The following is a 40632-nucleotide window of genomic DNA, read 5'->3' on the forward strand; positions in this document are numbered from 1 at the left end:
GAGGCAAAGCGCCAAGCCGCCTCGAGGTCCGCGCTCAGGACGGCAGCATGCTCGGTTACCTGCCACCAGAAGATGCCGACGAGATCACCGGGCTTCTGGACGCCGGAGCTTCCGCTGCGGTGTTTGTGCGAGGTGTTGTGCCGGCCTTCCGCCGCCCGCGTGTGCAGCTTGTAGTCGAGGTCGAGGCCGCCTGAACCGGCAGCGACAACCGTCCGCACTACGGACCTAACTCGGGAGCATATGTTGTGGCTGGAATGCCTGTGCCTATGGTCCTCATACCGGCCCTGCTGTCCGACGGTGCGATGTACCGCGAAGTGATTGAGCAACTGGGTGGCATGGTCGAAGCTCAAGTGATGGTGCTGTCCGAGCCGACGATCCAGGACAACGTTGCGGCCGTCCTGGCCGTGAAGGCCAGCAAAGAGCGCTTGCGACGACCCGGCTGGCGTGTGTCCACATTCTGAAAAGTTTCGAAGTCTTCGGCTGCGCCGACACCCGAAACATAATAGTTTTTATTTGGCACGAGCTTACGCCTCTCTTCCATCGAGGAAGCGATACACGGCAGGTCTTAGCAGACACAGTTTATTACTGACGGCGTCTTGAGGATAACAGTCAAAGGAACGCAATAGCTCTGTATTTTCTTTAATGTTGAGCAGCACAAACCATGAATACTTCGAAAACTCGAATGATATCAACCAGTTCTCTCTATTGCAGTTGATGTTCTGCTTTGAACTAAAGCTTAGAGTTGGGTTTCCTGCTAACGACAAGTTAATCGTAAGGGCATGGTTGAGTTTCAAACAACACCATAGCGCCTAATTCGAGACGCTCCCATTTATGTTACCAACCAAGTCCAAAAACTTTACTGTTTAGTTTTTTATGATCTCGAAATTAAACTGTGAGGTTATTGTGACGGTTAAGCAGCACTCACCCTCGCCCTGACCAGGATCTAGCCCGGATGAAATAATCAGCTTTCTGGCCAGGAAGCAGCGATGCTGAGGGAGCGTCACGCGCGAGCCGCGATCCTCAAATGCCGTCGCGGACGGAAGCGGCCGTAGATCATCGCGTGTGATGACGGGCGCTGAGCTTGGCATTGCCAAGTTGGCGGCCTCTGTCCAGAACGAGGTGGCTGAGCCAAGCTGGCGGGATGCAGCCCGACCTCGCCAGCTATCCGCGCTAACGCGTCCCGGCCGAGATCATCAGCCACGCTGTATGGCGCTATCATGTCGTCAGCGCATTCGGCAGTGGGGCCTGAGGTTCGGTGCCGACTTCGCCCGGAAGCTGCGCCGGCGCCGGCCGAAGCCGGACGACACCTGGCACCTCGATGAGGTCTTCCTGCGGCTCAGCGGTGTGCTGCACTACCTCTGGCGCGCGGTAGACCAGCACGGGGTCGTGCTCGACATCCTGGTGCAGGGGCGGAGGAACGCGACTGCGGCCAAACGCTTCTTCAAGCGCCTGCTCGCCGCCCTAAAGTACAAACCGAAGCGCGTCGTCACCGGCGGGCTGCGCAACTACGGCGCGGCGATGCGCGAGGTGCTGCCCGATGTGCGACACCGGACCAGCCGCCCCCTCATTAATCGTGCCGAGAACTCACATCGCTCGACCCGGCCCAGGGAGCGACAGATGCAGCGCTTCAAGTCGCCCCGGCAAGCACAGCGGTTCCTGTCGGCGCACAGCATGATCTATAGTCAGTTCCGACCGCGGCGATACTTCATGATCCGCTGCCCAGTACCGGCATGCTCGCGCTGAGGCCTTCGGAGTCTGGCAGCAGGAAACCTGCGCCCGGATGGCGGCGTGACGACGCAGCAGTCGCGCAATGCGGTCCAGCGCGGCTATCGCGCAAACAAGTTGGCAGTGCCGTCCACGCCCATCACCTAGTAGCCGGGTGGGTCTTCGCGCATGAACCACTCATACTCCGCCCCCGTCAGGCCGTTGTCGGCCAAGTAGGACTCGACGGTGGCAGAGGGCCGGTTGCCGTACAGCAGGGCGAGGGCCAAGAAGCGCAGCTCGTTCTGCAGCTCCACCTCCGGCCGCGGACTGGCGTGCATGTTGGTGATGTACTCGGCCGTCTCGGACTGCACGATGACGCAGTCCGGCCGGCGGCGCGCGATGCGTGGGGTGCCGAGGATGCTCGCGGTGCAGAGGTGCTTGACCGCCGTCACGAAGCCCCGGTCGGTGCGGAGCTGCTCATTCCACGTGCCGTTCTTGGCGCTGAAGCGGGCGCCGACGTAGATCTCATGGACCAGCGTGTAGTGGCGCACCCAAGGGTAGCGCGTGGCGACCGCCTCGGCATAGTCGGCGAGATGCCTCAGCAGCTCCGGGTTCTGGAATTGCCCAGCCAGTCCGGCCCGCCGAAATGCAGCAGGTCAAGGATCGGCGTGATGTCGAGCCGCCGCATCTCGGCCATGGCCAAATCGGCGAAGCTCCAGTCGTGGCGTCCGGGACCGAATGCGTGCGGTAGTAGAGCAGCCCGTACCGCAGCCATCGCAGGCCAAGATCGCGGACCAGGTGGAAATCCTCCTGTCAGCGCGCATAGTGGCCGCACTCCTCAAGAGGGTCGCGCCGCAGCCGCCAGTCCTCGATGGCGGGACAGGAACACTCGATCTCTGTGGCGAGCATGAAATCGCCGGCACCGCCGGTTGGCAAGCCGCGGCCGTCCTCGCTCCGGGCGCTGCCGTATCGGTCGCCGTCCAGTGCCTAGTCGGCCTGCATCCGGTCCAGCACGTCGAGGAAGCCCTCGGCGCCGGGTGCAGCCGCGCGTCCGACGCCCGGCTGCGCCCCGGCCAGGGTGGCACCCATGAGAGCGGCTGCCTTGCGGCGGGACAGGCGAGGCATCTTGACCATCGGCAAGTTCTTCAGCAGGTGGCTGGGCGGGTGCGGTCCGTCGTCGCCCCCACACGCGGCTGAACCCATAGTGTCCGAGGCCGCTGCTGGTCCCGCCAACGCCGCAACCCGCCCTGCCCTCGGGGTTTGAGTCCGGCAGTAGCAGGAGGCGTGGATGGATGAGCGGACGATCGGTTAGGCCAGGCAGGGTGAACGCCGTGAGCGGCCTTTGGCGGCCCTTCGGCATCGGCGTCCTGACCGGGCTGCGCAGCATGTCAGCCGTGGCCGCGCTGAGCTGGGCAACTTCGCTCGGGCGCATAGGGGCGGGATGGATCCCGCTCGGCCCCGGGGCGCGCAGGCTTACTACGCTGGCGGCCTTGGCCGAAATGGCGGGTGACAAGATACCCTTCGCGCCTGATCGCCGCATCGCGCCCTCCTTCCTTCTGCGTCTCGCCCTCGGCGCGGCCGGCGGCTCGGTGCTGGCCGGGCGCGGCGTGTCGAGGACGGAGGGCGCCATGGCCGGCATCGCCGGCGCCGTGGCCGGAACCCTGCTCGGCCGCGCGGCGCGGGGTGCCGACACCCAATCCGGTGGTGACTGGGCGCGCGGCCTCACCGAGGATGCTGTGGCGGCTGGCCTCGCCGTGGCGCTGGTCCGGTCGTTGGCGCGGCCGGGCAGGGGCTGAGCCAAGGCAAGGTTGCTGGCCGCCGCTGGAGCAGGGCCGGCGGGAAAGGTTGCTGCCGGGATGACGTGGGTGGAGGAGCTGGTGATGGAGGAGGCGCCAGAAATCAGCGTGGCGCCGCAGGGCGATGGCGACGGCGCATCCGGGGCGACGGCCACTTTTCCCTATGACCGCATGACCATCGAGCGCTTCCGCGAGGCCTTCCCGCGCGCGCGCTGGCGCGACGACCTGAACGCTTGGTTCGTGCCCGGCGCGCGGGCGGAGCGCCGCGTGACGGCCTGGATGGGCCGCGAGTGGTCGGGCGTCTTGGCCCATGCCGACCAGCGTGGCCGCGACGCTTTCGCCTTCGACCCGATCTCCAGCCCCTACCTGGAAGTCGCCGATGGCTTCGTGATCAGGACGCCATACTCGCGGAGGGTCATCACCGAGTTGCGGGCCGTGCGCTGGGCCCGATGGGACGCTGCGCTGAAGGCCTGGCGCATCCCGTTCCGCTCCGCCGAGGATCTGCGCCGGCGCTGGCCTGCCATCGAGGACGCGGCTCGCCTCGCCGAGCCCGAGGAGCGACGGAAGCGGCAGGAAGGCCGCCGGGCCTCGCCCGATCATGCCGAGCGTCAGGCCGCGGCCGCCGAGCGGCGCCGCAGGCGGTACCCCGTACCGGAGAATGCCCCGCCGCCGCTTGCCCAAGTCCTAATGACCCACACCGGGTGCCTGATATTCGAGGACATCACCGGCGAGATCGCCGAACCGGCCGCCGCCGCGCGCTTCTATCCGGATGTTGCAGCTAAACCCGGCGTTTTGATCTGGGCAATCTGGCGCCCGCCGAGCCATGCCGAGCTAATTCAGGCTTGGCCCGCGCGGACGCCACCCAGTCCGGCCGACTTGGCGCGCGGCTGGTGGCAGCCGCCGATTGAGGTGCTGCGGGAGGAACGCCATAGGGTTGCGTCCCTCGATCGGGCCCAGACAACGCGTCGCGCCAAGACGTCGTGAACGGCGCTGTTCGCTGCGTCAACCGCGATCAAGGGCGGCAACCCGAACCAGCTCTTCTCCCGGAGCCGCCTGGCGGCCGAAGAGGCCTACACCGCGGCGGCTATAGGAAGGAGGTGGTTCCGGCTTCCGGGCACGAGGCGCTACATCAGCAAGTTCGCAAGCTCCATCAGCTGCTGGGCAAGAAAATGCTGGAAGGTGGGGAACCTGAGCCCTTCGCTCGTCATGGCCCCTGCGAATCTCGGCTATCGGCCCTGGATCCGCATCGTCGGTCCAGAACCACTTGGGCGACATGCCCTGTCAGACCTTATCCTGAATGTCCGCTTTTCCACGGCGCACCAACTGGCCGGCAGACAGCTTACCGAAAAGCTTATTCTCGGCGGCTGCGAGCTGAGCTTCAAACCCTTCGGAGCCGTAGACAGCACCGCGCGCTGCGCTTTGAAGAGTGGCACGGGGAGAGGTGACCTCAGATGAGGGTTGGTCGCCTTTGCGAAAAGCGAGATCAAAGATGGATCGGGGGATGTGAGTACACCAAGCGATCCGCGAAATGGTCTCGGCCAAAGTAAGAGATGAACGGTCGGCATGTTGCATGATCGCCGTATCTCCAGAGGAATGCATCAAACGGTCTCAGCTTCGGCATTCCGCACTGCTCGAACCCTGGCTGGCGTCTTGCCGCAGAAATCCGCACATTCCTGCATGAGCGCCGCCCGCTTCTGAAGCAGGTCACCGCGCCGATACGCGGCCTCGACCTTGTCGTCGATCGTATGGGCCAGCGCGGCCTCCAACACCGCGTGCGGCGTGCAGGTCGCCTCCTCACACCAGTCGCGGAAGCTGCTGCGGAAGCCGTCCGCCGTGATCGCCAATCCGCTTTGCCCATCGCGCTAGCGCAGTAGCTCGCCCTCTACCTCGGAGTTCATCCGACGCAGCAGTATGAGCATCGCCATGTTGGCAGCGGCTTGCCCTGTACTTGGCCGGGGAAGACGTAGGCGTCATCCTTGGCCAGCTGCAGCGGTGTCATCTGCTCCAGCACGGCCAAGGCCCTGGAAGAGAGCGGCACACGGTGCTCCCGTCCCGCCTCCATCCGATTAGCCGGGACCACCCAGACGGCAGCCTTGAGGTCGATTTCGGACCAGCGCGCGCCGAACTCCTCGCCACTGCGGCAGGCGGTCAGGATCGCAAACTCTAGCGCCCGGGCCGCGGTCGCGCTGGTCGCTCTGAGCGCCGTCATGAAAGGCGGCCATCTGCTGCCAGGGCAGCGAAGCGTGGTTCTCGACCGTCGCCACCTTGGAGCGCCGCGGCAGCAGGTAGTCGAGGTGGCCACGCCACCGGGCTGGGTTCTCGCCCTGGCGCCAGATGCGAGCTGCGGCGTAGAACAGCCCCGCCTCGATGCGGCCGCGCACCCTGGCGGCAGCCTCCAACTTTTCGGTCCAGATCGGCTGCAGCGCGCACAGGACATGGTCCGTCCTGATCGCTGCCACCGGCACGTCGCCTATCACGGGGTAGGCGTAGGCCTCCAGCGTCGACCGCCAGTGCGCCCGGTGCTTCTCGTTCCGCCAGCCCGCCTCATAGGCGCTGACGTGCATCTCGGCTACGCCCCGGAAGGTGCGCATGGTTGCCTCGGCCGCTACCTTGGCCTGCCGCTCGGCTTCGGCCGCGGCCTTCCGCTCCTCAAGCGATCCAGCCCCTGCTGCAAGACCGCGCGGACCTCCTCAGCTTTCACCCGAGCCTGGGCCAGGGTCACGCCGGCCTTGACGTCAACATCGAAGGCGCCGAGGCCCATCTCGCGGGCCTTGCCGGCCAGCATGTACCGGAAGTCCACTTGGCCGAGCCAGGGCTCATCGTGAGGAGGTAGAGGTTGCCGCTATCGGCATGGGCGCTAGGCTTGCCCTTCGCGACCAGTGCCTTAACCGCTGCAGCCGTCAGCCTGGCCATCGCCCACTAGTCCATAAATAGCTTATGGACTGTGGAGCACAAGGTGGAACGACTGGCGACGGCGGCCTATGCGATTTGTGATAGAATCAGCTGAAGTAGCGAGGCTTGCGATACTTGGCGGACCACCCAGGGACTGTGGTTCGACGGTCACCCTGTCCGCCATCAAGGATCGGGCCTTGTCCCCTCTCTTCCGGCACGCTGCGTGACACAATCGGGGAGGCTGACGAAATTTCCGATCAGAAGATTTTATCCGATGAGAAGCTGCCCTGACTCCATACTGAGATCGAGAGCACGGGCACGCAATCCGCGAGGGTCGCGGCGTCGAGCGCAGCAAGGAATGCGGCCCGCGCGCCCGCGAGCACGCCGCGCAGACGGCAATCCGCCGACAGGCAGCAGGCGCCGCCATCCGGCCGGAAACATTCGACCAGCGCCTGCCCCTCCTCCAGCCGCCGGACCACCTCGCCGATGCGGATGTCTGCTGTCGGGCGGGCCAGTTGCACGCCTCCGCGGGCGCCGCGGAGGGTTCGCACCAGCCCCGCCCCTGCCAGGTCTTGAATGATCTTGTGCAGGTGGTTCCGTGGCGCGCCGACCTCGACCGACAATTCCTCGGCCGTACGGATCCGGCTGGGCTCGGCTGCGAGCCGCATCAGCAGGCGCAAGGCGATATCGGTGGAGGCGAGCAGGCGCAATCGGTAACTCCCCTAATTTGGTATTGACGATACCACATTGAAATCCGACAGTAACTGGAGACGGAGATACCAGTTTGACCGCCATCCCAGAAACCCCCGATCGCCGGGCTGCCCTCACCCATGAAATCGCGGCCCGCACCGGCCTCGGCGAGGATGTCATCGAGTCTTTCCTGCGCGCCTTCTACGGCGCCGCCCGGCAGGACCCGTTGCTCGGCCCGGCCTTCGTCGGCGTCGAGGATTGGGAGCGGCACATCGCCACCCTGACCCGGTTCTGGGGCTCGGTTGCGCTGATGACCGGCGGCTACCATGGGCAGCCGATGCGGGCGCATACGACTCTCGCCCTGACCCCAACACATTTCGCCCGCTGGCTCGACCTGTTCGAACGGACGGCGCGCGAGCACCTCTCCCCTGAAGGCGCAGAGCATATGCTGGAACGCGCCCGCCGCATCGCCCGCAGCCTGGAGATGGGGCTCATCCCCCTCGCGTTGCCGGCTGCGAAGCGCCCGATGGCGTCAGGGGTGCATCCATGACAGAGACCTTCGCCCTGGCAGCCGGAACCAGCGGCGCGCGGCCGGGACCTCGTTTGAGTGCCTGCACAGCCCGCCGGCCGAAGGAGGGTTGAAGGAACGGGCATGGGCGGCTGGGGCGAATTCGCCGGGGCCTTCGGCCTCTTCCTGGTCTCCCACGCGCTGCCGGCACGCCCCAGGCTGCGCCGGCGCCTCGCCGGGATGCTCGGCGAGCGTGGCTACCTCGCGCTTTACAGCCTGCTTTCCGTGGCGGCGCTGACCTGGCTGGTCGCGGCGGCAGGGCGGGCTCCTTACGTGCCGCTTTGGGACGCGGCACCGTGGCAGTGGTGGGTGCCGAACCTCGCCATGCCGCTGGCCTGCCTGCTGTTGGCCTTCGGAACGGCCGCACCCAACCCGCTCTCCTTCGGTGGCCGCGCGGCCGGATTCGATCCCGAGCGGCCGGGTGTCGCGGGACTTGCGCGGCACCCGCTGCTGTGGGCCATCGCGCTCTGGGCCGCAACGCATGCCGTGCCGAACGGCGACCTCGCTCACTTCCTGCTCTTCGGCGGCTTCGCGGGATTCGCGTTGCTCGGAATGCACGCCATCGACCGGCGCCGGCGGCGGCAACTCGGCGCGGAGGCATGGGCGCGGCTGGCCCGCCGTACCTCCTTCTGGCCGGGTGCGGCGTTGGCCTCAGGACGATGGCGGCCCGCGGCCCGTCCTTCGACCGGGCGCCTCGCTGCGGCGGCGCTGCTATGGCTCGCACTCCTTGTGGTGCACAGGCCGCTCGTCGGCGTCACGCCGTTGCCTCCCTGAGTCTCCGGCGCCGGGCCAAATCGGCGCCATGCATGCTGCCAGCGTGGCCAAACCACCTCAATCGTCGGTGATGCCTTCGATCGGGGTCGGGGCCACGACCGCGCAGGAAGCCGGGGGCCGGACGGTCGGCAGCGCCGCCGCCTGCGCCGCCAGGGCGGGTTCAAGGCGGCATGCGGCGTGCTCCGGAATAGGCCAGCGTGGCTGGAAGGGATGGCAGCCTATCGGTCAAACAGTATACCGGATGTTGGCCGACAGAGCGGGCGCGGCGGGAGCGGACCGCTTCCTTCCCGCCGAGAGGCTATCGGTCGTGGGAGCGCCAATCGGACGGCGCTCAAGGACCGACAGTGGGAAGAGGAACATTGGGTAGATCCTTGTCGCGGCCCATGAAGTGCCGTCATGCCACAACGGCTGAGGACCAAGCGCCTGCCGCATGGGCTTCCCTTGCCCGCCGACGCTGATCCGCTGATCCTGACGCTTGGCCTCGATCCGGCCACGCAGGCGCGGTTCGACCGCGAGCGGCAGGCCAATTTTCCACCTGAGCGGAACCACCTGGCAGCCCATCTGACGCTCTTCCACCACCTGCCCGGCGAGGCGATCGGCGACATTGCCGCCCGGCTGGCGGAGGCGTGCCAAGCGCAACCCGCCTTCGACCTTGCGGTGGAGGATGTCTGGATGATGGGCCGTGGCGTCGCCTACCGGCTGCGAGCGCCCGAGCTGATAGCGCTGCATGCCGGCCTCGCCGCCACCTGGCGGGGCTGGTTGACGCCGCAGGACCGCCAACCGCTCCGCCCGCATGTCACTATTCAGAACAAGGTGACGGCGGAGGCGGCGCGGGCGCTGCATGTCAGCCTACGGGCCGGCTTCGTCCCCTTCACCGCCCATGGGACCGGCCTGCTGCTCTGGCATTACCGCGGCGGGCCGTGGGAGCCGGCCGGTGCGTTTCCTTTCCTCGGCTAGGCCTGCGCCCGCAGCCGCTGGGCGTAGACATTGATCACCAGCGCCAGCAGCAGGATCAGCCCGCGGATCAGGATTTTCAGGAAGCTGTCGATCCGCACATGGTCCAGCCCGTTGTTCAGCACGCCGAGCACCAGCAGCCCGACCACGGTGTTGCCGATGCCCCCTTGCCCGCCGAACAGGCTGGTGCCGCCGACGACGACGGCCGAGATGGCATCGAGCAGGTAGTTGTCGAACTCATCCTGCTGCGCGCTGCCGAAATGCGCGACGCCGAGCATCCCAGCGATCCCCGAACAGACGGCCGAGATGATCAAAACAGCCGCCAGCACCAGCTTGACGTTGACGCCGGAATACTCCGCCGCCTCGCGGTTGCCGCCGACCATGTAGACGTAGCGGCCGAAGCGCGTGTAGCTCAGCACCACATGGCCGAGCGCCAGCACCAGCACCGCCACCACCACGATCCAGGGCACCGGCCCGATTGAGCCGGAGCCCAGCATCTCGATCGGTGCCGGCACGTTGTAGGCGATCTGCCCGCGCACCAGCATGGCGCAGATGCCGGCGCCGATCTGCAGCATCGCCAGCGTCATGATGAAGCTGGGGATGCCGATCACCGTCACCCCGAAGGCCGTCACCGCGCCGAGGGCGAGGCTGCCGAGCAGGGCGAGCAGAATGGCGGCGAAGCCCGGCAGCGGGATGTTGGCGATGTTCACGCTCTCATCCTGCAGCGTGAAGAAGGCCACCATGATGCCGACCGCATTGGCGACGCTCGCCACGCTGAGGTCGATCTCCGCGCAAAGGATGACGAAGGTGAGGCCGACGGCGATGATCGCCGTCACCGAGACCTGCCGCGCGATGTTCGCTACGTTGTCGAGCGTGGCGAAGGAGGGGCTGGCGATGCTGAACAGCGCCACCAGCACCAGCAGCGTTGCGAAGGGTGCTATGTTGCGGAGCTGTCCCTTGAGCCAGCCCATGCCGCCACTGCGGGGAAGGACGGCGCTGTCGCTCGTGCTCATGGATGCTCTTTCCTATGCTGCCGCCAGCAGGCGGTCCTTGCTGACCGTGCCGCCGGCGAATTCCTCGCAGACTTGGCCACGCTTCATGACGAGGATGCGGTCGGCGAGCGAGAGCACCGTCTCCGGCTCGGTCGAGACCACCAGCACGGCGATCCCCTGCTCGCGCAAGGCCCGGACGATCCGCACGACCTCCTCCTTGGCGCCGACATCCATCCCCCGCGTCGGCTCGCTGAGGACGAGCACGCGCGGCAAATGGGTCAGCCACTTGGCCAGCGCCACCTTCTGCTGATTGCCGCCGGAGAGCGTGCCGAGCCGGCGATGGACGGAAGGTGGGCGGATACCGAGGGCCTCCACATGGCGCTGCGCGATCTCCCGCTCCACCGCCGGCTTCACCCAAAGGCGCGAGATGCGGTCGAGAATGCTGATGGACACGTTCCGATAGACCGGCTCCTGAGCGAACAGCATGCTCCGCCGGCTCTCTGGGACGAAGGCGATGCCGGCCTTGCGGGCCGCCGAGGTGCTGCGGAGCGCGAGCGGCCTTCCGTCGAGCGAGAGCCGCCCGCCTGACAAAGCCGTCCGCCCGAACAGCGCCCGCGCCAGGTCGAGCTGCCCGGCCCCCATCGAGCCATAGATGCCGAGCACCTCGCCAGCGCGGGCCTCCAGCGAGACCTCGCGGAAGCCAGGTCCGGAGGCCGCCTCGCAGGCCAGCACCACGGGCGCTCCAGGCTTGCTGTCGAGCCGGATTTCGCCGGTATAGCCCTGCTCCAGCTCCTCATGTCCCGCGCCGATCATGCGGGTGATGATCCAGCTCTTGTCGATGGCCGGGACCGGCGCCGTCTCGATCAACCTGCCGTTGCGGAAGCAGGTGATGCGGTCGCAGATCGCCAGCACGTCCTCGAGGAAGTGGGAAATGAAGACGATGCTCCGCCCGCTGTCGCGCACGCGCCGCAGCAGGCCGAACAGGACCTCCACCTCCGGCGGCGAAAGCGCCGAGGTCGGCTCGTCGAGGATGACGATGCGGGCGCCGGAGGAGAGCACGCGGGCGATCTCCACCAGCTGCTGCATGCCGAGGGGCAGGCTGCCGATCGGCACCCGCGGGTCGACATTGATGCCGAGCTCGGCGAGCAGCGCCCGCGCCCGCCGCATCATCCCTGGCCAGTCCACCAGGCCGAGCCGATTCACCGGCTGCACGCCGAGCATGACGTTCTCGGCGACGGAAAGCTCCGGCACCACGCTCAGCTCCTGGTGCACCATGCCGATGCCGGCATCGCGCGCCGAGCGGGCGGAGCGGTGCCGCACCGCCTCCCCGGCGATGCGCATCTCCCCCTCGAAGCTGGTGTGCACGCCGGCGATGATCTTCATCAGCGTGCTCTTGCCGGCGCCGTTCTCGCCGACGAGGCCATGGATCTCACCCGCCTCCAGCGTGAAGTCCACACCGGAGAGGGCGGTGACGCCGCCGAAGGACTTACTGATGCCCCGCAATTCGAGCAGGGGCGCGCCACGCTGCATGGTCAGATCAGGAACTGGCTCTCCATCCAGGCCATGCCGGGGGCGTTGGCCTTGGTGACGACCGGACCGTCGGTGATGACGTGCTTCGGGATCTGCCCTGCGCCGTTGCCCGTCTTCTGGCCCGCGACCACCGCAGCGACGCCGGCGACCACCGCGCCGCCATGGATGCGGCAGGAGGGGTTGCGCACCGTCGCATGCATCCGCCCGTCGGAGACGGCGGCGAGGGCCGGCGGCATGGCATCGCAGCCGGCGATGAGGATGTTGGTCCGGCCGCGCGCCTTCATCACGTTGTAGGCGGCAAGCGCCATGTCGTCGTTGTGGAAATAGGCGGCGTCAATCTTCGGGTACTTGGTCAGCAGCGTGTCCCAGAGCCGCGAGACCTTGGTGACGTCCCAGTCGCCGGGCGTCGTGTCCACCACCTCGATGCCGGGGTTCTTCTTCACCACGGAGTCGAAGCCGCGGGCGCGGCCCTGCGCTCCGGTATGGCCGAGCGCGCCCTGGGTCATCGTCATGATGCCCTTGCCGCCGATCGCATCCACCAGCGCCTGGGTGACGGAGGCGCCCATGAACTCGTTGTCGGGGGCGAGGAAGCTGTGGACGTTTATGCTGTCGAGCGGCGCGATCAAAGTGTCCATGTCGATGACCGGGATGCCGGCATCGATCATCCGCTTCACCGGCTGCGCCAGCGTGCCGATGCCGAAGGCCTGGATGGCGACGAAATCCCATTTCTGACTCGCCATGTTCTCGACGGCGCTGCGCTGCTTGGTGGCGTTCAGCTCGCCGTCGAACCAGGTGACCTCGACATTGAAGAGCCTGCCCCACCACTCGGCGGCCTGCTTGCCCTGGGCGCACCAAGTGGCCTGCAGGCCGGCATTGGAGAAGGCGGCCTTCAGCGGCCGTTCGGAGCGCCTGGTCTCGCGCGACATGTCCTGAGCGAGGGCTGGGCTGATGCCGAAGCCCCCGAGGATGCCGGCGAGCAACGCTCCGCCGCCCTGCAACATGCCGCGCCGGTCGCCGGGCAGGTCGAATGCCATGACGTCTCTCCCCCAAGGCCGAGGCCCTTCGTGGGGCTGCTCGTGCCGGGGCGATGATCGGGGTGGGCCCGTTGCGGCGTCAAGCAGACCGCCTTTGGCACACGCGCGGTTGATGAGACGCCTCGCGCCCCTATCGGTGCCGGCTCAGCTGTCGATCAGCGCGCGAATGCGGCTCCCGAGATCGTTCAGCGAGAAGGGCTTGGTCATCAGCTCCACGCCCGGCTCCAGCGGGACCTGTCCGACCAGGGTGCTGTGCGCGTAACCGGTGACGAAAAGCACCTTCAGGCCGGGCCGCGCCGCCCGCGCCGCATCCACCAACTGGCGCCCATTGAGTCCCGGCAGGCCGACATCGGTGACGAGCAGGTCGATTTGCGCATCGGAGTGGATGAGCTCGAGCCCGGCCGGACCGTCGGCCGCCTCCAACGCGGCATAGCCGAGATCCTTCAGCGTCTCGAGGATGAGGAGGCGCACCGCCGGCTCGTCCTCCACCACCAGCACTGTCTCGCCGCGGCTGGAGCGCGGGGGCCGGCCGTCGCGCTGCTTCGCTTCGGCCTGCGCCGGCGCACCACGATGCCGCGGCAGATAGAGCCGGAAGGTGGTGCCCTGCCCCGCCGCGCTCTCGATCCCCACATGCCCGCCGGACTGCTTGACGAAGCCATAGAGCATGGAAAGGCCCAATCCCGTTCCCTGGCCGATCGGCTTGGTGGTGAAGAAGGGCTCGAAGACTCGCTCCAGAACCTCCGGCGGCATGCCCGTCCCGGTATCGCCAACGCTGATTGCCACATAATGACCAGATCGCCATTCATCCCCTAGCGCCCGCGCCGCCGCCTCGTCCAGCGTCAGATTCGCCGTCCCGATGGTGAGGCGCCCGCCTTCCGGCATCGCATCCCGCGCATTGATCGCCAGGTTGAGGATCGCGCTCTCCAGCTGGTTCGGGTCGCAGAGCGTCGGCCAGAGCTCCTCGGCCAGCTGCATATCCAGGGCGATGGCCGGGCCCAGTGTCCGCCGCAGCAGCTCCTCCATCTCCGCGACCAGGCGGTTGGCCTCGACGGGCCGCGGGTCGAGCGGCTGGCGACGGGCGAAGGCGAGTAGCCGCTGGGTCAGCGCCGCGGCCCGCTGCGCCGAGGTCACCGCCATGCCGGTATAGCGGCCGAGCCCTTCGAGCCGCCCTGCCTCCACCCGGCGCTCGAGAATGGCGAGCGCGCCGATGATGCCGGTCAGCAGGTTGTTAAAGTCATGCGCGATGCCGCCGGTGAGCTGGCCGACCGCCTCCATCTTCTGCGCCTGGCGCAGCTGCTCCTCCAGCGCCTGGGTCCGGGTGATGTCGCGCGCATTGCCGAGGACGAGCCGCCCGCCGCCCTCCGCCTCGCCCATCGGCACGAGGATGACATCGGCGACCCGCCGCTCGCCCTCCACCTCGTAGACGGTTTCGTAGGTCATGCGTTGCTGCGCCTCGGCGCAAAGCCGGTAGCGCCGGCCGATGGTCTCGGCGATGGCAGGGGGCAGCACCGTCTCGACCGGCCGGCCTATGACCTCGGCGGCCTTCATCCCGGTGAAGCGTTCCGCCGCCGGGTTGATGGCCTCGAAACAGGCAACGCCTTCGGGCGAGACGTTGATAAGGAAGACGAGGTCGGGCGAGCTCTCGAAATAGGTGCGGAAGCGCACCTCGCTGGCGGCCAGCTGCGCCGTGCGCTCGGCCACGCGCCGCTCCAGCGTCTCGTTCAGCCGGCGCAGCTCCGCCTCGGCATCCTTGGCGGCGGAGATGTCGACGCTGCATCCGGTATAACCGAGGAAGCGGCCATTGTCGTCGAGCCGGACGACGCCTTCGCAGCGTAGCCAGCGCACTGCGCCATGGCGGTCGACGACGCGCAACTCCCGCCGGTAGGGCTGCCGTGCCTCGAAGGCTTCTCGGAAGGCTGCCTCATGCCCCGGCAGATCCTCCGGCCACACCACCTCCCGCCAGCCATTGCCCAGCATCTCGGCGGCGGGTCGGCCGAACATGTAGTCGTGGTGCATATTGGCGAAGATCTGCCGCCCGGTCTCGTCCGTCATCCAGATGAGAGCCGGCGCGCTGTCGGCCATGTGGCGGAAGCGGGCCTCGCTCTCGCGCAGCGAGACCTCGACCTCCGCCCGCTCGATAGCCGAGGCGGCGAATTGCGCGAGCTGGACGACGATTGCCTCATCCGCCTCGTCGAACTCGCCCTCGGTCTTGTCGGAGAGCTGGATGAGGCCGAGGTTCCGCCCGTCATTGCCGATCAGCGGCACGGCGAGCCAGCCGCGCATCGGCGGATGCGCTGCGGCGCTGGCGCCGAAGCCGCGCCAGCGCGGATGCGCCTCCAGCGCCGCCTGGCTCAGGCGGATCGGCCGATTCTCCTCGCAGACCCAGCCATAGATGCCGGAGCCGGCCGGGCTCGCCGCGTAATCCCGCCAAGCGGCGTATTTTTCGGAGAGCGAGATGGCGCTGATCGACTGCGGCCAGTCCTTCCCCCGGCTCAGGCTGCACACCGACTGATGCGCGCCGACGATGTCCCGCGCCGCGTCGGTGATCGCCTGCAGCGTTGCCTGGAGGCCGGGCGCGCGCATCACCCGGCCGGCGGCTTCGGCCAGCGCCTTCATCTGTGCCTGGATACGCCGGGCCTCGGCCTCACCGGATGCGGTCCGCGAGCTGTCCTCAACGGCCATGCCGATCGCTATCCCTTCATCCGCCCTTGGAATGCCTGCCGGAACCGGCGATGCCCGGCAGTCTTCCGTGGCCTTGTGCGGGCCATTTACAGGCCATTGTTTCTTTCTGCCGCATCGATCGTGTTACGGATGGCCATGAGCGCCATGGCGCCTCCATACCCCAGGCTTGGCCGTGCAGGCGAGATGGGCAACAGAATGGGGCTTTGCGCCGGTGCCGCTCGACGCCATTCTGCCTCCATGGTGCGGAGAACCCTAGGATGATACCGCTCATCGCAAACTCGCGGAGGCTGGCACCTGCCTTCTTCCTCGCCTGGGCTCTGCTCGCCCTCGCCGCCTGTGCCACCCGGCCGCCCGCGTCCGACGCGGAGGCGCTCGCCGAGTACCATGCTGCCAACGACCCGCTGGAACCCGCCAACCGCCACGTCTACGAAGCCAATGAATGGCTGGACCGCAAGCTGGCCCGCCCCGTGGCGGTCGAGTACCGCACCCGCATCCCACGCCCGGTGCGGACCGGCATCCGCAACCTGCTGAACAACCTGCGCAGCCCGATCATCCTCGCCAACGACATGCTGCAGGGTCAGTCCCGCCGCGCCGGCGACACGCTGGGCCGCTTCGTGCTCAACAGCACGGTGGGGGTGGCCGGCATCTTCGACGTGGCGGAGGACTGGTTCGGCGTGCCGCGCCATACCGAGGATTTCGGCCAGACGCTGGCCAGTTGGGGCGTCGGCGAGGGGCCCTATCTCGTCCTGCCGGTGCTCGGCCCGAGCAATCCGCGCGACCTGGCCGGCTCCGGCGTCGATGGCGCGGCGGGCGTCGCCACCTTTCTCGGCTCGGGCGCCGCGGTCGATGCCTTCCGCATCACCCGCGGGGGCCTCAGCCTGGTCGATACGCGGGAGGCGCTGATTGACCCGATCGACGATATGCGGCGCAGCTCGCTCGACCCCTATGTCACCTACCGCAGCGCCTACCGGCAGCGCCGGCAGGCGGATATCGAGAATCGCCTCGGCCCGCCGGTGACGAGCAGCACCGGCGCCATCCTCCCGGCACCGCTGGAACGGAAGTAGCCGCTCCGGTCAGACCGGGTCGTTGCCGCGCGTCTCCGTCATCTGTCGTGCCTCCGCGGCGGGGATGGAGAGGTGTACCTTCTGCCCCTCGACCCGGGCGATCGCGCCGAAGGGCAGGTAGCGGTGCTCGCCACCCGAGGCAGGGTCCTGCTTCGTCAGCTTCAGCCGCGTGGTGTCGATGGAATCGATGGTGCCGACATGCTGCCCATCGGCCCCGACCACCTCCATATGCTCGGCGATCTTGCTCATATCGATCATGGCGTCCTCCTGTGAGGCTGCGGAAAGCAGCCCGGGGAAGAAACGGCCGAGAGGCCCGATGGATGCATGGTGACGCCCCGCACCGATCGCAGACATAAAGATATCCTTATGTCTCGTCGGAAATCCCTGGCCAGCGCCGGCCGCCCATGCTACGCGCCCCGCCGAACAGACCTGATCTCGAGGAAAGCGCAAATGGCCGACAGCATCGTGAAGGATCTCAGCCTGGCTGATTGGGGCCGGAAGGAGATCGCCATGGCCGAGGACGAGATGCCCGGCCTGATGGCCGTCCGGCGCGAATACGGCTCGTCCCAGCCGTTGAAGGACGCTCGCATCGCCGGCTGCCTGCACATGACGATCCAGACCGCCGTGCTGATCGAGACGCTGAAGGCCCTAGGCGCCGATGTCCGCTGGTCCTCCTGCAACATCTTTTCGACCCAGGACCATGCCGCGGCCGCCATCGCCGCCGCCGGCACTCCCGTTTTCGCGGTGAAGGGCGAGACCCTGCCGGAATACTGGTCCTACGTGCAGAAGACGCTCGAATGGGCCGATGGCGGCGAGCCGAACATGCTGCTCGACGACGGCGGCGACATGACCCTCCTCGTCCATTACGGCCTGCGCGCCGAGCAGGGCGATGTCGCCTTCCTCGACAAGGCGACCAATGAGGAGGAGGAGGTCTTCTTCGCCCTCATCAAGGACTGCCTGAAGACCAAGCCAGGCTGGTTCGCCAAGCTGGCGGCCAGCATCAAGGGCGTCTCCGAGGAGACAACCACGGGCGTGCACCGGCTCTACATCATGGCGAAGGAAGGCAAGCTGCTCTTCCCCGCCATCAACGTGAACGACAGCGTCACCAAGTCGAAATTCGACAACCTCTACGGCTGCCGTGAATCGCTGGTGGATGGCATCCGCCGCGGCACCGACGTGATGATGTCCGGCAAGGTGGCGATGGTCGCGGGCTTCGGCGATGTCGGCAAGGGCTCGGCCGCCTCGCTGCGTAATGCCGGCTGCCGCGTCATGGTCTCCGAGGCGGACCCGATCTGCGCGCTCCAGGCCGCGATGGAGGGCTACGAGGTGGTGACGATGGAGGATGCCGCGCCGCGCGCCGACATCTTCGTCACCGCCACCGGCAATGTGGACGTCATCACCATCGACCACATGCGGGCGATGAAGCACCGCGCCATCGTCTGCAACATCGGCCACTTCGACAGCGAGATCCAGGTCGCCGCGCTGAAGAACTTGAAGTGGCAGAACGTGAAGCCTCAGGTGGACGAGGTCGAGTTCCCGGACGGCAAGCGCATCATCCTGCTCTCCGAGGGCCGTCTCGTGAATCTCGGCAACGCCACCGGCCATCCGAGCTTCGTGATGTCAGCCAGCTTTACCAACCAGACGCTCGCGCAGATCGAGCTCTGGGCGAACCCGGGCAAGTACGAGAAGAAGGTCTACGTCCTGCCGAAGCACCTCGACGAGAAGGTGGCCGCGCTGCATCTCGAGAAGGTCGGCGCCAAGCTGACCAAGCTCTCGGCGCAGCAGGCTGCCTATATCGGCGTGCCGGAGCAGGGCCCGTTCAAGGCCGAGCAGTACCGCTACTGAGGCTTCCACACGGCGCCCTCCGTTGATCGTCTCGTGGCCAAAGCCACGAGACGTCACCTGGGCGGCGCTTGCGGGATCATGCGGCGGGGCCATCTCCGGCGCCGCATGATCCTCTCCACTCTCGCACTCCTCAGCCTCGCCCTGCTGCTCGGCGGCATGGTGTTCTTCGCCGCCGTGGTGGCTCCGCTGGTCTTCACCCGGCTGCCGCCCGAATGGGCAGGGCGTTTCATCCGCCAGCTCTTTCCGCGCTACTACCTCTGGCTGATCGGCACCGCGGGTGTCGCCGCCCTGGCCCTCACTCCCGTACGGCCGACCGATGCCCTGGCTATGGCGGTCGTGGCGGCGCTGACGCTTTGGCTCCGTCAGGGGCTTATGCCCCGCATCAACCGCCTGTCGGACGCTGCCCAGGCCGGGGATGCGATGGCCAAGCCCCGCTTCGATCGCGTCCATCGGCTCTCGGTTCTGCTGAACCTGGCCCAGATGCTGGCCGCGTCTGTGGTGCTGCTGCGCAGCTTCCACCTCGGGTTATAGCAAATATGTATAAATTGTCTCCTTTTTGGTGCGCGACCTTGTGATGCGCCTCACTATAACGCGAGTGGCTGCGAGTGGTCTTCGCGGGGAAGTTTAACGCCGCACCGCAATATGGACCCACGCGATGGCCGTCTTTCGCCTTCAGCCCTGCCCGCCCAACCTGGACGACCCAGCCTGGACCATGAGTTGGCATCGCAAGCCTTGTTATGTAGTCGCGGAAACCGCCGAGCAGGCGCGGCTGTTCGCTGGCTGTGCCTTTACTGTCCCGCTGCGCTCCGCCGCGGAACTTGCTACGGGCTTGCCGTTGCCCTGGTCCAACCCGAGCCTTGTCGAAGCCTGGTGCCTGACGCATATCGCCGACTTCGGCCTGCCCGGCTCCGTGAGTGTCGGGGCCCTGCCACAACCTGAACGTGTGGAATCCGCTGCCGCCTGACATCAGTTCCGGCGAAGCGCCACCAGCGCCGCCATCGCCGTCGTAAAAGCCGGCACCGCCAGCGCATCCTGCCCCATATGCGCTTCCAGCCAGGCGCCGGTGGCGGCACCAATAACCAGAGATGCCCAGACCGCCAGCTGCACCAGCCAAGCCCCATGCCGCCCGACCCCGGCCAGCGACGCCACCAGCGCATCGGCGAAGCGGGTGAGCGAACCGGTGACGAAGGTAATCCCGCCTACGCCCGGCAAAGCGAGGTTCAAGGCCCCCATGGCCGGCACCACCGCGAAGGCCATCGGCGGCAGCCCCATCACCGCCGCACCGGTCGAGGGTAGCCGCCAGCCGCATCCCAACAGCGCCGCCACCACCGCCAGCACCACGGCCGCCCGCCACGGTCCGGCGAGGCGCGCGAGCGCCGCCCCCACCACCGCGCCGGCCACGAAGAGCGCCACCGTCAGGGCCAGCGCCATCGCGCGGTCCGGCCGGCCCTCCGCCACCGCCAGGCCAAGCAGCGTGCTCGTCCCGCTCATGAAGCTGACGAAGAGTTCCTGGAGGCGGAGCCAGCCGATCGCATCCACGCAACCGCCAAGCGCAACCAGCGGCACGGCCAGCCAGGACCGCCGGAGCCCACCCTCGTCCGCCATGTGTCCCTCATCCCATGCAGGAACAAACTCCGCCCAGATGGGATCACCTGATCGGAGTAATTTGCTCAACCAAACAGCAGGCCAGAGCGGGGTTCGTGAGCCAGTGTGAACGGACCCCGTTCTAGGGTATTGCCTCGGAGCGCCGTTCGGGCTTTTCCATGCGCCGCATCGCACGGGCCGGACGCAAGGTTCGGTCCTTTCCGGGAGGAATTGCCACCGATGAACCGCCGCCTGATCCTGGGCGCCGCCGCCCTCGCCACGCCCGCCGCCCTGGCAGCCCCTGCCCTGGCCCAGTCTGCGCCTGAGGTGAATTGGCGCATCTCCTCAGCCTTCCCGCGCAATCTCGACGTCCTCTTCGGCACCGGCGAGACCATCACCAGGCGCGTCGGCCAGCTGACCGACAACCGCTTCCGCATCCGCTTCTTCCCTGCCGGCGAGGTCGTGCCCGGCCCGCAGGTTCTGGACGCGGTGCAGTCCGGCTCGCTCGAAGGCGGCCATGCGCCGCTCTACTACTTCGCGGGCAAGGACCCGTCGCTGAGCTTTTTCACCGGCGTGCCCTTCGGCCTGAACGCGCGGCAGAACCTGGCCTGGCTACAGTATGGCGGCGGCCAGGCGCTGTGCGACGAGCTGTTGGCCGAGTTCAACTGCGTCGGCTTCCCGGCCGGTGACACCGGCGCGCAGATGGGCGGCTGGTTCCGCAACGAGGTGAAGAGCCTCGCTGAGCTGAAGGGGCTGAAATTCCGCACTCCGGGCTTGAACGGCCAGCTCTTCGCCCGGCTCGGCGCCGTGCCGCAGGCGATCGCCCCGGCCGACATCTATCCCTCGCTCGAGCGCGGCGCGCTGGACGCGGTGGAGTTCGTCGGCCCGCATGACGACGAGAAGCTCGGCTTCGTCCGCGTCGCCCGCTACTACTACTATCCGGGCTTCTGGGAGGCCGGCGCGCATCTGCACCTGATCATCAACAAGGATGCGATAGCGAAGCTGCCGGACAGCTACAAGGCCGCGCTGGAGGTCGCCTGCGGCGAGGCGAATGCCAACATGCTCGCCCAGTACGACCACCTGAATCCGCAGGCGCTGCGCCGCCTGGTCGCCGCCGGCGCCCAGCTTCGCCCCTGGCCGCGCGAGATCCTGCAGGCCGCCTGGACCGAGGCGAACGCGATGTATGACGAGCTCTCCAGCCGGAGCGAGCGCTTCAAGAAGATCTGGACCGCCTACCGCGCCTACCGGCAGGAGGAGTACCAGTGGTTCCGCATCGCCGAGAGCAGCTTCGACAACTTCGCCTTCCCGGCGGCGGCGCAGCGCTGAACGGATGAGGGGGACGTTGTCCCCCTCAAGCTCCCCCAACCAAGGGCCGAAAGGCCCTTGGAACCCTCGAGTTGGCGCCGGCGGGTTTCAGGCGCCGGTCATGATCTTGCGATAGGCCTGCTGGTCGGCCTGCATGCGGCGGAACACCGCATACTTGGCCTCGTGATACCGCCGCGTCGCCGGATCGGGCGTGATCACCTCGCCCGCCCGGCCCATCGCCGCCATCGCCGCCGGCAGGCCGGGATGCAGCCCGGCCGCCACCGCCCCCAGCATCGCGGCACCCAGTAGCACCGCCTCCGGCTCCTCCGGCAGCACGATGCGGCAGCCGCTGGCATCCGCATGCTCGCGCAGGAAGACCGGGTTCTTGGTGCCCCCACCGCTGGCCAGCAGCGTGTCGATCGCATAACCCTCGGCATCCAGCGCCTCGACGATATGCCGCGTCCCGTAGGCGATGGCCTGGATGGTGGCGAGGTAGAGCCGCGCCAGGTCATCGACAGTCGCCGACAGCGCAAGCCCCGAGACCATCCCCCGCATCCTCGCATCCGCCAGCGGCGAGCGGTTGCCATGGAAGTCCGGCAGCAGGTGCAGCCCCTCGGTCAGCAGCGCCGGAAAGGCGAGCGGCGCGGCCAACGCCTCGATCCGTGCATTCAGCCGCGCATAGACCGTCCCGCCCGCCTGCCGCGCCTCCTCCGCCAGCTCCGGATAGGTGGCATGGCTGGTGATGACATGGTCGATCAGCGCGCCCGTCGCCGACTGCCCGCCCTCGTTCAGCCAGAGCCCCGGCTGCATCGCCGAGTAGTACGGCCCCCACACCCCCGGCACGAAGCGCGGCTCGGCCGACACGGCCATGTGGCAGCTCGACGTGCCGCCGATCAGCGCCAGCCGATGGCGCAGCGCCTCCGCATCCGGTGCCCTGCCGTCGAGCGCCGCGCCGATGGTGCCGAGCCCGCCGGCATGCGCATCGATCGCCGAAGCCCCGACCGCGATGCCCGCCGGCAACCCAAGCTCCGCCGCCGCCTCCGCCCTTAGCCCGCCGGGGATCGCCTGCCCGACCGGCAGGATCTCCGTCCCGATCCGCCGGAACCCCTCCTCCGCCAGCTCCCCGAGCCCGACGGCGCGGAAGAACCCCTCGTCCCACCGCCCCTCCTGCCCGAGATAGGTCCACTTGCAGACAGTGGAGCAGAGCGACCGCGCCGTGCTGCCGGTGGCCCGCCAGGTGAGGAAATCCGGCAGATCGAGGAACAGCGCCGCCCTCGCCCAGGCCGCCGGCAGGTGCCGCTTCAGCCAGAGCAGCTTCGGCACCTGCATCTCGAGCGAGATGCGCCCGCCGACAAAGCGCAGCACGTCATGCCCGCCGGCATTGATGGCCTCCGCCTCCGCCGCCGCGCGATGGTCCATCCAGACGATGACATCCTGCTCCGCCGCCCCGTCCGGGCTGACGGAAACCGGCTCGCCCGCCGCATCCAACGCGACCAGCGAGCAGGTGGCGTCGAAGCCGATGCCCCGCACCCGCGCCGGATCGAGCCCCACCATCGCCCCACGCACGGCGGCGCAGACGGCGGCCCAGATATCCGCCGAGGATTGCTGCGCGAACTCCGCCCGTGGCTTCCACAGGCGGATTGCCTGGCTCGCCTGCCCGAGCATCCCGCCCGCCGCGGTGAAGGCCCCCGCCCGCGCGCTGCCCGTCCCCACATCCACGCCGATGACGATGTCCTGCATGCCGGCCTCGCCTGCTGCTTCGGGTTAGAGCAAACCCCGGACGGGTGGACACACCCGGAAGGGGTAATTTGCTCGCTCAAACAATGAATTAGAGCCGTCTCCGCGAGCGGGGACGGCTCTAGTCTGCCTCGTCCACCCTGATCCCGGCGCGGCGCAGCGGCGCGGCAGCCCCGGGGTCGGCGAGCGGGCTGGTCACAATGCGGTCAAAGGCGGTGGCGGCGGCGAAATGCGCTGGCTTTAACCGCCCCAGCTTGCTCGCATCCACCACCAGGATGGACTGCGCCGCGGCGGCCATGGCGGCCTGCTTCACCGGCACCTCGTTGAAATTGGTGCAGGTGACGCCCGCCTCCGCATCCACCCCGCCGGCCGAAAGGAAGGCCTTGTTGATGCGGATGCGTCGGAGGCTGGCCAGCGCCTCGTTCGAGGCGAAGGTCGCCGAGGCCGGGTGGAACAGCCCGCCGAGTAGGATGAGCTGCGTCCGCTGCCTTCGGCTGAGCAACGTGGCGATGTTGAGCGCATAGCAGAGGACAGTGAGGAAGATGCCCGGCCGCAGCGCCTCCACCAGATGCGGCATGGTGGTGCCGCAATCGACGAAGAGCGTATCGCCCTCGTCCACGAGCGCCGCCGCATGCCGCGCCGCCTGCCGCTTGGCGGCGAGGTGGCTCGCCTCCTCCCGCTCCAGCGCATATCCCTGGCCGGCCCCGAGCGGCACCACATGCCCGCCGAGCAGGCTGATGCCGAGCCCCGGCCGCGCCAGATCCCGCCTCAGGGTCATGGAGGAAACGCCGAGCGCCGCCGCCGCCGCCTCCAATCGCACCGGGCCCTCCGCCGCGACCATCGCCTGCAACCGCCCGAGCCGGGCGCCATGCCGCGCGCTAGCCGTCATGGCCGCTCCCAGGTTGGTGTGCTTGACGCCCGGATCATCAATGTTAGAACAATAACACGCGTTAAAATTTTAACAAGCACCGAGGACGCCCCGCCGCATGACCCAGGCCGCGATCGCGCTGGCGCCGCTGATCGACCACACCCTGCTGAAGCCGGAGGCGAGCGAGGCGGAGCTGCGCCGCTACTGCGCCGAGGCCCGCGAGCACGGCTTCGCCTCGGTCTGCGTGAACCCCGTCCACGTCCCGCTGGTTGCCGGCCTCCTGCGCGGCAGCGGGGTGCGCACCTGCTCCGTCGTCGCCTTCCCCCTCGGCGCGACGACGCCCGCCGACAAGGCGGCCGAAACGGCCAATGCCGTCCGCAACGGCGCCGACGAGATCGACATGGTCATCGCCATCGGCGCGCTCCGCGAGGGCCGGGCGGATGCGGTCCGCGAGGACATCGCCGCCGTCCGCGCCGCCTGCCCCGGTCGCGTGCTGAAGGTCATCATCGAGACCTGCCTGCTCGACGACGCGCAGAAGCGCCTCGCCTGCCGCTTGGCCGCCGAAGCGGGCGCCGATTTCGTCAAGACCTCGACCGGCTTCTCCACCGGCGGCGCGACCACCGCCGATGTGGCGCTGATGCACGAGGCGGTGGGCCAAGCGCTGGGGGTGAAGGCCTCCGGCGGAATCCGGACCCGCGCCGCGGCGGAGGCGATGATCGCCGCCGGCGCCACGCGGATCGGCGCCAGTTCCGGCGTCGCGCTGGTCACCGGCGCGCCGGCCGGCAGCGGCTACTGAGACGGACAGACAGGGAGAGACACCAATGACCGGAGTCGAAAGGCGTGGCCTCGGCGCCCTCGCGGCGAGCGGGCTGATGGCGGCAACCCTCGGCCGCCCGGCCTGGGCCCAGAGCTCGGCGGTGGATGCGAGCAAGGTCTCGAAGGACATCAGCGCCCGCGCGACGAAGAAGTACAGCATCGCCACCGTGGTGAAGGTGGACGGCATCGCCTGGTTCGACCGCATGCGCGTCGGCGTGAAGCAGTTCGGCGCCGACCAGGGCCACGACACCTGGATGGTCGGCCCGAGCGCCGCCGACGCCGCGGCCCAGGTCCAGCTCGTCGAGGGCCTGATCGCGCAGGGCGTGGACGCCATCTGCATCGTCCCCTTCTCGGTCGAGGCGGTGGAGCCGGTGCTGCGGAAGGCGCGGCGCCAGGGCATCACCGTCATCTCGCACGAGGCCTCGGGCCTCGAGAACATCGACTACGACATCGAGGCCTTCGACAACCACGCCTATGGCGCCAAGCTGATGGAGGTCCTGGCGCGCGACATGGGCGGCGAGGGCAAGTATGTCGCCACCGTCGGCAGCCTCACCTCGCAGTCGCAGAACGAGTGGATCGACGGCGCCGTCGCCTACCAGAAGCAGCACTTCCCGAAGATGCAGGAGGTGACGCGGCGCATCGAGACCTATGACGACGCGACCACCGACTACAACAAGCTGAAGGAAGTCCTCACCGCCTACCCCGACCTGAAGGGCATCCTCGGCGCACCGATGCCGACCTCGGCGGGCGCCGGCCGGCTGATCGCCGAGCGCAAGCTGGCGGGCAAGCTGTTCTTCTCCGGCACGGGCCTCGTCTCCGTCGCCGGGCAGTATCTCCGCAACGGCGACATCAACTACATCCAGTTCTGGGACCCGGCAGCGGCCGGCTACGCCATGAACATCCTCGCCGTCATGGCGCTGGCGAAGAAGCCGGTGAAGGCCGGCCTCGACCTCGGCCTCGCCGGCTACAACAGCCTGCAGGCGCCGGACCCGAAGCGGCCGAACATCCTCGTCGGCCAGGGCTGGGTCGGCGTGACCAAGGACAACATGGCCCAGTACAACTTCTAGCCTGATGACCGCCCCGCTCATCGAATTGCGCCATGTCGGCAAGAGCTTCGCCGCCGTGCGCGCCCTCGAGGACGTGTCGCTCTCGATCGGGCGGGGCGAAATCCATTGCCTGGCCGGGGAGAACGGCTCCGGCAAGTCGACGCTCATCAAGGTCATCTCGGGCGTCTGGCAGCCCGACCAGGGCGAGTTGCTGATCGACGGGCAGCGCATCGAAAGCATGACTCCGCGCGCCGCCATCACCCATGGCGTGCAGGTGATCTACCAGGACTTCTCCCTGTTCGGGAACCTCTCGGTCGCCGAGAACCTCGCCCTCAGCAGCGAACTACAGGAAGGCCGCAAGCTCGTCTCCTGGCGCCGCGTACGCGAGATCGCCCGCCGCGCCATCGACCGCCTCGGCGTCGACCTGCCGCTCGATGCGCTGGTTGAGACACTGCCGACCTCCGGCAAGCAGCTCGTCGCCATCGCCCGCGCCCTGATGTCGGACCCGCGCCTGCTCATTATGGACGAGCCGACCACGGCGCTGACGGGGCGCGAGGTCGCGGCGCTGTTCCGCGTGGTGCGCGACATCCAGTCGAGGGGCATCGCCGTGCTCTTCGTCAGCCACAAGATGCGCGAGATGCTGGAGATCAGCGAGCGCCTCACCGTCATCCGCAGCGGCCGCGTCGTCGCCGCCGGCCCGATCTCGGAATTCGACGAAGCCGCCATCACCCGCGCGATGACCGGCCAGGAGATCGCCGCCGAGGGCTACCGCTGGAAGCCCTCCCCCAACGCCGCCCCGCTGCTGGAGGTCGAGAACCTCACCATCCCCGGCCAGCTCGAGGACGTCTCCCTCCGCATCCTCCCCGGCGAGATCGTCGGCGTCTCCGGCCTGCTCGGCTCCGGCCGGACGGAACTCGCCCTCGCCCTCTTCGGCATGCAGCCGGGCTACACGGGTCGCATCCGCATCGCCGGCCAGGAGGTGCGGCTGGACAGCGTGCAGCACGCCATCGAGCACGGCATCGCCTATGTCCCGGAGGACCGGCTGACCGAGGGTCTCTTCCTCGCCCAGACCATCGACCGCAACATGCTGGCGACCTCGCTCGGCCGGCTGAGCCGCGCCGGCGTCGTGCAGTCCGGCCGCGCCGCCCGCGACGCCGCCGGCATGATCCGCGAGATGGCCATCGCCACCCCGACCGGCGACCGCCCCGTCACCCAATTGTCGGGCGGCAACCAGCAGCGCGTGGTGATCGGCCGCTGGCTGCTCAACGACCCGCGCCTGCTGATCCTGAACGGCCCCACCGTCGGCGTCGATGTCGGCTCCAAATCCGGCATCCACCGCAAGATTCGCGAGCTCGCCCGCGCCCGCGGCTTGGGAGTGCTGATGATCTCCGACGACCTCCCCGAGCTGGTCGAGAACTGCAACCGCATCCTGGTGCTGCACCGCGGCCGCTTGGTCTCCGACACGCCCGTCGAGGCGACGAGCGAGACCGCCCTCGGCGAGCAGCTGGCGGCCCTGGCATGAGCGGCATCGCCAACGCCTTCCGCCGCCATCCGGAGCTGATGGTCGCCGCGGTGCTGGTGCTGACGGTCGTCACCATCGGCCTCGTCAACCCGGTCTTCTGGCAGCCCTCCAACCTCTTCAGCCTGCTGCGGGCGAGCGTCGTCACCGGCATCCTCGGCCTCGCCGTGCTGCTGGTGATGCTGTCGGGGGGCATCGACGTCTCCTTCCCCGCCTTCGCCATCGCCGCCATGTACCTGACGGTGAAGGCGATGATCGCCTGGGGGTTCGACAGCATCCTCCCGGCCTTCGCCATGGCGACCGGCATCGGCCTCCTGCTCGGCCTGGTGAACGCGGTCTTCGTCCACTACCTGCGGATGATCCCGCTGATCGTGACGCTCGGCACCGGCACGGCGGTGCGCGGCTTCATCCTCGGCGTGGTCGGCACCAGCCAGATCAACATCGACCAGATGCCGCCGAAGCTGATTGACTTCGCCCGCACCCAGCTCTTCAGCGTGACCCAGGCGGATGGCAGCCAGGCCGGCCTCTCCGCCATGGTCCTGGTCTATGCCGTCGTCGCCCTGCTGATCCACCTGCTGCTCCGCCACACCATGCTCGGCCGCGGCATCTACGCCCTGGGCGGCGGCGAGGAGGCGGCGCGACGCGTCGGCTTCAACATCCGCCAGACCACCTTCCTGATCTACGGCCTCGCCGGCGCCATCGCCGGCTTCGCCGGGTTGCTGCACGGGGCGATGATCTGGACGGCCAACCCCCGCGACATGGTGGGCCTCGAGCTCGACGTGATCGCGGCGGTGGTGCTCGGCGGCGCCAGCATCTTCGGCGGGCGCGGCACGGTCATCGGCACCATCCTCGGCGGGCTGACGCTGGTGGTCATCACCAACAGCCTCATCATCCTCGGGATCGACACCACTTGGCAGCGCGTGGTGGTCGGGCTGATCGTCATCGCAGCGACGGCGGCGACCGCTTGGCGCGACCGCAAGCGCATCGCCTGAGGGGAGAGCTGCATGACCGCCATCGCCCAGCGCCTCCGCCGCATTGACACCAACCTGCTGCAGCTCGCCCTGCTGACGCTGCTGATCTTTGGGGGCATGGCGGCGCTCAACCCGGAGCGCTTCCTCCGCCCCTATGTCTTCGAGTCGATCACCTTCGTCGCCCCGGAACTCGGCCTGCTGGCCATCGCTATGATGGTGGCGATGCTGACGGGGGGGATCGACCTCTCCGTCATCGGCATCGCCAACCTTTCCTGCATCCTGGCCGGGCTCTTCTTCCACGCCGTCGGCGCCCCGCGCGGCCCGGAACTCGCCAACCTGTCCTGGCCGCTGGTGACGGCGGGCATCGGCCTCGCCCTCGGCACCGGCCTGCTGGCCGGGGCGATCAACGGCCTCCTCATCACCCGGCTCCGCGTCACGCCGATCCTCGCCACCATCGGCACCGGCCAGGTCTTCACCGGCATCTGCCTCGTGCTCACCGGCGGCCCGGCGGTGGTCGGCTTCCCGAAGCGCTGGGGTTTGATCGGCAACGGCACTGCCTTCGGCATCGCCGTGCCGCTGATCGTCTTCCTCGCCGTCGCGGCGCTCGTGTGGTTCATGCTGGCGCGCACCGCCTTCGGCATCAACCTCGCGCTGATCGGCACCAATGCCCGCGCCGCCGCCTTCGCCGGGCTGCGCACGGGGCGAACGGTCTTCCTCTCCTACGTCCTGACCGGCGGGCTGGCGAGCATCGCCGGCATCTTGCTCTCCGGCCGAACCAATGCGGCGAAGTCCGACTACGGCGTCTCCTACCTGCTCCAGGCCGTGCTGATCGCCGTGCTCGCCGGCACCAACCCGGCCGGCGGCCGCGCCAGCGTGCCCGGCATCGTGCTGGCGCTGGCGGCGCTGATGCTGCTCTCCTCCGGCCTGCAGATCATGCGGTTCAGCAATTTCCTGGTGGACCTGATCTGGGGCGGCTTCCTGCTGCTCTCCATCGCGCTCGCTGCCTGGCGCAACCGGACCCGCTGAGCATGACCGCGACGATCCCCCTGCACGAGGCCCTGGCTGGCGAGGCGGAGCGCCGCATCCTCACCGCCGGCGAGTTCTCGGCCAGCCTCTTCCGCTTCCACACTGGCATCGCGGCGCTCCGCCTGCGCAACGCCCGCGGCGAGGTGGTGGTGCTGCCCTGGATGGGCGGGATCATCTGGTCCGCCCGCTTCGACGGCGTGCAGCTTGCGATGCAGAGCGGCTTCGACGCCCCGCGCCCGGCCCGAACCATCGCCGAGACCTATGGCTGCTTCGCCTTCCACAGCGGCCTCCTGCGCAACGGCGTCCCCGGCCCCGAGGACGACCACGCCCCTCACGGCGAATTCCCCTGCGCGCCGATGGACCGCGCCTGGCTCGAACTCGGCGAGGAGGAGGGCGAGCTCTTCCTGCGCGTCGTCAGCCTCCGCGACCACGTCATGGGCTTCGGCCCCCACTATCTCGCCCAGCCCTCGGTCACGCTCCGCCCCAGCGCCACGCTCTTCGAAATCGGCATGGCTGCGCGCAACCTGTCGGGCAAGCCGATGGAGCTGATGTACATGGCGCACATTAACTTCACCTTCGTTCCCGGCGGCCGCTGCGTGCAGCCTGCCCCCTTCACGCCCGAGCGGACGGCCGTGCGCCGCGCCGTCCCCGCCCATGTCACGCCCAACCCGGCCTACCTCGCCCTGATCGCCTCCCTCGCCGCCGACCCCTCCCGCATGGCAACGCTCGGCGAGCCCGCGCTCTACGACCCGGAGCAGGTCTTCTACCTGCACGGCCTCGGCACCGACGCCCGCGGCGAGACGCATCTGATGCTAGCCCGGCCGGAGGGCGACGGCTTCGGCATGTCCTACGCCCCCGCCGCCTTCCCGCAGACCGTTCGTTGGATTCTCAACGACCCCGACCAGAAGGTCGCCGCCTTCGCCCTGCCCTCTACCTGCCAGCCCGAGGGCTACGCGGCCGAGAAGCGCAAGGGCCATGTGCGCCTGCTGGCGCCGGGCGAGGAGGCGCGCTTCGCCGTCCGCACCGGCTACCTGGACCACGCCGCGACAGCGCGGATGGACAGCCTCATCGCCTCCCTCCCGCAGGACCCATCGCCATGAGCGCACGCATCGGGGTTGTCGGCAGCAACATGGTCGACCTCGTGACCTACACGGCGCGGATGCCGGAGGCCGGGGAGACGCTGGAAGCCCAGTCCTTCGCCATGGGCCATGGCGGCAAGGGCGCCAACCAGGCGGTGGCGGCCGCGAAGCTCGGCGCCGATGTGCTGCTCGTCAGCCGGGTCGGCGACGACCTCTTCGGCGGCAACACCATCCGCAATTTCGAGGCGCTCGGCATCGACACCCGCCATGTCCGCGCCGTGCCGGGCACGCCGAGCGGCGTCGCGCCCATCTTCGTCGATCCCACGGGCGAGAACCGCATCCTCATCGTCAAGGGCGCCAACGACCACCTGCTCCCCGCCGATGTCGATGCCGCGGCGGACGACCTGCGCCGCTGCGGCCTGATCCTCCTCCAGCTCGAAATCCCGCTGGAGACGATCTACCACACCATCGACTGGGCCGCGCGCGAGGGCATCGAGGTGCTGCTCAACCCGGCGCCCGCGACGCCCGGCCTCGCGCTCGACCGCATCCTCCCCGCCACCTTCCTCGTCCCCAACCAGACCGAGCTCGCCATCCTCACCGGCCAGCCGACCGCGACGCGCGCCGAGGCCGAGTCCGCCGCCCGCGGCCTCGTCGAACGCGGCCTGAAGGCGGTGATCGTCACCCTCGGCGGCGACGGCGCGTTGCTGGTCCGCCGCGAGGGCACTGCGCACGTCCCCGCCGTGCCGGTGACGCCGCTCGACACCACCGGCGCCGGCGACGCCTTCATCGGCGCCTTCGCCCAGGCCTATGCCGCCAGCCGCGACGTCGAGGCGGCGATGCGCCAGGGCGTCCGTTACGCTGCCGATTCAATCACCCGTCCCGGCACGCAGAAGGCCTTCGCCGATGCCGCCGGCTTCGCCGCTTTCTGCCGGGGGCTGGACCCGAACTGACGCCCGCTCAGGGCCGGTGCGTCCCGTGCCCGTGCCGGCCATGGCTGCCCATGGATCCATAGCCGCGCAGCTCCCCGTAGCGGCGGAGCTGGTCGGGCGTGAGCACCTCCATCATGGCGAGGTGATAGCGGAGATGCGCGGCCCGCAGCTGCCCTTGCGACCTTCCGACCGCGCCCGTCGCTGCCTCCAGGCTCGCGGGCTGCACCGTCCGGCTGGCGAACAGCTGCTCGAGCGCCGTTTCCTCGCGGATCAATTGCTCACCCAGCGGCACGGCCTCCGCCCTCATGGCCGCGAACAGGGCCTCGGTATGCGCCCGCTGCTCGGGGGTGAGGGCGAGTGCATCCGCATGATCGAGGACATGCATGGGGCCAGGGTAGCCATTCAGCTCGGCCGGCAGCGCCATCCCCATGCCGCGCCCGGCCCTCAGGTCCGACAGCTGCTGCTCCGAGAGCGCCTTGACCGGGCGGGCTTGCAACCCGGCATAGGGCTGATGGGCGGTCTGGGCGAAGGCCGGGCCAACAAGAAGGAGGGCGAGGCCCGCGGCGAGGCGGATCATGACGGGTCTCCGAGGTGAGGCCGTGATCCTCGGCGCGAACGCCCCCCCGGTTCAAGCGCAGTCGCGTGCTCGGCGGAGAGATCAATTACCCGGCAAGGTCGCCGGCCGGGCGGCGTCGAGCCAGGCGAGCAGCGCCTCCCGATAGACCGGCAGGCTCTTGTACCGCCCCATCTCCTCCGGCAGCGCCCGGACCGCCCCGGCCAGCCGCTTGGCGACGCCCGGCAGCGCCGCCACCCGGGTCAGGGGATAGCTATGGACGCGGATGGTGAAGAGCACCGCCCCGCTCTCCGGCAGCCGCCGGAAGGTCTGCCGCTCCGTCCGCAGGTGCAGCCGCTCCCCCGCATTTTCCGCGGTGAAGCTCGGGTCCCGCTCCCCCCGGTGCTTGCCCTCGAGCTGGAACAGCGCCGGGCTGTCCACCACCGACCAATTGACTCGCATGGCGACACGCCCTGCCTTGATCTGCCCCATGAACCGATCGACCGGCACCCCCAGCCGCTCGCCGTAGAAGGGCACGGCCGCATGCACCGCCATCAGCGGCCGGCCGACCTTCTCGGTGATCCGCCAGCGGGTCGGCGCGCAGAGCAGCCCCGCCTCCAGCACCGGCCCGCCCTCCGCTGGCCGGATGATGCAGAGATCCTCCTGCACCAGCCGCGCCGCCAGCTCCAGCGGGTCGAGGCCGTGGGCCGCGAGGTCCCACTCCTCCCCCGTCAGCCGGTTCCGCAGCTGGTGGCCTTCACGCTGGAACCAGGTAGGGAAGCGCGCCGGCAGATGCGCCGCGAGCAGCGCCAGCACCTCCGCCCGCGCCGCCTCGGAGCCGGGACAGGCCGCGAAGACATCTTCGTGCCGCGTCGCCAGCAGCTCCCACCGCTCCGCCATCTCCGCCGGGTAGCGCTCGTCGATCTCGATCCAGTCGGCCTCGGGGCAGGACACCAGCCCCATCGCCATGCGGAAGGGCCCGTCCTCGAAGGGCAGGTAGACCACTTCTCGCGGCAGTTCCGCGCCGTCCATGCCTCAACCTCCGGCGAGCACCCTGGCGCGGCAACTATCGCGCCCCCGCCGCCCCCGGTATAGCCGCCGCTTCCTTCCCGGAGCGCTTACTGCCCATGGACCTCGCCGCGATCCTCTCCGCCATCGCCATGGGCGTGCTGGAGGGGCTGACCGAATTCCTGCCGATCTCCTCGACCGGCCACCTGATCCTGCTCGGCTCGCTGATCGGCTTCGAGGGGCCGCCCGGCAAGGTCTTCGAGGTCGGCATCCAGCTCGGCGCCATCTGCGCGGTGATCTGGATCTACCGCGACCTGCTGCTGCGCCTGATCGGCGGCTTCTGGCGGTCGGGGCGGGAGCGCTACTACGTGGTCAACCTGATCCTCGCCTTCGTCCCCGCCGCCATCATCGGCGCGACGCTGCACAAGACGATCACCGAGAGCCTGTTCAACCCCTGGGTCGTCTCCTGCGCCCTGATCCTCGGCGGCATCGCCATCATCCTGATCGAGCGCGCCCGGCCCGCGCCCACGATCCACTCCGTGCCGGAGATCGGCCCGGTCTCCGCGCTGATCGTCGGCTTCGGCCAAGCGCTGGCGATGATCCCCGGCACCTCGCGCTCCGGCGCCACCATCATCACCGCGCTGCTGCTCGGCGTGGATCGCAAGGTGGCAGCCGAATTCAGTTTCGTCCTCGCCATCCCGACGATGCTCGCGGCCACCGCCTACAGCCTGCTGAAGGTCCGGCACGAGATCTCGGCCGATGGGCTGGGGCAGGTCGGCATCGGCTTCGCCACCGCCTTCGTCGTGGCGCTGCTCACGGTGCGCTGGGTTCTCGCCGTCATCGGCCGCATCGGCTTCACGCCTTTCGGCTGGTACCGCATCGCCCTCGGTGTGGTGATGCTTGCCTGGCTCGCCCTACATTAGAGCCGTTTCTGCTCAGCTGCGCTCGCGGAAACGGCTCCAGCTTGTCGTTTGATCGAGCAAACTATCCCCTGAGGGCTGCTTTAGCGGCCGCTTCCGGCGGCAGGCTGCGCGGGTGCCGGGGCGCCGGTGCCGCCCGCTGCCTGCAACACCTGCTGACGCAGCCCGGCGATGATCTGCACGGCCTTCTCCGCCGCCTGCATGCTGCCCTCGCCGCCCCCGCGCTGGGCGGTGACGACGCTGGAGAGCGTCTCCCGCAGCTCGCGGTCGGCGTTGCGGTAAGCCTCGTTCCCGGCGAAGCTCGTCGGCACGCGCTGCACGCTGTCCTGCGCCGCCCGCGCCTCCCGCATCAGCTCGATCCGGGACCCCGAGATGGCGCCGCCCTGGTGTTGGACAGGCGCATGAGAGGCCGCCTGCTCCGCCTGGCGCAGCCGGTTTTCGGCATCCTCCAGAATGCGCGCGTAGGAAGGGAGGTCAGGCGCCGCCGCTGCACCGGGTGCCACGCTCTGGCCCGCGGGCTGTGCCCAAGCACCATGCGTCATCCCGACCAGCATGGCCGCCGCCAGCAAAATCCTCATCCGCATGCCCGCCTCCTCACTTCTGCTGGGGCGAACGCGAGGCGCGGCGAGGAGGTTGCGCCTGGCAGGCGAGGCCGCCCAGGCTTCCTCCCGCCGGAGGCCAGAACTCGGCAAGGCTGCGGTAGGGGCCGCAGGTGCCAGTTACCACCGCATGGCTCGAGCGGGCGACGTGACGGCCGGACCAGGTTCCGCGCCACCTCGATCGGGAAACGTGCAGGGATTTCCGGACTGATGGCGCCTTACCATCGGGCATTGGGAGAGGGCCGAGCCATCGGCTGCGTAGCTTTGTTGCTCGTTCCTCCCCGCAGCCTCCAATGAGATCAGTCCATCCGGTCGGAGTTTGCTCGATCAGGCGAAAGGCTGAAGCTGGGTCCGGGAGCCAGTGCGTAGGGGAACCGCCTCAGGCGAGCACGCTCCCTGGATCGCAGTTGCCGCCGCAGACGAGGACGCCGACGCGAGCCCCCGCCGGCGCCGCCCAAGCACCGCAGAGCAGCGCGGCAAGCGCCGTCGCTCCGCCCGGCTCGGCCACCACCCGCGCCGCCTCCCAGAGCAGCCGCTGCGCCTGGCGAATCGCGCCGTCCGGCACCAGCACCGCCGCCTCCACCGCCGGCTGCGCCAGCGGGAACATCAGCGCCCCGACCTGCCGGGCGCCGAGGCTGTCCGCCGCCACGCCGCCGACTGGCGCCGGCACCGGCCGGCCCTCCCGGAGCGCCGTGGCGAGAGTCGGGCAGCCCTCCGGTTCCACGCTGACGAGCCGCGTCGCGCCCGTGCCGTACCAGCCGGCCATTCCGCCGATCAGCCCGCCGCCGCCGGTGGCCACCAGCACATGGGTGAGGCCGGGCGCATCCTCGTCGAATTCCAGGGCGACGGTTCCCTGTCCTTCCAGCACCGTCCGCTGGTCATAAGCATGGACGGTCAGCGCGCCCGTCTCCGTCGCGCGGGCCTCGCTCGCCTGGCGGGCCGCGTGATAGTCCGGGCCGCCCACTACCAGCTTGGCGCCGTAACCCTCGATCAGCGCCCGCTTCGCCGCGCCGGTGATCTCGGGGACGAAGATCTCCGCCGGCACGCCCAAGGCCCGCGCCGCATAGGCCACGGCCGCCCCATGGTTGCCACCCGAGGCGGCGATGACGCCAGCGGCCGGGATCGGGCTGGAGAGCAGCGTGTTGAAGGCGCCGCGCGGCTTGAAGCTGCCGCTCGCCTGCAGCAGCTCCAGCTTCAGCACCACATCATGCGGCAGGCCGAGATCGGGCCCGGCCAGCCGCAGCAGCGGCGTCCGCCGCAGATAGGAGGAGATGCGACGGGCGGCCGCGCTGATCGCGTCCCGGTCGAGGATAGGAGTGTCGTTCATGATGCGTCATCGGTGGCACGACCCATGATGCGGTGCAACCGACGGTGCCCTTGGAACGATCTCCGCTTTCTGCCAATGTGAACCCTCCATTGGATGGCGGCTATGATGCTGCTCCATGCCAGTTCCGTCGCCCGGGGAGAGGATGCCATCCTCCTCCTCGGTCCATCGGGGTCAGGAAAGTCCGATCTGGTGCTGCGCCTGATGCAATCGGGATGGTCCCTGGTCGCCGATGACCAGGTCGCGCTCCGGGCGGAGGCAGGCAAGTTGCGCCCGGATGCTCCTGCGCCCCTCGCCGGGCTGCTGGAGGTGCGCGGCCTCGGCCTGTTCGGCCCCTTCCCCCGCGCCGTTGCCCCGGTGCTTCGCCTCGTCGCCCGCCTGCTGCCCCGTACGGAAATCACCCGCCTGCCGGAGCCAGAAGACTGGTCGGCGGAAGGCGTGACCCTCCCCGCCATCCGCCTCCATGCCTTCGACGCCTCGGCCCCGGCCAAGCTGGCGCTGGCGCTGGATGCCGCCCTCGGCCATATCGCCCAGCCGGCCGGCGCCTTCGCCCAGGGTATGAAATGATGGCCGCGCGCCCGGTCGTTCTCGTCACGGGGCTGTCGGGCGCGGGCCGCGCTTCCATTCTCCGCCACCTGGAAGACCTCGGCTTCGAGACGGTGGACAACCCGCCGCTCGATCTGCTGGAGGAGCTGGTGGGCGATGGCGACCAACCGTTAGCCGCAGGCGTCGATACCAGGAGCCGCGGCTTCGACCCGGAGCAGGTGCTCCGCACCCTCTCCCGCCTCCGCCTGCGGCCCGACATCGCCGTCACCCTGGTCTATGCCACGGCGGAGGACGCCGTGTTGCTCCGCCGCTACAGCGAGACCCGGCGGCGCCACCCGCTGGCGCCCGGCGGCTCGCTCGGCAGCCGCGTCGCCGACGGCATCGCCCGCGAGCAGGCGCTGATGGCCCCGCTCCGCGATGCCGCTGACATGGTGGTCGACACCTCGGACCTGCCACTGCCCTCACTGCGCCAGACGATCGAGCGCCGCTTCCGCCGCGAGGGCGCGCCCGGCCTGCTCATCCACGTCCAGTCCTTCGCCTTTCCCCGCGGCCTGCCGCGCGAGGCGGATCTGGTCTTCGACGTGCGCTTCCTGCGCAACCCGCATTACGTGCCGGAGCTGAAGCCGCAGACCGGGCGGGACGCAGCCGTCGCCGCCTATGTCGAGGCGGACCCGGACTTTCCCGGCTTCTGGGGCCGGCTCGTTGGCTTCGTCGATCCGCTCTTGCCGCGCTACGTGGCCGAGGGCAAGAAGTACCTCACGGTCGCGCTGGGCTGCACCGGGGGCCGGCATCGCTCGGTCCTTGTTGCGGAGCGCCTGGCTGACCATCTCCGCATACTGGGCTGGCGCGCCGACGTGACGCATCGGGAACTCGATGAGGCGGCACGTGGTCCTGCTGCTTCGGAAGCCCGTTTAGGGGGTCGGGAGGCCCTTTCACCGTCCCCATGATCGGATTGGTCCTGGTTACCCATGGCCGGCTGGCCGACGAGCTCCGCCTCGCCATGGAACATGTGGTCGGGCCGCAGCGCGCGGTTGCGACTGTCTGCATCGGCCCCGACGACGACATGGAACGCCGCCGGCAGGATATCCGCGAGAGCATCGCGGCGGTCGAGCAGGGAGACGGCGTGGTGGTGCTCACCGACATCATGGGCGGCACCCCCTGCAACCTCGCCGTCTCGCTGGCCGACCACAGTCATGTCGAGGTCATCGCCGGGGTGAACCTCCCCCTGCTGGTGAAGCTCGCCAAGATCCGCTCGTCGGAACCCCTGGCCGAGGCGGTAGACCATGCCGCCGCCGCCGGCCGCAAATACATCGCCGCCGCCGGCGACATCCCGAACGGGATCGCCCGGGTCAACGGCAGCGCCAATGGGAATGGTGGAAGCAAGTCATGAGCCAGACCAGCAGCGAAGCCGCCACCGACAGCGCCTCGGGCGGCGAGGACCTGGTGCTGCGCCAATGCCTCACAATCCGCAACAGCCGTGGCCTGCATGCCCGTGCCGCCGCCAAGCTGGTGACGCTGGCCGAGCGCTATTCCGCCTGCCTCAGCGTCTCGCGCGACGGGCAGAAGGTGCCGGCCTGCTCCATCATGGGGCTGATGATGCTGGGCGCCGGCCAGGGCAGCAAGGTCACCATCGAGGCCGAGGGCTGGGACGCACGGGAGGCGCTGGACGCCGTCGCCGGCCTGGTCGAAGCCGGCTTCCATGAAGACTGAGCGGGGCGAAAAGTCCGAGGCGAAGCCGGCCGATATCCTCCGCAAGCCCGGCCCCCGCCGCGGCCGTGAGCATTCCATCCGCGGCATTCCGGTTTCCCCGGGCATTGCCATCGGCACCGTCTACGACACCACCGAGGTGCCGACCGAGGCGCCACGCCGCACCATAACGCCCGACCAAGCCGAGGCCGAGAAGGCCCGCCTGGCGGAAGCCGTCGCCCTTTCCCGCAAGCAACTCGCCAAGCTGAAGATGCGCCTCTCGGTCCTGCCCGAGGAAGCGCAGGAGGAGCTGGCGCCGCTGCTCGACGCCTATGTGCTGATGCTCGGCAATTCGCGGCTGCTGCGCGGCGCGCGCAAGCGGATCGAGACCGAGTTGCTGGCCGCCGAGACAGCGGTAGGGGATGAGGCGGAGGCGATCGCGGCCCTGATCCTCGCCGCCCGCGACGACGACAAGCCCGGCCTGCAGCGCCGCGCCGGCGAGGTGCGCGAGATCGCCCGTCGCCTGACGCGCAACCTGACCTCCACCCCGTTCCGCAGCCTGAAGGGCGTGCCCGAGGGCGCCATCCTCATCGCCGAGGAGCTGACCCCGGCCGATGCCGCGCTGCTGGACCCGACGCGTATCGCCGGTGTGGCAACGGATGAGGGCGGCGCCGACGGCCATACCGCCATCATGCTGCGCGCGCTCGGCATCCCCGCCATCCTCGGCGCGACCGGCCTCAGCGAGAGCGCCGAGCGCGGCGACATGGCTGTGCTCGACGGCGCTGCCGGCACCATTGTCCTTCGCCCCGGCGACAAGGCGACGGAGAAGGGCCGCGCCGCGCTGGCCGCCTTCGCCAAGGAGCGGTCGAAGCTGGCGAAGCTCCGCCGCCTCCCCGCCATCACCACCGATGGCGAGCATGTTGAGCTCCAGGCCAATCTCGAGATTCCCGCCGAGCTGCCGCTGATCGCCCAGGCCGGCGCCCAGGGCATCGGCCTGTTGCGCACCGAATTCCTCTTCATGAACCGCGAGGACCTCCCCGACGAGGAGGCCCAGCTCGCCGCCTATACCGTGGTGGTGGATGCAATGGGCGGCGACCCCGTCACCATCCGCGTGCTCGACTGGGGCGGCGAGAAGGACATGCAGGCGCTCAGCGAAGGCGTGGCGCCGACGCATTCCGGGCCTAACCCGGCGCTGGGGCTCCGCGGCCTCCGCCTGCTACTGAAGCGGCCGGAACTGCTGGAGGCACAATTCGCCGCCATCCTCCGCGTCTCCGAGCGCGGCAAGATCCGCATCCTGCTCCCGATGGTGACCAACCCCTCCGAGGTGCAGGCCGCGCGTGAGATTTATGAGCGCGTCGCCCGTCGCCTCCGCCGCAAGGGCGTGACGCTGCCGGAGAAGCTGCCCGAGCTCGGCGTGATGATCGAGACTCCGGGCGCTGCGCTGGCCGCCGATGCCATCGCGCTCGAGGCGGATTTCTTCGCCATCGGCACCAACGACCTCGCCATGTACACCTTGGCGGTGGACCGTGCCGAGGCCGAGGTCAGCCACCTCTACGACAGCCTGCATCCGGCGGTGCTGCGCCTCATGCAGTTCGCGACGGAAGCGGCGCTCCGCCTTCGCATGCCCGTCTCCGTCTGCGGCGAGATGGCCGGCAACCCGCGGCTGGTGCCGCTGCTGCTGGGCCTCGGCATCCGCTGCTTGTCGATGAATGCCAGCGCGATACCCCGCGTGAAGCAGGCGATCCGCGCCCTCGACATCGCCGATTGTGCCCGCTTCGCCCGGCGGGTGATGGAGCAATCCGACCCGGCCCGTATCCACGAGCTGGTGCTAAATTTTGGGACGGGAACGGACAAGGGCTGAGGGATGCCTTGCTCTGTTGCATGAGCCTCGCAACAGGGCAGGTTCCCTCCGGTAAGGTGAAGCCCGGAGTTCATGGCCGAGGCGGTCAGCCCCGCCGCTTGCTGGACAGCCTTTTCAATCCGGCATCCGGAGTACGTGCACGGTTTCTCGCCTATTAAAAAAGCTCTGGCGCCTTCCAAGGCCAGAGCCGACTCACGTGGAGTCGGCAAGCGGGCCAAATCGACTGACCCGCTTGCGACGTCTGTTCGCCCTCTACCAAGCGAAGCGAAGGCCACCTGTAATACCAACCGCCATGGTCACTGACTCGCATGTGATCCGCGGTTTGCGGCGGGCGTGATTCGCTGTCTCCCGGGGGTTCGATTCGGGAGGCTTGCGATGGCGGTGGTGATCACGCGGCAGGACTTGTCGGCGGATGCCCTGAGGCAGGCTGCAGCTCGCAGTCGGGTAGCGTCTACGGAGGTGGTGGAAAATCCGGCCTTGGCTGGGGTGTAGAGTTGGGGTGGCCATCGGACCTGGCGGCTAGGGTGGAGTTGCGACGCTCCCACCCCTGACCGGCCGAGGACCCGATGACCGAGGACAGACTGCCACTGGCTGACCTGCTGGCGAAAGCCGGGGATAGTGACTTTCTGCGCAGTGTCGCCGAGGCGGTGCTGCAGATGCTGATGGAGGCCGATGTGGAAGGCCTGATCGGGGCTGGGCGGCATGAGCGCACCGGCGAGCGGCTGACCTA

General features: G+C 68.8%; 45 protein-coding genes and 1 pseudogene. 27 read left to right on the plus strand and 19 right to left on the minus strand.

Features of this window, described 5'->3' with window-relative positions; translation table 11 throughout:
• The 3 genes and pseudogenes from EP26_RS35085 to EP26_RS21560 form a co-directional block, all read left to right on the plus strand.
• Positions 1 to 194: hypothetical protein (locus EP26_RS35085; protein ID WP_211259503.1), on the plus strand; the 194-nt coding region annotated here is incomplete at its 5' end.
• Between the two features lie 72 nt (positions 195 to 266).
• Complete coding sequence (locus EP26_RS21555) at positions 267 to 461, plus strand: hypothetical protein (RefSeq protein ID WP_043341761.1); 195 nt, start codon at positions 267 to 269, stop codon at positions 459 to 461.
• Positions 462 to 1189: 728 nt separating this feature from the next.
• A pseudogene (locus EP26_RS21560) lies at positions 1190 to 1792 on the plus strand (IS6 family transposase).
• Positions 1793 to 1868: 76 nt separating this feature from the next.
• Here the strand turns inward: EP26_RS21560 and EP26_RS32235 are convergent.
• Complete coding sequence (locus tag EP26_RS32235) at positions 1869 to 2255, minus strand: hypothetical protein (RefSeq protein ID WP_052389485.1); 387 nt, start codon at positions 2253 to 2255, stop codon at positions 1869 to 1871.
• A 780-nt stretch (positions 2256 to 3035) separates the two neighbouring features.
• Here EP26_RS32235 and EP26_RS21570 point away from each other — a divergent pair.
• Positions 3036 to 3500: a hypothetical protein gene (locus tag EP26_RS21570; RefSeq protein WP_043341813.1), complete on the plus strand. Its 465-nt coding sequence runs from the start codon at positions 3036 to 3038 to the stop codon at positions 3498 to 3500.
• Between the two features lie 60 nt (positions 3501 to 3560).
• On the plus strand, positions 3561 to 4484 hold the full coding sequence (locus tag EP26_RS21575; protein WP_211259504.1) for a hypothetical protein: 924 nt from the start codon (positions 3561 to 3563) through the stop codon (positions 4482 to 4484).
• A 297-nt stretch (positions 4485 to 4781) separates the two neighbouring features.
• On the opposite strand, the gene EP26_RS35090 is transcribed toward EP26_RS21575, so the two are convergent.
• The 6 genes from EP26_RS35090 to EP26_RS21585 form a co-directional block, all read right to left on the minus strand.
• Complete coding sequence (locus EP26_RS35090) at positions 4782 to 5072, minus strand: hypothetical protein (RefSeq protein WP_157033664.1); 291 nt, start codon at positions 5070 to 5072, stop codon at positions 4782 to 4784.
• Positions 5073 to 5098: 26 nt separating this feature from the next.
• On the minus strand, positions 5099 to 5344 hold the full coding sequence (locus tag EP26_RS36865) for a hypothetical protein (RefSeq protein WP_211259505.1): 246 nt from the start codon (positions 5342 to 5344) through the stop codon (positions 5099 to 5101).
• A 50-nt stretch (positions 5345 to 5394) separates the two neighbouring features.
• Positions 5395 to 5655: a tyrosine-type recombinase/integrase gene (locus EP26_RS38645; protein ID WP_408735106.1), complete on the minus strand. Its 261-nt coding sequence runs from the start codon at positions 5653 to 5655 to the stop codon at positions 5395 to 5397.
• Entirely contained in the window at positions 5567 to 6091 is a 525-nt protein-coding gene (locus EP26_RS37600; protein WP_245624468.1) for a phage integrase central domain-containing protein, read from the minus strand. The genes EP26_RS38645 and EP26_RS37600 overlap by 89 nt, the downstream gene beginning before the upstream one ends.
• 14 nt (positions 6092 to 6105) lie before the next feature.
• Positions 6106 to 6285, minus strand: coding sequence for a DUF4102 domain-containing protein (locus EP26_RS36875; protein ID WP_211259507.1), 180 nt, complete (start codon positions 6283 to 6285; stop codon positions 6106 to 6108).
• 364 nt (positions 6286 to 6649) lie between these two features.
• Positions 6650 to 7102, minus strand: coding sequence for an RrF2 family transcriptional regulator (locus tag EP26_RS21585; RefSeq protein ID WP_052389487.1), 453 nt, complete (start codon positions 7100 to 7102; stop codon positions 6650 to 6652).
• Positions 7103 to 7176: 74 nt separating this feature from the next.
• On the opposite strand from EP26_RS21585, the gene EP26_RS21590 reads away from it, so the two are divergent.
• The 3 genes from EP26_RS21590 to EP26_RS21600 all read left to right on the plus strand — a co-directional run bounded on the left by EP26_RS21590 (position 7177) and on the right by EP26_RS21600 (position 9381).
• A complete protein-coding gene (locus EP26_RS21590) occupies positions 7177 to 7632 on the plus strand; it encodes a group III truncated hemoglobin (protein WP_052389488.1) in 456 nt (151 codons plus the stop codon).
• A gap of 102 nt (positions 7633 to 7734) precedes the next feature.
• A complete protein-coding gene (locus tag EP26_RS21595; protein WP_043341762.1) occupies positions 7735 to 8424 on the plus strand; it encodes an NnrU family protein in 690 nt (229 codons plus the stop codon).
• A 396-nt stretch (positions 8425 to 8820) separates the two neighbouring features.
• Positions 8821 to 9381, plus strand: a complete 561-nt coding sequence (locus EP26_RS21600; RefSeq protein ID WP_052389489.1) for a 2'-5' RNA ligase family protein — start codon at positions 8821 to 8823, stop codon at positions 9379 to 9381.
• On the opposite strand, the gene EP26_RS21605 is transcribed toward EP26_RS21600, so the two are convergent.
• The 4 genes from EP26_RS21605 to EP26_RS21620 all read right to left on the minus strand — a co-directional run bounded on the left by EP26_RS21605 (position 9378) and on the right by EP26_RS21620 (position 15616).
• On the minus strand, positions 9378 to 10391 hold the full coding sequence (locus EP26_RS21605) for an ABC transporter permease (RefSeq protein WP_043341765.1): 1014 nt from the start codon (positions 10389 to 10391) through the stop codon (positions 9378 to 9380). The genes EP26_RS21600 and EP26_RS21605 overlap by 4 nt on opposite strands.
• Positions 10392 to 10403: 12 nt before the next feature.
• Positions 10404 to 11900, minus strand: coding sequence for a sugar ABC transporter ATP-binding protein (locus EP26_RS21610; protein WP_043341766.1), 1497 nt, complete (start codon positions 11898 to 11900; stop codon positions 10404 to 10406).
• A gap of 2 nt (positions 11901 to 11902) precedes the next feature.
• A complete protein-coding gene (locus tag EP26_RS21615; RefSeq protein ID WP_043341768.1) occupies positions 11903 to 12934 on the minus strand; it encodes a sugar ABC transporter substrate-binding protein in 1032 nt (343 codons plus the stop codon).
• A gap of 144 nt (positions 12935 to 13078) precedes the next feature.
• Complete coding sequence (locus EP26_RS21620; RefSeq protein WP_052389490.1) at positions 13079 to 15616, minus strand: PAS domain S-box protein; 2538 nt, start codon at positions 15614 to 15616, stop codon at positions 13079 to 13081.
• A 257-nt stretch (positions 15617 to 15873) separates the two neighbouring features.
• Here EP26_RS21620 and EP26_RS21625 point away from each other — a divergent pair, with 257 nt between their 5' ends.
• Positions 15874 to 16680 carry an MlaA family lipoprotein gene (locus EP26_RS21625; protein ID WP_052389491.1) on the plus strand — a complete coding sequence of 269 codons (807 nt, stop codon included), beginning with the start codon at positions 15874 to 15876 and terminating at the stop codon, positions 16678 to 16680.
• Positions 16681 to 16689: 9 nt separating this feature from the next.
• On the opposite strand, the gene EP26_RS21630 is transcribed toward EP26_RS21625, so the two are convergent.
• Positions 16690 to 16938: a DUF2171 domain-containing protein gene (locus EP26_RS21630; protein WP_043341827.1), complete on the minus strand. Its 249-nt coding sequence runs from the start codon at positions 16936 to 16938 to the stop codon at positions 16690 to 16692.
• A gap of 192 nt (positions 16939 to 17130) precedes the next feature.
• Here EP26_RS21630 and ahcY point away from each other — a divergent pair, with 192 nt between their 5' ends.
• From ahcY to EP26_RS21645, 3 genes are all read left to right on the plus strand, one after another.
• Positions 17131 to 18525: an adenosylhomocysteinase gene (ahcY, locus tag EP26_RS21635; protein WP_043341770.1), complete on the plus strand. Its 1395-nt coding sequence runs from the start codon at positions 17131 to 17133 to the stop codon at positions 18523 to 18525.
• Between the two features lie 105 nt (positions 18526 to 18630).
• The gene (locus EP26_RS21640) at positions 18631 to 19056 is read left to right on the plus strand and encodes a DUF4149 domain-containing protein (RefSeq protein WP_245624469.1); all 426 of its coding nucleotides are present in this window, start codon (positions 18631 to 18633) and stop codon (positions 19054 to 19056) included.
• Between the two features lie 124 nt (positions 19057 to 19180).
• The gene (locus EP26_RS21645) at positions 19181 to 19489 is read left to right on the plus strand and encodes a hypothetical protein (protein WP_043341772.1); all 309 of its coding nucleotides are present in this window, start codon (positions 19181 to 19183) and stop codon (positions 19487 to 19489) included.
• Positions 19490 to 19491: 2 nt separating this feature from the next.
• On the opposite strand, the gene EP26_RS21650 is transcribed toward EP26_RS21645, so the two are convergent.
• On the minus strand, positions 19492 to 20130 hold the full coding sequence (locus EP26_RS21650) for a YoaK family protein (RefSeq protein WP_052389493.1): 639 nt from the start codon (positions 20128 to 20130) through the stop codon (positions 19492 to 19494).
• Between the two features lie 219 nt (positions 20131 to 20349).
• Here EP26_RS21650 and EP26_RS21655 point away from each other — a divergent pair, with 219 nt between their 5' ends.
• On the plus strand, positions 20350 to 21435 hold the full coding sequence (locus tag EP26_RS21655) for a TRAP transporter substrate-binding protein (protein ID WP_043341774.1): 1086 nt from the start codon (positions 20350 to 20352) through the stop codon (positions 21433 to 21435).
• 87 nt (positions 21436 to 21522) lie between these two features.
• Here the strand turns inward: EP26_RS21655 and EP26_RS21660 are convergent, their stop codons facing one another.
• Together EP26_RS21660 and EP26_RS21665 are read right to left on the minus strand one after the other, a co-directional pair.
• Positions 21523 to 23154, minus strand: coding sequence for an FGGY-family carbohydrate kinase (locus EP26_RS21660; protein ID WP_043341777.1), 1632 nt, complete (start codon positions 23152 to 23154; stop codon positions 21523 to 21525).
• Between the two features lie 118 nt (positions 23155 to 23272).
• Positions 23273 to 24040 carry a DeoR/GlpR family DNA-binding transcription regulator gene (locus EP26_RS21665; RefSeq protein WP_043341780.1) on the minus strand — a complete coding sequence of 256 codons (768 nt, stop codon included), beginning with the start codon at positions 24038 to 24040 and terminating at the stop codon, positions 23273 to 23275.
• A 97-nt stretch (positions 24041 to 24137) separates the two neighbouring features.
• Between EP26_RS21665 and deoC the strand changes: the two genes are divergently transcribed.
• The 7 genes from deoC to rbsK are packed head-to-tail and all read left to right on the plus strand — an operon-like array spanning position 24138 to position 31426.
• Complete coding sequence (gene deoC / locus EP26_RS21670) at positions 24138 to 24815, plus strand: deoxyribose-phosphate aldolase (RefSeq protein WP_043341784.1); 678 nt, start codon at positions 24138 to 24140, stop codon at positions 24813 to 24815.
• Between the two features lie 25 nt (positions 24816 to 24840).
• Positions 24841 to 25902, plus strand: a complete 1062-nt coding sequence (locus tag EP26_RS21675) for an autoinducer 2 ABC transporter substrate-binding protein (protein ID WP_157033666.1) — start codon at positions 24841 to 24843, stop codon at positions 25900 to 25902.
• Between the two features lie 4 nt (positions 25903 to 25906).
• Positions 25907 to 27403 carry a sugar ABC transporter ATP-binding protein gene (locus tag EP26_RS21680; RefSeq protein WP_043341786.1) on the plus strand — a complete coding sequence of 499 codons (1497 nt, stop codon included), beginning with the start codon at positions 25907 to 25909 and terminating at the stop codon, positions 27401 to 27403.
• On the plus strand, positions 27400 to 28392 hold the full coding sequence (locus tag EP26_RS21685) for an ABC transporter permease (protein WP_052389494.1): 993 nt from the start codon (positions 27400 to 27402) through the stop codon (positions 28390 to 28392). The genes EP26_RS21680 and EP26_RS21685 overlap by 4 nt, the downstream gene beginning before the upstream one ends.
• 12 nt (positions 28393 to 28404) lie before the next feature.
• Entirely contained in the window at positions 28405 to 29397 is a 993-nt protein-coding gene (locus tag EP26_RS21690; protein WP_043341787.1) for an ABC transporter permease, read from the plus strand.
• Positions 29398 to 29399: 2 nt separating this feature from the next.
• On the plus strand, positions 29400 to 30497 hold the full coding sequence (locus EP26_RS21695) for an aldose 1-epimerase family protein (RefSeq protein ID WP_052389495.1): 1098 nt from the start codon (positions 29400 to 29402) through the stop codon (positions 30495 to 30497).
• Complete coding sequence (rbsK, locus tag EP26_RS21700; protein ID WP_043341788.1) at positions 30494 to 31426, plus strand: ribokinase; 933 nt, start codon at positions 30494 to 30496, stop codon at positions 31424 to 31426. Before EP26_RS21695 ends, rbsK begins: the two co-directional genes overlap by 4 nt.
• A gap of 7 nt (positions 31427 to 31433) precedes the next feature.
• On the opposite strand, the gene EP26_RS21705 is transcribed toward rbsK, so the two are convergent.
• Together EP26_RS21705 and EP26_RS21710 are read right to left on the minus strand one after the other, a co-directional pair.
• Entirely contained in the window at positions 31434 to 31982 is a 549-nt protein-coding gene (locus tag EP26_RS21705; RefSeq protein WP_043341789.1) for a Spy/CpxP family protein refolding chaperone, read from the minus strand.
• A gap of 81 nt (positions 31983 to 32063) precedes the next feature.
• The gene (locus tag EP26_RS21710) at positions 32064 to 32990 is read right to left on the minus strand and encodes a heme-dependent oxidative N-demethylase family protein (RefSeq protein WP_043341790.1); all 927 of its coding nucleotides are present in this window, start codon (positions 32988 to 32990) and stop codon (positions 32064 to 32066) included.
• A gap of 95 nt (positions 32991 to 33085) precedes the next feature.
• On the opposite strand from EP26_RS21710, the gene EP26_RS21715 reads away from it, so the two are divergent.
• Positions 33086 to 33889 carry an undecaprenyl-diphosphate phosphatase gene (locus tag EP26_RS21715; protein WP_043341791.1) on the plus strand — a complete coding sequence of 268 codons (804 nt, stop codon included), beginning with the start codon at positions 33086 to 33088 and terminating at the stop codon, positions 33887 to 33889.
• Positions 33890 to 33969: 80 nt separating this feature from the next.
• Here EP26_RS21715 and EP26_RS21720 read toward each other — a convergent pair whose 3' ends face one another.
• Positions 33970 to 34470 (minus strand): hypothetical protein, encoded by a 501-nt coding sequence (locus EP26_RS21720; RefSeq protein WP_043341792.1) that lies wholly within the window; start codon positions 34468 to 34470, stop codon positions 33970 to 33972.
• A 394-nt stretch (positions 34471 to 34864) separates the two neighbouring features.
• Positions 34865 to 35812 (minus strand): threonine/serine dehydratase, encoded by a 948-nt coding sequence (locus EP26_RS21725; RefSeq protein ID WP_052389496.1) that lies wholly within the window; start codon positions 35810 to 35812, stop codon positions 34865 to 34867.
• 102 nt (positions 35813 to 35914) lie between these two features.
• Here EP26_RS21725 and EP26_RS21730 point away from each other — a divergent pair, with 102 nt between their 5' ends.
• The 6 genes from EP26_RS21730 to EP26_RS35095 form a co-directional block, all read left to right on the plus strand.
• Positions 35915 to 36376, plus strand: a complete 462-nt coding sequence (locus EP26_RS21730; RefSeq protein ID WP_211259508.1) for an HPr kinase/phosphorylase — start codon at positions 35915 to 35917, stop codon at positions 36374 to 36376.
• Positions 36376 to 37302 carry an RNase adapter RapZ gene (rapZ, locus tag EP26_RS21735; RefSeq protein ID WP_084112737.1) on the plus strand — a complete coding sequence of 309 codons (927 nt, stop codon included), beginning with the start codon at positions 36376 to 36378 and terminating at the stop codon, positions 37300 to 37302. The genes EP26_RS21730 and rapZ overlap by 1 nt, the downstream gene beginning before the upstream one ends.
• Positions 37299 to 37745, plus strand: coding sequence for a PTS sugar transporter subunit IIA (locus EP26_RS21740; protein WP_052389498.1), 447 nt, complete (start codon positions 37299 to 37301; stop codon positions 37743 to 37745). Before rapZ ends, EP26_RS21740 begins: the two co-directional genes overlap by 4 nt.
• Entirely contained in the window at positions 37742 to 38065 is a 324-nt protein-coding gene (locus tag EP26_RS21745; RefSeq protein WP_043341797.1) for an HPr family phosphocarrier protein, read from the plus strand. The genes EP26_RS21740 and EP26_RS21745 overlap by 4 nt, the downstream gene beginning before the upstream one ends.
• Positions 38055 to 39902 (plus strand): phosphoenolpyruvate--protein phosphotransferase, encoded by a 1848-nt coding sequence (ptsP, locus tag EP26_RS21750; protein WP_043341800.1) that lies wholly within the window; start codon positions 38055 to 38057, stop codon positions 39900 to 39902. The genes EP26_RS21745 and ptsP overlap by 11 nt, the downstream gene beginning before the upstream one ends.
• 566 nt (positions 39903 to 40468) lie before the next feature.
• On the plus strand, positions 40469 to 40632 hold a 164-nt coding region (locus EP26_RS35095), incomplete at its 3' end, for a transposase (RefSeq protein WP_043341811.1).

Source organism: Belnapia moabensis DSM 16746, from assembly GCF_000745835.1.
Lineage (GTDB): Bacteria > Pseudomonadota > Alphaproteobacteria > Acetobacterales > Acetobacteraceae > Belnapia > Belnapia moabensis.

Bases quoted from the DNA above. Each gene is read 5' to 3' on its own strand.
- EP26_RS21555 (WP_043341761.1), top strand. From the start codon at position 267: ATGGTCCTCATACCGGCCCTGCTGTCCGACGGTGCGATGTACCGCGAA.
- EP26_RS21575 (WP_211259504.1), top strand. From the start codon at position 3,561: ATGACGTGGGTGGAGGAGCTGGTGATGGAGGAGGCGCCAGAAATCAGC.
- EP26_RS35090 (WP_157033664.1), bottom strand. From the start codon at position 5,072: ATGCAACATGCCGACCGTTCATCTCTTACTTTGGCCGAGACCATTTCG.
- EP26_RS37600 (WP_245624468.1), bottom strand. From the start codon at position 6,091: ATGCGCACCTTCCGGGGCGTAGCCGAGATGCACGTCAGCGCCTATGAG.
- EP26_RS36875 (WP_211259507.1), bottom strand. From the start codon at position 6,285: ATGCTGGCCGGCAAGGCCCGCGAGATGGGCCTCGGCGCCTTCGATGTT.
- EP26_RS21595 (WP_043341762.1), top strand. From the start codon at position 7,735: ATGGGCGGCTGGGGCGAATTCGCCGGGGCCTTCGGCCTCTTCCTGGTC.
- EP26_RS21600 (WP_052389489.1), top strand. From the start codon at position 8,821: ATGCCACAACGGCTGAGGACCAAGCGCCTGCCGCATGGGCTTCCCTTG.
- EP26_RS21605 (WP_043341765.1), bottom strand. From the start codon at position 10,391: ATGAGCACGAGCGACAGCGCCGTCCTTCCCCGCAGTGGCGGCATGGGC.
- EP26_RS21610 (WP_043341766.1), bottom strand. From the start codon at position 11,900: ATGCAGCGTGGCGCGCCCCTGCTCGAATTGCGGGGCATCAGTAAGTCC.
- EP26_RS21615 (WP_043341768.1), bottom strand. From the start codon at position 12,934: ATGGCATTCGACCTGCCCGGCGACCGGCGCGGCATGTTGCAGGGCGGC.
- EP26_RS21620 (WP_052389490.1), bottom strand. From the start codon at position 15,616: ATGGCCGTTGAGGACAGCTCGCGGACCGCATCCGGTGAGGCCGAGGCC.
- EP26_RS21625 (WP_052389491.1), top strand. From the start codon at position 15,874: ATGATACCGCTCATCGCAAACTCGCGGAGGCTGGCACCTGCCTTCTTC.
- EP26_RS21630 (WP_043341827.1), bottom strand. From the start codon at position 16,938: ATGATCGATATGAGCAAGATCGCCGAGCATATGGAGGTGGTCGGGGCC.
- ahcY (WP_043341770.1), top strand. From the start codon at position 17,131: ATGGCCGACAGCATCGTGAAGGATCTCAGCCTGGCTGATTGGGGCCGG.
- EP26_RS21640 (WP_245624469.1), top strand. From the start codon at position 18,631: ATGATCCTCTCCACTCTCGCACTCCTCAGCCTCGCCCTGCTGCTCGGC.
- EP26_RS21645 (WP_043341772.1), top strand. From the start codon at position 19,181: ATGGCCGTCTTTCGCCTTCAGCCCTGCCCGCCCAACCTGGACGACCCA.
- EP26_RS21650 (WP_052389493.1), bottom strand. From the start codon at position 20,130: ATGGCGGACGAGGGTGGGCTCCGGCGGTCCTGGCTGGCCGTGCCGCTG.
- EP26_RS21655 (WP_043341774.1), top strand. From the start codon at position 20,350: ATGAACCGCCGCCTGATCCTGGGCGCCGCCGCCCTCGCCACGCCCGCC.
- EP26_RS21660 (WP_043341777.1), bottom strand. From the start codon at position 23,154: ATGCAGGACATCGTCATCGGCGTGGATGTGGGGACGGGCAGCGCGCGG.
- EP26_RS21665 (WP_043341780.1), bottom strand. From the start codon at position 24,040: ATGACGGCTAGCGCGCGGCATGGCGCCCGGCTCGGGCGGTTGCAGGCG.
- deoC (WP_043341784.1), top strand. From the start codon at position 24,138: ATGACCCAGGCCGCGATCGCGCTGGCGCCGCTGATCGACCACACCCTG.
- EP26_RS21675 (WP_157033666.1), top strand. From the start codon at position 24,841: ATGACCGGAGTCGAAAGGCGTGGCCTCGGCGCCCTCGCGGCGAGCGGG.
- EP26_RS21680 (WP_043341786.1), top strand. From the start codon at position 25,907: ATGACCGCCCCGCTCATCGAATTGCGCCATGTCGGCAAGAGCTTCGCC.
- EP26_RS21685 (WP_052389494.1), top strand. From the start codon at position 27,400: ATGAGCGGCATCGCCAACGCCTTCCGCCGCCATCCGGAGCTGATGGTC.
- EP26_RS21690 (WP_043341787.1), top strand. From the start codon at position 28,405: ATGACCGCCATCGCCCAGCGCCTCCGCCGCATTGACACCAACCTGCTG.
- EP26_RS21695 (WP_052389495.1), top strand. From the start codon at position 29,400: ATGACCGCGACGATCCCCCTGCACGAGGCCCTGGCTGGCGAGGCGGAG.
- rbsK (WP_043341788.1), top strand. From the start codon at position 30,494: ATGAGCGCACGCATCGGGGTTGTCGGCAGCAACATGGTCGACCTCGTG.
- EP26_RS21705 (WP_043341789.1), bottom strand. From the start codon at position 31,982: ATGATCCGCCTCGCCGCGGGCCTCGCCCTCCTTCTTGTTGGCCCGGCC.
- EP26_RS21710 (WP_043341790.1), bottom strand. From the start codon at position 32,990: ATGGACGGCGCGGAACTGCCGCGAGAAGTGGTCTACCTGCCCTTCGAG.
- EP26_RS21715 (WP_043341791.1), top strand. From the start codon at position 33,086: ATGGACCTCGCCGCGATCCTCTCCGCCATCGCCATGGGCGTGCTGGAG.
- EP26_RS21720 (WP_043341792.1), bottom strand. From the start codon at position 34,470: ATGCGGATGAGGATTTTGCTGGCGGCGGCCATGCTGGTCGGGATGACG.
- EP26_RS21725 (WP_052389496.1), bottom strand. From the start codon at position 35,812: ATGAACGACACTCCTATCCTCGACCGGGACGCGATCAGCGCGGCCGCC.
- EP26_RS21730 (WP_211259508.1), top strand. From the start codon at position 35,915: ATGATGCTGCTCCATGCCAGTTCCGTCGCCCGGGGAGAGGATGCCATC.
- rapZ (WP_084112737.1), top strand. From the start codon at position 36,376: ATGGCCGCGCGCCCGGTCGTTCTCGTCACGGGGCTGTCGGGCGCGGGC.
- EP26_RS21740 (WP_052389498.1), top strand. From the start codon at position 37,299: ATGATCGGATTGGTCCTGGTTACCCATGGCCGGCTGGCCGACGAGCTC.
- EP26_RS21745 (WP_043341797.1), top strand. From the start codon at position 37,742: ATGAGCCAGACCAGCAGCGAAGCCGCCACCGACAGCGCCTCGGGCGGC.
- ptsP (WP_043341800.1), top strand. From the start codon at position 38,055: ATGAAGACTGAGCGGGGCGAAAAGTCCGAGGCGAAGCCGGCCGATATC.